Annotated in this window: 30 protein-coding genes, 2 tRNA genes and 1 rRNA gene; 11 read left to right on the top strand and 22 right to left on the bottom strand. The window is 71.2% G+C overall.

All coding sequences use genetic code 11. The annotated features are described in order from the left end of the window. The 4 genes from AO398_RS18660 to AO398_RS18645 all read right to left on the bottom strand — a co-directional run. Positions 1-4,576, bottom strand: a 4,576-nt coding sequence (locus AO398_RS18660) for a malto-oligosyltrehalose synthase (protein ID WP_058193619.1), incomplete at its 3' end; no start/stop codon positions are given. Beyond that, positions 4,573-6,378: a malto-oligosyltrehalose trehalohydrolase gene (gene treZ, locus AO398_RS18655; RefSeq protein WP_058193617.1), complete on the bottom strand. Its 1,806-nt coding sequence runs from the start codon at positions 6,376-6,378 to the stop codon at positions 4,573-4,575. The genes AO398_RS18660 and treZ, both read right to left, overlap by 4 nt. Positions 6,379-6,747: 369 nt before the next feature. Beyond that, entirely contained in the window at positions 6,748-8,868 is a 2,121-nt protein-coding gene (gene glgX / locus AO398_RS18650) for a glycogen debranching protein GlgX (RefSeq protein WP_058193615.1), read from the bottom strand. A 186-nt stretch (positions 8,869-9,054) separates the two neighbouring features. Then, on the bottom strand, positions 9,055-10,476 hold the full coding sequence (locus AO398_RS18645) for a trehalose-6-phosphate synthase (protein ID WP_058193613.1): 1,422 nt from the start codon (positions 10,474-10,476) through the stop codon (positions 9,055-9,057). Positions 10,477-10,978: 502 nt separating this feature from the next. Here AO398_RS18645 and AO398_RS18640 point away from each other — a divergent pair. The 4 genes from AO398_RS18640 (at position 10,979) to AO398_RS18625 (ending at position 13,149) form a co-directional block, all read left to right on the top strand. After that, a complete protein-coding gene (locus AO398_RS18640) occupies positions 10,979-11,488 on the top strand; it encodes a hypothetical protein (protein ID WP_058193611.1) in 510 nt (169 codons plus the stop codon). Between the two features lie 2 nt (positions 11,489-11,490). Beyond that, complete coding sequence (locus AO398_RS18635; RefSeq protein ID WP_058193609.1) at positions 11,491-11,904, top strand: phage holin family protein; 414 nt, start codon at positions 11,491-11,493, stop codon at positions 11,902-11,904. A gap of 5 nt (positions 11,905-11,909) precedes the next feature. After that, the gene (locus AO398_RS18630) at positions 11,910-12,281 is read left to right on the top strand and encodes a DUF3618 domain-containing protein (RefSeq protein WP_201025798.1); all 372 of its coding nucleotides are present in this window, start codon (positions 11,910-11,912) and stop codon (positions 12,279-12,281) included. A 91-nt stretch (positions 12,282-12,372) separates the two neighbouring features. Beyond that, positions 12,373-13,149 (top strand): hypothetical protein, encoded by a 777-nt coding sequence (locus AO398_RS18625; RefSeq protein ID WP_058193604.1) that lies wholly within the window; start codon positions 12,373-12,375, stop codon positions 13,147-13,149. Positions 13,150-13,197: 48 nt separating this feature from the next. Here AO398_RS18625 and AO398_RS18620 read toward each other — a convergent pair whose 3' ends face one another. The 3 genes from AO398_RS18620 to AO398_RS18610 form a co-directional block, all read right to left on the bottom strand. After that, a complete protein-coding gene (locus AO398_RS18620) occupies positions 13,198-14,706 on the bottom strand; it encodes a malonyl-CoA synthase (RefSeq protein WP_058193603.1) in 1,509 nt (502 codons plus the stop codon). 152 nt (positions 14,707-14,858) lie between these two features. After that, entirely contained in the window at positions 14,859-16,268 is a 1,410-nt protein-coding gene (locus AO398_RS18615) for a malonyl-CoA decarboxylase (RefSeq protein WP_058193602.1), read from the bottom strand. Between the two features lie 231 nt (positions 16,269-16,499). Further along, on the bottom strand, positions 16,500-16,691 hold the full coding sequence (locus tag AO398_RS18610) for a hypothetical protein (RefSeq protein WP_058193601.1): 192 nt from the start codon (positions 16,689-16,691) through the stop codon (positions 16,500-16,502). Between the two features lie 318 nt (positions 16,692-17,009). Here AO398_RS18610 and AO398_RS18600 point away from each other — a divergent pair, with 318 nt between their 5' ends. After that, positions 17,010-18,185 (top strand): MFS transporter, encoded by a 1,176-nt coding sequence (locus tag AO398_RS18600; RefSeq protein WP_058193599.1) that lies wholly within the window; start codon positions 17,010-17,012, stop codon positions 18,183-18,185. Here the strand turns inward: AO398_RS18600 and cobD are convergent. Next, the gene (cobD, locus tag AO398_RS18595) at positions 18,178-19,206 is read right to left on the bottom strand and encodes a threonine-phosphate decarboxylase CobD (protein ID WP_058193598.1); all 1,029 of its coding nucleotides are present in this window, start codon (positions 19,204-19,206) and stop codon (positions 18,178-18,180) included. The two genes, AO398_RS18600 and cobD, sit on opposite strands and share 8 nt — an antisense overlap. On the opposite strand from cobD, the gene cbiB reads away from it, so the two are divergent. Together cbiB and AO398_RS18585 are read left to right on the top strand one after the other, a co-directional pair. Next, the gene (cbiB, locus tag AO398_RS18590) at positions 19,198-20,181 is read left to right on the top strand and encodes an adenosylcobinamide-phosphate synthase CbiB (RefSeq protein WP_058193597.1); all 984 of its coding nucleotides are present in this window, start codon (positions 19,198-19,200) and stop codon (positions 20,179-20,181) included. The genes cobD and cbiB overlap by 9 nt on opposite strands. A gap of 112 nt (positions 20,182-20,293) precedes the next feature. Then, positions 20,294-21,208 carry an NAD(P)-dependent oxidoreductase gene (locus AO398_RS18585; protein WP_058193596.1) on the top strand — a complete coding sequence of 305 codons (915 nt, stop codon included), beginning with the start codon at positions 20,294-20,296 and terminating at the stop codon, positions 21,206-21,208. A gap of 3 nt (positions 21,209-21,211) precedes the next feature. Here AO398_RS18585 and AO398_RS29095 read toward each other — a convergent pair whose 3' ends face one another. The 5 genes from AO398_RS29095 to cobU all read right to left on the bottom strand — a co-directional run bounded on the left by AO398_RS29095 (position 21,212) and on the right by cobU (position 25,538). Beyond that, entirely contained in the window at positions 21,212-21,388 is a 177-nt protein-coding gene (locus tag AO398_RS29095) for a hypothetical protein (RefSeq protein ID WP_201025797.1), read from the bottom strand. Between the two features lie 101 nt (positions 21,389-21,489). Continuing rightward, complete coding sequence (locus AO398_RS18580) at positions 21,490-22,839, bottom strand: MFS transporter (RefSeq protein WP_058193595.1); 1,350 nt, start codon at positions 22,837-22,839, stop codon at positions 21,490-21,492. A gap of 79 nt (positions 22,840-22,918) precedes the next feature. Continuing rightward, positions 22,919-24,361, bottom strand: coding sequence for a cobyric acid synthase (locus AO398_RS18575; protein ID WP_058193594.1), 1,443 nt, complete (start codon positions 24,359-24,361; stop codon positions 22,919-22,921). 23 nt (positions 24,362-24,384) lie between these two features. After that, entirely contained in the window at positions 24,385-24,987 is a 603-nt protein-coding gene (gene cobO, locus AO398_RS18570; RefSeq protein WP_058193593.1) for a cob(I)yrinic acid a,c-diamide adenosyltransferase, read from the bottom strand. Beyond that, complete coding sequence (cobU, locus tag AO398_RS18565) at positions 24,984-25,538, bottom strand: bifunctional adenosylcobinamide kinase/adenosylcobinamide-phosphate guanylyltransferase (protein WP_201025796.1); 555 nt, start codon at positions 25,536-25,538, stop codon at positions 24,984-24,986. The genes cobO and cobU overlap by 4 nt, the downstream gene beginning before the upstream one ends. Before the next feature lie 106 nt (positions 25,539-25,644). On the opposite strand from cobU, the gene AO398_RS18560 reads away from it, so the two are divergent. Continuing rightward, a tRNA-Glu gene (locus AO398_RS18560) sits at positions 25,645-25,720 on the top strand. 43 nt (positions 25,721-25,763) lie between these two features. Here the strand turns inward: AO398_RS18560 and AO398_RS18555 are convergent. The 7 genes from AO398_RS18555 to AO398_RS18525 form a co-directional block, all read right to left on the bottom strand. After that, complete coding sequence (locus AO398_RS18555) at positions 25,764-27,152, bottom strand: TAXI family TRAP transporter solute-binding subunit (RefSeq protein ID WP_058193592.1); 1,389 nt, start codon at positions 27,150-27,152, stop codon at positions 25,764-25,766. Positions 27,153-27,203: 51 nt separating this feature from the next. Continuing rightward, complete coding sequence (locus AO398_RS18550) at positions 27,204-28,583, bottom strand: CHASE3 domain-containing protein (RefSeq protein WP_244498820.1); 1,380 nt, start codon at positions 28,581-28,583, stop codon at positions 27,204-27,206. Between the two features lie 303 nt (positions 28,584-28,886). Beyond that, positions 28,887-30,185 (bottom strand): family 16 glycosylhydrolase, encoded by a 1,299-nt coding sequence (locus AO398_RS18545; RefSeq protein WP_058193591.1) that lies wholly within the window; start codon positions 30,183-30,185, stop codon positions 28,887-28,889. An 84-nt stretch (positions 30,186-30,269) separates the two neighbouring features. Next, entirely contained in the window at positions 30,270-31,586 is a 1,317-nt protein-coding gene (locus AO398_RS18540; RefSeq protein WP_058193590.1) for an HlyD family type I secretion periplasmic adaptor subunit, read from the bottom strand. Next, on the bottom strand, positions 31,583-33,307 hold the full coding sequence (locus AO398_RS18535; RefSeq protein ID WP_058193589.1) for a type I secretion system permease/ATPase: 1,725 nt from the start codon (positions 33,305-33,307) through the stop codon (positions 31,583-31,585). The genes AO398_RS18540 and AO398_RS18535 overlap by 4 nt, the downstream gene beginning before the upstream one ends. A 71-nt stretch (positions 33,308-33,378) precedes the next feature. Beyond that, positions 33,379-35,943, bottom strand: coding sequence for a hypothetical protein (locus tag AO398_RS18530; RefSeq protein ID WP_058193588.1), 2,565 nt, complete (start codon positions 35,941-35,943; stop codon positions 33,379-33,381). Positions 35,944-36,365: 422 nt separating this feature from the next. After that, positions 36,366-37,094: a lysophospholipid acyltransferase family protein gene (locus tag AO398_RS18525; RefSeq protein ID WP_058193587.1), complete on the bottom strand. Its 729-nt coding sequence runs from the start codon at positions 37,092-37,094 to the stop codon at positions 36,366-36,368. Between the two features lie 413 nt (positions 37,095-37,507). On the opposite strand from AO398_RS18525, the gene AO398_RS18520 reads away from it, so the two are divergent. The 3 genes from AO398_RS18520 (at position 37,508) to AO398_RS18510 (ending at position 43,624) form a co-directional block, all read left to right on the top strand. Then, entirely contained in the window at positions 37,508-39,931 is a 2,424-nt protein-coding gene (locus AO398_RS18520) for a PAS domain S-box protein (RefSeq protein WP_082643341.1), read from the top strand. A 121-nt stretch (positions 39,932-40,052) separates the two neighbouring features. Next, positions 40,053-41,573, top strand: coding sequence for an ATPase domain-containing protein (locus AO398_RS18515; protein WP_058193585.1), 1,521 nt, complete (start codon positions 40,053-40,055; stop codon positions 41,571-41,573). Then, a complete protein-coding gene (locus AO398_RS18510) occupies positions 41,573-43,624 on the top strand; it encodes a PAS domain-containing hybrid sensor histidine kinase/response regulator (protein ID WP_201025795.1) in 2,052 nt (683 codons plus the stop codon). Before AO398_RS18515 ends, AO398_RS18510 begins: the two co-directional genes overlap by 1 nt. A gap of 61 nt (positions 43,625-43,685) precedes the next feature. Here the strand turns inward: AO398_RS18510 and AO398_RS18505 are convergent. Together AO398_RS18505 and rrf are read right to left on the bottom strand one after the other, a co-directional pair. After that, positions 43,686-43,762: transfer RNA gene (locus AO398_RS18505), tRNA-Met, on the bottom strand. 109 nt (positions 43,763-43,871) lie between these two features. Further along, positions 43,872-43,976, bottom strand: a 5S ribosomal RNA gene (gene rrf, locus AO398_RS18500); the annotation flags it as partial.

The raw sequence follows: 43,976 nt of genomic DNA, 5'->3' as shown, positions 1-43,976 counted from the left end.
GCTCGGCCAAGAGCCGTGCGAGGGTCGCCTGCTTGACCCGCCCGTCCGGCCAGTGCGGCAGCAGCGCGGCCCCATCGCCGCCCGCCTCGAGCATCCGCTCCAGCGCCGGGTAATCCACCGGGCGGCGGTTGTCGGGATCGACGAAGGAGAAGTCCCAGATCTCCGTGCCCTGGTAGGTGTCGGGCAGGCCCGGCAGGGTGCATTTCAGCACCGTCCGGCCCAGCCCCGCGAGCATGCCGAGATGGGCGAGCCGCCGGGCGAAGGGGCGCAATTCCCGCAGGAAGTCCGAGCCCGGGGCGATCAGCGCGGAGAACAGCTTCTTGACCGCGCCCTCGTAGACCTCGTCGACATTGACCCAGCTCGAGCGGCGCTTGCCCTCGCGCATGGCCTTCTCGCCGTAGGCGATCAGCCGGTCGCGGAAATTCTCGATCGCGGCCGTCTCATCCTGCTCCAAGAGTTCCAGCGGCCAGGCGCCCAGGATCGCCTGGAAGAACATCCACTGGTCGTTGGCGTCGGGGGCCGGCTCGCCGTCGATCCGGGCGAGATGCGGGCTCGCCGTGCGCTGCCACAGGTCCCAGGCGCCGGCCCAGCCCTCCGGGATCTCGGAGAGCGCGAGCATCCGGGTCCGGGCATCCTCGCCGCGCTTGGTGTCATGGGTCGCCGTGGTGATCATGGCGTTCGGCCAGTCGCGGGCGCGGGCGATCTGGAGGTCGTGGAAATGCTCCGCGTCGATGCCGTATTCACCCGGATCGCCGCCGACCTCGTTGAGGCCGAGCAGGCAGGCGTACCGGTAGAACAGCGTGTCCTCCAGGCTCTTGGCCATGACCGGTCCGGTGAGCTGCTGGAACCGGCGGCGGAAGCGCAGCACCACCCGCGGGTCCGGGCGGCCCGGTCCCGTGGTCTCGATCCGCCCGAGCAGCACGTCGGCGGCGAAATCGTGCACCGAGCGGTCGGGCAGGCCCGACCAGCGCTTGGCCTTGGCGACCGCGCCCTCGATCAGCCGCACGTCCTCGGGCTCGACCTCGCCCTCCTCCAGCTCCGGCGGCAGGTAGCTGCGATAGGTCGGGAAGCGGGCGATGATCTCGATCAGGGCCCGGCGCAGGGCATTGACGGTGAAGTCGCGGGTGCGCCGGTCGGCATCGGCCACCTCCTTCAGGTCGGAGGTCAGTACCTCCAGCTCGCTGGCGAAGCTGATCTCCAGGATCTCGGCCTTGGCGGCGCGGAGCTGGAACCCGTAGGGCTCGTCGAAGCCCGAGGCCCATTCGTACAGGCGCCGGACCTTCCCCTGGCGCTCCTTGTCCACCAGGATGCCGTCGAGCTGGTTGAGCACGTCGTAGCCCGTGGTCCCGGCCACCGGCCAGGGCCGCAGCCGCTCGCCGGGCTCCAGGATCTTTTCGACCACCACGTAGAAGCCGGGGCCGACCGCCGCCTGGAGCGCACGCGCATAGCCCAGCGGGTCGGCGAGCCCGTCGATGTGGTCGATGCGCAACCCGTCGATCCGGCCCTCGCGGATGTGCCGGAACACGGTCTCGTGCGAGCGGTGGAAGATGTCGGACAATTCCACCCGCAGGCCGGCCAGCGAGTTCACGTCGAAGAACCGGCGGTAGTTGATGTCGCTCGACGCCACCCGCCAATGGGCCAGCCGGGAGGCCTGGGCCTCCAGCAGCCGGTGCAGCGGCCCGAAGCTGTCCGGACGGCCCTTGAAGCCGTTGAGCAGCGCCAGGGTGCTGTCGGTGGCCTCCTGGATCAGGGTCGAGACGCCGTAGATCTCGGCGAGCCGGCGCTTGAGCCCCTCGGCCTCCTCGGGGAAGCTTTTCCGGCGGGTCTCGTCGGTGTCGATCGCCATGGCGCGCAGGCGCTCGGAGATGGCGAGCAGCTCCGCGGTGGTGTCGTCGTCCACCGCGCCGATCGCGGCGATCACCCGGTTCAGGATGGTCGGGTAGCTCAAGGGGCGGATCGGCAGCTGGTGCTCGTAATGCCAGACGCTGAAGGCGCCGGCCTCGGGATCGAACTTCAGCGCCAGCGTGCCCTGCTCCAGCGCCTCGCCGTAGCGCTCGCCCAGGAACGGGATCACCAGGTTGCGGCCGGCGCCGAGGCGCTGCCAGTCGATGTCGAAGGCGTCCGCGAAGGGCGAGAGGGAGCCCCATTCGAGCACCGAGAGCCACCACGGGTTGTCGGAGCCGCCGACGCCCATGTGGTTGGGCACGATGTCCAGCAGCAGCTTCAGCCCGTGCCCGTGCAGGGTCTCGGAGAGCCTGACGAAATCCGCCTCGCCGCCGAGTTCCGGATTGATCGCGCCGTGGTCGACGATGTCGTAGCCGTGGGTCGAGCCCGGCCGCGCCTTCTGGAGCGGCGAGGCGTAGACGTGGCTGATCCCGAGTTTTTTGAGGTACGGGACGATCCGTTCGGCGTCCGCGAAGGTGAAGTCCTTGTGGAACTGCAGCCGGTAGGTCGATTGCGGCGGCGGCAAGTCGACCCTGGCGGAGCCCGAGCGCGGGCCCCGCGACTCGGCCGAGAGCGAGGCCGCCAGCTTGGCGAGCGGTCCCCCGGGGGCGGCGATGGCGACGAGGTCCCGGTCGAGCTTGCGCCGCCAGTTCGGATAGCCCTCGGTGGAGCCCGGAACGTTGGCCTGGGCGAGCTCGGAGACGACGTCCTCGTACTGCACGGCGGTCAGCATCGAGGGCGCGCGGGCGAGGTAGCGGGCGGCGGCCTCGAACGGCGCGGCATCGGGCGGCTCGGCCGACGGCAGCAGCTGCTCCCCGGCCAGCGCCTCGGTGAGGCGGCGGCGCTCGACCACACGCTCATTGCGCTCGCCGTCGGCGCGATCCTGGTCGTAGAGGCCCAGCGACTGGCGGGTGTCGGTGTCGACCCCGCGCCACCAGCCGACGAAGGTCGGCAGGTCGTGGGTGGTGATGGCGGTGAGCGCGTCGCGCGGATAGGCGGAGGGGGCCTTGAACCGGCCGTCGCCTTCGCGCTCGAAGGCGAGGATCCGGTAGCTCAGCACGCCGGCCCGCATCAGGGCGTCGGAGAAGCCCTCGGGGGCGGTGCCGAGATCCTCGGCGATGACCAGGCACTTGTTGCGGTGGCTCTCCAGCCGCAGCACCGCCAGCATCGGCTCGAACGGCATGGCGACGTAGGCGCCAGCATGGGCGCCGGCCCCCAGCGGGATCAGGAACAGCCTTGCGAGCTGGAAGGCGTGGTCGATGCGGATCGCGCCGGCATGGCGCATGTTGGCCTGGACCAGGGCGCGGAACGCCGCGAGGCCGTCCCGCTCCATCTCCAGCGGGTCGAAGGCCGGCAAGCCCCAGTTCTGGCCCTTGGGGGCCAAGAGGTCCGGGGGCGCGCCGATCGAGACCCGGTCGGCGAACCGCTCGGGATGGGACCAGATCTCGGAGCCGCCCCGGTCGGCGCCCACCGCGAGGTCGCGGTAGAGCCCGACCCGCATGCCGGCACCCAGGGCCGCCGCCGAGGCCGCGGCGAGCTGGCGGTCGGCGAGGTATTGCAGCCAGGCGTGGTAGGCCACCGCCTCGGCCTTCTCGGCAGCGAAGGCCACGACGGCCTCGGTGCCGGCGCGGCGGTAATCCTCCGGCCAGTCGCCGAGCCAATGGGCGCCTTCGCGGTGGAAATGCTCGGACAGGGTCTCGAACACCGCATGGGCGGCGAGGTCCGGGCCGCCCTCCTGGCGGAAGCGCTCGAACTCCGCGTCGGTGCCGGCCCGGGCCGGGGAGTCCAGCCAGAGGGCGCGCAGCACCGGGTCGAGCACGTCGGCCACGCCCTGGTGGTCGACGAGCGCCGCCTCGCGCAACGCGGTGATCGCGTCGGCGCGCTCGGCGAGCAGCGCCTCGGCCCGGGAGCCGGCGAGCCCCGGCAGGCTGCGCGGCGCGATGAACAGGGTCTCGAGGAACAGCCGCGAGGATGGCGAGTAGGGCGAGATCTTGGTCCGGTCGGAGCCGAACAGGGCGTGGACCGGGCTGAGCCCCAAGAACGCCGCCCCGCGCAGGGCCGCCTCGCGGGCGGCCTCGCCGGCATCCGCATAGGTGCCGATGCCGATATTGCTGGCCGAGCGCAGGCCGTAGAGCTGCGCGGCCATGCCCCAGTCGGAGGCGCCCTCCTCCGTGTAGGGCCGCGGGCGCCAGCAGCGCTGGGGCGCGGCGATCACCCAGGATTCGGCCCGGATCCGCCCGGCCTGGACGGTGAGGCGATGGTAGCCCGGGGTCAGCGGCGGCAGTTCGAAACCCGGCTCCGCCCCCTGCAGGTTGGCCCGGCCCTCGCGGGCGGCGCCGCGCTCGTCCACGAGCCGCCAGACCAGGGTGTGCGGGGCGCCGTCCTGGACGCGGACCGGCACCCGGGCGGCGCGGCGCGCCTCCACGGGCAGGAGCGGCGGGACTAGCCCGCAGCGCAGGGCCTCGACCTGGGCGAGGCTCTCGGCCACGCCGGCCTCGTCCGCGACCGCGAAGCCGAGCGCTGCCAGCAGGCCGCGCCGCACCTCCAGGGAGGTCTCGACCGGCTGGCCGAAGGCGTCGGTATAGCCGGCGGCGACGCCGACGAGGTCGGCAAGTTTTTCGAGGGGGCTCACGAGCGGGGCTCCGTCAGGAACAGGCCAGTCCAGGAGGGCAGATCCCGTCCGGTCTGATCGGGGGCGTTGGTCCAGACCACCCGGGCATCGCCCGGATCCACCGCGAAGGCCGCGTCGCCGACATTGGCGACGAACCGCAGGGTGCCGGCGCCGAAGCGCCAGGTGCAATCGACCACGTCGGGTCGCGGCAGGGTCGCGGCGGCGCCCTGGTAGCCGGATTTCGCGAGCGGCACGACCACGTCCCGGCGCAGGCCGAGGAGCCGTGTCGTCTCGGCCAGCACCTCCCGGTGCGGCGACCGCTCCCGCTCCGACCAGTCGAGCTTGGACTGCTCGAACGTCTCCCGCTCGGTCGGATCCGGGATCTTCGAGGTGTCGTCGGCAAACGCCGCGAAGCTCTTGAACTCCCGGCGGCGGCCGTCGCGCACCGCCTTGTTCAGCTCCTCGTCCGGGGCGAAGTCGACGAAGAACAGGAACGGCGTCGAGGCCGACCATTCCTCGCCCATCCAGAGCATGGGGATCTGAGGCGCCAGCAGGAACCCGGCCCGGGCGAGATCGAGCTTCTTGGGATCGGCCAGATGGCTCAGCCGCTCGCCGAGCGCCCGGTTGCCGACCTGATCGTGGTTCTGCAGGAAGGTCACGAAGGAAGAGGGCGGCAGGTGCCCGGAGGGCTCGCCGCGCGGATGGTTGTCGAGGGTGGCGAACGGCTCGCCCTGATAGGCGAACCCCTCCGCCAGGCAGCGGGCGAGGCGCGCGACGGGTTTGTCGGCAAAGCTTTGATAATAGCCGGCGTCCTCGCCGGTGAGCAGCACGTGCCAGCAATGGTGCAGGTCGTCGGCCCATTGCGCGTCGTGCATCTTCGGCTTGCCGGCGCCGTCGCGCTCGAGCCAGCGCGCCTGGTTGGCCTCGTTCTCCAGCATCAGGTGGATCTGGCGGTCCGGGAAGGTTTTTCTGACCGTCTCGCCGAGCTCGGCGAGGAAGTGGCGCGGCGAATCGTCGAGGATCGCGTGGACGGCGTCGAAGCGCAGGCCGTCGAAATGGTATTCCTCCAGCCAGTATAGGGTGTTCTGGATGAAGAACTGCCGCACGGTGGCGCCGCTCTCCTTGCCGTCGAAGTTGATGCCGGCGCCCCACGGCGTCTGGTGGCGCTCGGTGAAGAAGGTCTTGGCGTAGGCGTGCAGGTAATTCCCGGCCGGCCCGAAATGGTTGTAGACCGCGTCGAGATAGACCATCAGGCCGAGCCCGTGGGCGGCGTCGATCAGGCGCTTGAGGTCGTCCGGGCGGCCATAGGCGCCGTCGGGGGCGTAGGGCAGGACGCCGTCGTAGCCCCAGTTGCGCGAGCCCTTGAAGTCGGCGAGCGGCAGCAGCTCGATCGCCGTGACGCCGAGCGCCTTGAGCCGGGGCAGGCGCGCCTGCAGGCCGGCATAGGTGCCCTCCGGGGTCGCGGTGCCGACATGGCACTCGTAGATCACCGCCTCCTCGAACGGCCGCCCGGTCCAGGCCTCGTCGGACCACGCGAAGGCGCGGGCATCGATCACCTCGCTCAGGCCCGAGACGTCGTCCGGCTGGAAGCGCGAGGCGGGGTCGGGCACCACGAGGTCGCCGTCGATCCGGAAGCCGTAGCGGGCGCCGGGCTTCACCCCGGGCAGGGCGGTGCGCCGCCAGCCGCCGCCGGATTCGGGCAGCGGATGGTCGATACCGTCGACGACGAGCTCGACGCTCTGGGCGGTCGGGGCCCAGAGGGCGAAGCGCACGCCGCCCTCCACCATCTCGGCCCCGAAATCCATGCTGTGGGCGCGCCGCATCGGGCCACGGTCCTCGTCGTTGGCCGTGCGCCCCGGAGGACAAGCGCGGCAGGGTTCATTGTCGTGGGAGAAGGCCCCGAGCCCGATCCGGTTCCCGCAGCGCAGCCATGGCGGCGAGATGAGTCGGCAACCGTGCGAAAAATGGCGCGGGGGCGGGGCGATCGGCGGGCGGAGCCCGTTGGAACCGCTTATCCCTGCCTCGACCTCAAGACGAGGGGAGCGGTTGGGATATCCGTCGGGGTTGCGCGCCCACCCCGTCATTGCGAGCGCAGCGAAGCAACCCAGGGATCCGCCACGTTCGGGAAGCGCGCGCTGCCCTGGGTTGCTTCGCTGCGCTCGCAATGACGGCGTGTTTCGATCCGAACCGTTTCAGCCCCCCGGCACCCACCCGCTCCGCGCGCCCACGCCCGCCGCGGTGAGCACCAGCACCGAGCGGCCCAGCAGCGGCACCGTGTCGTCCGGCCCGTAGGACGGGGCGCCCGGCGGGAGCGCGCCGGTGGCCGCGCCGGTGTCGAAGACCGGCTGCCAGGGGCCGCCGATCACCGGGGCGAGGCGGAAGTCGCACGCGCCCTCCCCGGCATTGAACAGGAGCAGCAGGCGGTCGCCGGCCCCGTCATTGCCGATCTGCATGCCGAACACCTGGAGGCCGTCATCGGCCCAATGGCGGTTCTCCATCTCGGTCCCTTCGGGGGCGAGCCAGTGCACGTCCCTTAAGGAAGCCTCCGGGCCGACCGGGGCGCCGGTGAAGAAGCGACCCGGCCTGAGGGCCGGCTGCGCCCGGCGCAGGGCCAGGAGATTGGCCACGAACGTGGCGAGGCTCGGGTCCGGGTCGCTGGACCAGTCCATCCAGCTCGTCGGGTTGTCCTGGGCGTAGGCGTTGTTGTTCCCGCCCTGGCTGCGCGAGCGCTCGTCGCCCATCAGCAGCATGGGCACGCCCTGGGCCAGCATCACGGTGGCCAGCATGTTGCGCTTCTGGCGGGCGCGCACGGCCAGGATGCCCACATCGTCGGTGTCGCCCTCGACGCCGTAATTGCAGCTGACGTTGTGGCCGTGGCCGTCGCGGTTGTCCTCGCCGTTGGCCGCGTTGTGCTTCTGCTCGTAGGCCACGGTGTCGGCCAGGGTGTAGCCGTCGTGGCTGGCGATGAAGTTGATGCTGGCGAGCGGCGAGCGCCGGGACGGGGCGAAGACCTCGCGCGAGCCTGTCAGCCCCTGGGTCAGCTTCGCCAGGGTGCCGGAATCGCCCTTCCAGAAGCCGCGGGCGGCGTCGCGGAACTTGTCGTTCCACTCGCTCCAGCCGCGCGGATAGCCGCCGAGCTGGTAGCCGCCCTCCCCGATGTCCCAGGGCTCGGCCACCATCTTCACCCGGGCGAGCACCGGATCCTGCGCCACCGCCTGGAAGAACGCCGCCTGCGGGGTGAAGGCGAGCGGCGCGCGCCCGAGGCTCGAGGCGAGGTCGAACCGGAAGCCGGCGATCCCGTAGGCGGTGACCCAGTGGCGCAGGGAATCCAGCACCAGCTGCATCACCCGCGGGTGGCTCACGTCGAAGGTGTTGCCGCAGCCGGTGCAATCGACGGTGCGGCGCGGGTCCGCCGGGTCGAGCTTGTAGTAGCTCGCATTGTCGATGCCGCGGAACGACAGGGTCGGCCCGCTGTGGTCGCCCTCGGCGGTGTGGTTGTAGACCACGTCGAGCCAGGTCTCGATCCCGGCGGCGTTCAGCTCGCGGATCGCCGCCTTGAGGCCGCCAAGCCCGCCCTCCCCGAGGTAGCGCGGGTCCGGGGCGAAGTAGCCCAGGGGCTGATAGCCCCAGAAATTGACGAGCCCCTTCTCGACCAGAAAGCGGTCGTCGGCAAAAGCTTGGATCGGCAGCAGCTCCAGGGCGGTGACCCCGAGCTTGACCAGGTGCGCGATGATCGCCGGGTGGCCGAGCGCCGCGTAGGTGCCGCGCTCGGCCTCCGGGATGTCGGGATGGGTGCGGGTCAGCGCCTTGACGTGGGCCTCGTAGATCACGGTCTCGGTGAGCGGCCGGCGCACGGGGGCCAGCGCGAGATCGGGCACCTCGGGGGCGGTGACCACGCTTTTGGGCATGTAGACCGCGCTGTCGCGCCGGTCGATCCTGTCTTCCCGGCGGTTGTCACCGGCCCGGCGGTGGCCGTAGAGCGCGTCGTGCCAGCGGATCCGGCCGCGGATCTCGCGGGCATAGGGGTCGAGCACCAGCTTCGAGGCGTTGAAGCGGTGGCCGTTGGCCGGGTCCCACGGCCCGTGCACCCGGTAGCCGTAGAGCTGGCCCGGCAGCACCCCGCGCAGGTAGCCGTGCCAGACGTCGTCGGTGCGGCAGGGCAGCCGGACCGTGCGGGTCTCGTGCCGCTCCCCCGGCTCGAACAGGCAGATGTCCACCGCGCTGGCGTGCTCGGAGAACAGGGCGAAGTTCACTCCGCGCCCATCGAAATGCGCGCCCAGCGGCGCCGGCACCCCGTCATCGACGGCGATCATGGGCGGCGTCCGGTTTTTCGGGAGATGGGGCGTTGCGCGTGCCGGTGGCGGTGGGCGACGTCATGCATAGCGTTCTGGATGGCGCTCGGCTCGCGGGGACGTTCGGTCCAGATATGACACGCGCCTCTCCCTCCCCCCTCTGCGGGGGAGGGAGAGGCGCGGGCGTCAACTGCTACGCTGATTCGGCTACTCGGCGGCCGCGGCGGCGCCCGGGCGCTCGCGCTCCATCGTGCGGAAATTCTCCAGCTCCGACAGGAAGTTGCGCGCCCACCAATCCACGTCCTCGCGGGTCATGCGCTCGACCATCGGCTTCCAGCGGGCGAGCCGCTCGGCCTTCGGCATGTACAGGGCGGAGCGGATCGCCTCGGCGACCTCGAACCGGTCGTAGGGGTTGATCAGCAGCGCCTCCGGCATCTGCCGGGCCGCGCCGGCGAATTTCGACAGGACCAGAACGCCCGGATCGTCCTCGCTCTGCGCGACCACGTATTCCTTGGCGACGAGGTTCATGCCGTCGCGCATCGGCGTGACCAGGCCGACCCGGGCCGCCCGGTAGAGGCCGGCCAGCACCGGGCGCGGATAGGCCTTGGTGATGTACTGGATCGGCGTCCAGGCCGGGTCGCCGAGCGCGCCGTTGATCTCGCCGACCTTCTCGTTCACGTCCCGGGCGAGCTGCTCGTATTCCGGCACCTCGCTGCGGGATTTCGGGGTGATCTGGATATAGGTGACGTTGCCGCGCTGGTCGGGATTCGAGGCGAAGAAGCTCTCCACCGCCTCCATCCGCTCGGACACGCCCTTGGAATAATCGAGCCGGTCGACGCCGATCAGCAGCTTGCGGGTGCGCAGGCCCGCGATGGTCTCGCGCACCACCTTGTTGGCATTGGCCTTGTCGGCGGCCTCCTTGAAGCCGGCGACGTCGATGCCGATCGGGAAGGCGCGGATCCGGGTGCGGCGCCCGTCGACCATCAGCGAGCCGCCGCCGAGCGGGATCGCCCGCTGGGTGTCGACCAGGTTGCGCTGGAGGTTCTGGACGTCGGCCTCGGTCTGCAGGCCGATCAGGTCGTAATCGACGATGGCGCGCAGCAACTCGGTGCTCGCCGGCAGGGAGTTGAACACGTCGGCGGCGGGCCAGGGGATGTGGTGGAAATAGCCGATCGGGTTGTCGAGCCCGAGGCCGCGCAGCTCCGCGGCCAGCGGCAGCAGGTGGTAATCGTGCACCCAGATGATGTCGTCGGGCTCGACCAGCTTGGCGAGCGCCCGGGCGAAGGTGCGGTTGACGCGGCTGTAGCCGGCGTAATCCGAGCGCGAGAAGGCGCCCAGCCCCAGCCGGTAATGCATGATCGGCCACAGGGCCCGATTCGCGAAGCCGGCGTAATATTCCAGGTGGTCCTGCGGCGAGAGGTCGACCACCGCGTACTGGACCCGGCCGCGGTCGATCAGGGTCGGCTCCTCGGAGGGCTCCTCCGTGATGTTGCCGCTCCAGCCGAACCACAACCCCTCGTAGGCGGTGAACGCCTCCTTCACGGCCACGGCGAGGCCGCCCGCCGCGACCGCCTTGCCGCCATCCTCCGGGATGGCGACGCGGTTCGATACGATCACAAGGCGTGCCACGCGGGTCGGCTCCGGATCATGGGCGCGGCTCAGGTCGAAGACCTCGCCGCGCCTGCATCGGGACTTCGTATGTAGCAGAACGCGCGGAGTCCCTGCGCGATCCTTTGTTGGGGCAACCCAAGCGTGAACCCGGGCGCGGGTCAAGTCGAGCACGCCGTCGCGCCGGACAGGATCGCCGCCCTGTCCGATGCTCGACGCGCAGGCCGGCTCCGCCCGGACTCCCCTCCGGCCAGCCTTCGAAGGCCACGCGCAGCGAAGCGCGGGACGTGCTGAAGAGCGGCCGAAGCGATGCCGTTGTGCAAGCTCGGCGGTTCTGTCAGACCGCGCCTGAACGCCGGCTGAGCGACGGCTGATGCGTCGCACCGGCCGGTTGCGCCGGTGCCGCCCGCCGGACCTTACGCCGCGCTGGAACCGGTGACAGCCCAGCCGGTTACTCAGCCATCGCGCGGGCCGCGGTCGCTGCGAGCGGCGCCGTCCCCGCGCCGCGAGGAGTGCTTTCGAGATGGCCGGCAACGAGTTCCCGCAGGATGCGCCCAAGGACCCGCTGAAGGATCCGTTGCACGATGGCCCCGGCGAGCGCCCCCAGTGGCGCGCCCTGCAGGGTGACGTCGAGGGTCTGGCCGACGAGGCCGCCGAGCGCGGCCGCGGGCTGATCGACGCGGCGCGTCTCCAGGCCCAGGATTACGTCGAGCGGCGCAAGAGCGACGCCGCGCAATCGGTCAACGATCTAGCGCAGACGATCCGCAATTCCGGCCGCGACCTCGGCGACAAGCCGCATGTGCGCGCCTTCTTCGACAGCGCCGCCGACGGCCTGGAGCAGCTCGGCTCCTCGATCGAGCGGCGCAGCCTCGGCGACTTCTACGGCGAGGCCGAGGCCTTCGCTCGGCGCGCGCCGGTGGCGGTGGCGGTCGGCACCTTCGTGGCCGGCCTGATCGCCGCCCGGTTCATCAAGTCGTCCAGCCTGCCGCCGGAAGCGCCCGACGGCGACGCCCGCGACAGCTTCCGGGCCTGACCATGGCCCAGGGATCTGATCCGCGCCAACCCGGCGCCTCGAGCATCCAGAGCCTGATCGGCGACGCCCTGCGGGAGACCAACGAGCTCGCCCGCAAGGAGATCGCGCTGTTCCGCGCCGAGATGGCGGGCAATGTCCGCCAGCTCATCGTCGGCCTGGCCTGCATGGTCGGCTCCGCGGTGTTCGCCGTGGTCGCCCTGCTGGTCCTGATCGGCGCCCTCGTGAAGTGGCTCGCCACGATCGTCGGCTCCGAGTGGCTCTCGGCCCTGATCGTCGGCGGCGTGCTGCTGGTCATCGCCGTGGGCATGGCCCTGTGGGCGCGCAGCGTCCTCTCCCTCTCCACCCTGGCGCCCACGCGCACGACGCGCCAAGTGCGCCAGGATGCCCAGGCCCTGTCGGAGCGCGTATCCGGATGAGTTCGATGACCGACCTCGAGAAGGAAATCGAGGCGAGCCGGGCCCGGCTCGACGACACGATCGACCAGATCCAGGGGAAGCTCTCGGTCCCGAACATCGTGGACGAGATGCTGGGCAATGCCCGGCGCACGCCCGCCCTGAGCGGCGTCTATGACGGTGCCCTCGAGGCGGTGCGCCGCAACCCGGTGCCGGTCCTGTTGATCGCCGCCGGGGTCGGGCTGCTGTTCAACCGGATGGCCCGGGATGCCGAGCGCCGCCGCACCCAGGTCTCGGCCGAGCGCGTGGCCACGCTCAACACCGGCACGGCCCGCGGCTACGATCCCGATCTGCCGACGGCACGACCGCTTCGCGACCCCCTCGAGAAGACCGATATCTGACGCCCGAGACGTAACAATTCGAGCCCGGCCGGACGGCCGGGATGGGCAGCGCTTCTGCGTGCCGCCGAGACGGACATCCGAGGATACCGCCATGACCGACAAGCCGACCCCGTCCAGCCTTCCCGAACAGCTCGCCGCCCAGGCCGGCATGCCGACGGGCTCGGGCGACAGCAGCCTGCGGCCCGATCCGGCTGGCCACGGCGATCCGCGCCCGGCCCCCGGCGAGGCGGCCGGCGACTTCACCCTCCGCCCCGACCCGCGCGGCCTGCACGATCCGCTCGCGCCGGGCGCTGCGACGCGCCCGATCGATGCGGCCGCATCGGTAAAGGACGGTGCCCAGGCGGCGGGTGATCGCGCCGCCGACCTCGCCGGGCAGGCGCGCCAGACCGTGTCGGGCCTAGCCGACGATATCGGCAACCGTCTCGGCAGCGCCGCCGACCAGGCCCGCGCCCGCGCCGCCTCGGTCTACGACGAGGCGAAGGAGCGTGCCGGCGCCCTACACAAGCGCAACCTGCGGGCGCTCGACGACATCACCACCCAGGGGATCGATGGGCTCCAGCGCGGCCGCAGCACGGTCGAGCGCTTCGTGGAAGACAACCCGCTTCTGGTGGGCGTCGTCGGTGTCGCGGCCGGCCTGCTGCTCGGCGCCCTGCTGCCGCGCACCCGCCAGGAGGACCGCAACATCGGCCCCTGGGCCGACGAGGTGCGCGACCAGGGGCTGCGCTACGCCCGCGAGGTGACCAATATGGGCCGGGAGTTCGTCCAGACCGCCCTTGATCCGGACAATCTCAACGCGGCGGTCCGCAAGGCCACGGATCCCGAGGGGCCCACGCCCCCGGCGAACGAGCGGACCGCGCACAACCTCTGACGACAAAGTCCCCCGCCCGCCGGCCTCGCAGCCGGCGGGCGGTTTATTTCACGCCTGATACAGTCCCGCATGGGCCTCGCGGAGCAGGTTCTTTTGTACCTTGCCCATGGTGTTGCGGGGCAACTCGGCCACGAACAGCACGCGCTTGGGGCATTTGAACCGGGCGAGCCGCCCCTCCAGGGCTACCAGCACGCCAGCCTCGTCCGGGGCGTCAGTTCCGCCGACCACCACGGCGGTGACCGCCTCGCCGAAATCCGGATGGCCTAAGCCGATCACCGCGGATTCGACCACGCCCGGCAGGGCGTCGATCTCGGTTTCGACCTCCTTCGGGTAGACGTTGAACCCCCCGGAGATGATCAGGTCCTTGCCGCGCCCGACGATGTGGACGTAGCCCCGGGCATCGACCTTGCCGAGGTCGCCGGTGATGAAGAAGCCGTCCGCCCGGAACTCAGCTTCGGTCTTCTCGGGCATCCGCCAATAGCCCTTGAACACGTTCGAGCCCTTCACCTCGATCATCCCGACCGCGTCCGGGCCCAGGGCCGCGCCGGTCTCGGGATCGACCACCCGCAGGGAGACGCCCGGCAGGGGGAAGCCGACCGTGCCGGCAACCCGGTCCCCCGTATAGGGGTTCGAGGTGCTCATGTTGGTTTCGGTCATGCCGTAGCGCTCGAGGATGGCATGGCCGGTGCGGGCCTGCCATTCCCGGTGCGTCTCCGCGAGCAGCGGCGCCGAGCCCGACGCGAACAACCGCATGCCCCTGGCCACCTCCGGGGTGAGGCCGGGTTCCTTGAGGAGGCGCGTGTAGAAGGTCGGCACGCCCATCAGGGCGGTCGCCCGGGGCATCAGGCTCAGGATCAGCTTCGGGTCGAGGCGCGGCAGGAACAGCATGGTGCCGCCGCTCGCCAGCACCGTGTTGGTCGCCACGAACAGCCCGTGGGTGTGGAACACCGGCAGGGCGTGGATCAGCACGTCGTCGGCGGTGAACCGCCAGATCTCCACCAGCGTACGGGCGTTCGAGGCCAAGTTGTCGTGGGTGAGCATGGCGCCCTTGGAGCGCCCGGTCGTGCCCGAGGTGTAGAGGATCGCGGCGAGATCCTCCGGGTCCCGGGGCACGTCCGTGAAATCGCCGGCTTGTCGATCTGCAGCCTCGGCGGCGCTGCCGGTCCCCGCCGCGTCCAGGGTCCAGATGGCGCGGATGCCAGAGGCGGCCTGCGCCAGGGCCTCGCGTCGTCCCGGGTCGCAGACGAAGATCGTGGGCTCGGCGTCGCCGAGGAAATACCCGATCTCGGCCGGGGTATAGGCGGTGTTGAGCGGCAGGAACGCGGCGCCGGCCCGCACCACCCCGAGATACAGGAAGATGACCTCCGGGCTCTTCTCGACCTGGACCGCCACCCGGTCACCGGGCTGCACGCCCGCCGCCTGCAGGGCCGCCGCGTAGGCGCCGGAGCGGGCGATCAGGTCCGCATACGTGTAGCGGCGCCCCTCCGGCGTCTCGATCACGGTCTTGGCGGGATCCGGAACGCCGTCCCGGACCAGGGAGAAGAGATGGTTCGTCATCGTGAGGCTTGAGCTATCACGGGCCGCGGGGTTCAGGCAGCCATAGAACCGTTCCCGATCGTCCCGCAATCGGGGCCGACGCTTCGCCATGACGTTCACGGGCCGCCCATGCCCGAATCGGTATCCCCTTCAGGGTGGGGATAGGCTCGGCTTCAGGCCTCGGCGAGCACCACCGCCCGCGGCGGCGGCAGCTTGGCACGCAACTCCCGGGTCACCGCCGGCGAGGCCGCCACGGTGCCGAGATTGGCGTAGGTCTCGTGGTTCTTCTCGATCGCCGCGAGGTCGTAGAGGTAGTTCACCATCAGGCCGTGCGACTGGGCCAGCCCCTTCTTGGAGGTGTCACCGAGGAAGTTGATCCGGTCCAGCCGGGCGCCGTTGCCGAGATGGAACCGGGCCACCGGGTCGAGCGGGCGCCCGCGCTCGTTCTTGGCGCGCAGGAAATAGGCGGCCGCGGCCGGGATCAGCGCCTTGCGCACCGCCGCCGCCGCGACCTTGTCGGCGTGCCAGTCCGGATCGTCCAGCGCCCGCAAGACCTCGACATCCTCGGGCAGCAGCCCCTGCGGGCTGTCGGCCCGGCGCTCCCGGGCGAGCCAGGCGGCGAAGCCCGGCACCGGCGAGAGGGTCACGAAGGTCTTGAGCGAGGGCACCTCGCGGGTGAGATCCTCGACCACCTGCTTGATCAGGAAGTTGCCGAAGGTGACGCCGGCCAACCCCTTCTGGCAGTTGGAGATCGAGTAGAAGATCGCCGTGGTCGCCGCCCGCGGCTGTAGCGGCTTGCGCTCCCGCGACAGGATCGGGGCGATGGCCGGCGCGACCTGATCGGTGAGTGCCACTTCCACGAAGATCAGCGGCTCGTCGGCAAGCGCTGGGTGGAAGAACGCGAAGCAGCGCCGGTCCGGCGGCTCGATCCGGGCACGCAGGTCGTCCCACCCGGTGATCGCGTGCACCGCCTCATACCGGATGATCTTCTCCAGAATATGGGCGGGCGTGGTCCAGTCGATGTGCCGCAACACCAGGAAGCCCCGGTTGAACCAGGAGGCGAACAGGTGCTCGAAATCGGAATCGAGGCTATCGACCGCGTCCAGCACGGCGGGGTCCGCCTCCGTGCTGGTGCGCAGCGCCTTCCGCAGGTCGAACAGATCCTCACGCATGCGCACCAGGCTCAGCGTGCCGCCGCGGGCGAGGTTGAGGCGGCGGATCAGCTCCTGGCTGCGCGGCTCGGCGGCCTCGTGCAGGGTGCCGAGGCGGGCGCGGGTCGGGTCGGCCCGGTAGGCGGCGATCGCTTCATCGACAGCGGCATGATCAGCATCGAAGTCGAGCGCGATGGCCAGCAGAAAGGCATGGCGCTCGGTCTGGCCGAAACTGGCGTAGCGGTCGAGGATCAACCGGGCCAGCGCGACCCCGGAAGCCTCGCCGCGCCGGGAGATCAGATCCTCGCACAGCTTGACCAACTCGCCAGCGCTGGCCCGGCCAGCGATGTCGCCGCGGCCGATGCCGATCAGGTCGCGGCCGCGCTCGCTGATGGTCTGGAGCAGGTCGCCGAAGAAGGAGATCGCCGCCATGACCCTCGCACTGACCCCTGTCGGACCGGACCTGACGCGTCTCCGGTCTCATAACGCCGGCGCATGGACCCGCGCATCCGTGAGGGCCCGGCCCTCGGGGCATGCTGGTCCCGGCTCTGAGCCGCCATTCTACGGTGGCGGGGCGGTCGCGACCAGAGCTTGAGCGGCCGCGAAAGGCTCACCGTGCGGCCCCGAGACGAAGGTCGTGTGACGGCGCGATCCTGGAAGGCCTCAGTGCCGCTCGGCCAGGGTGGCGAGGTCGGCCCGCGCCCGCCAGTCGCCGATGCCGTGGTGGCGGGCGAAGCGGGGCTCCGCCGCCCGGAGGGCGCGATCCGGGTCGCGGGCCCGCATGATCTCGACGGCCCCGATGGTGAAGGGCACCCCGAGGATCTCCTTGGCAAACTCGATGCGGTAGTTCGGCATCCCGTACTCCCTGCTGCGGTGGTTCCGAACGTGTCGTTTGGAACGAATCCGACCCGAAAACCGTATCCAGCCGACGAATCCAGATGGTGTGTTCGACGCCCAGGACGCGGACGATCGGAACCGCGTCGACGGGATATGGTGCAAGACGCCGGAGCGTGAAGGGGCACGGGGCGTGACCGAGGGCTGCAGCCGCGGCGCTTGCCGCATGGGGCGCCGGGCCCGTATCGGTCTCGGCCCTTCCCTCCCCGACACGGATTCCACGATGGCCCCCATGCCGGCCCTGAAGCGGCGGCGCGCCTGCCCGCCCCCGCCCCTGCCGTGACCACCATCCTCGACGCGAAGGCCCGGCTCGGCCTGACGCTGATCGCCGGTGGGGCGGTCGCCAACATCTACTACAACCAGCCGCTGCTCGGCCTGATCGTGTCGGAGTTCGGCGACGCTGCCGCCCTGTGGGTGCCGACCACGGCGCTCGTCGGCTACGGGCTCGGCATCATCGGGCTCGTGCCCCTTGGCGACGCCCTGCCCCGCCGCCGCCTGATCGTGGGGCAATGCCTCGGCCTCGCCGTGGCGCTGCTCGCCGTGGGCCTCGCTCCGAACCTCGCCTGCCTGGCGCTCGCCCACCTCGTGGTCGGCGTGCTCGCCTGCGCGGCGCAACAGGCCGTGCCGTTCGCGGCCGAACTCGCCCCGGACGCGAGCCGCGGCCGGATCGTCGGGCAGGTGATGACCGGGCTGCTCACCGGCATCCTGCTCGCCCGCACGGCGAGCGGGTTCCTGGGCGCGCATCTCGGCTGGCGGGCGGTGTTCCTGGCCGCGTCCCTCCTGGCGCTCGCCATGGCCGGCATCGCGCGCGCGACCCTGCCGCACACGCCCCAGACCCACCCCTTGCGCTACCGCGCCCTGATGCTGTCGATCCTGCACCTCGCCCGGTCGCAGCCGGTTCTGCGCACCGCGAGCCTGTCGCAGGCGCTGCTGTTTGCCGCGTTCAACGCCTTCTGGGCGACCTTAGCGCTTCTGGTCGAGAACCCGCCCTTCGGGCTGTCCGCAGCCGGGGCGGGGCTGTTCGGGGTTATCGGCGTCTGCGGCGCGTTCGTGGCGCCCCTGTCGGGCCGGTTCGCCGACCGGAGCGGCGCTCGGCCGGTGGTGCTCGGCGGCAGCCTGATGGTCGCCCTGTCGTTCCTGGTGCTCTGGGCCGGAGGCACATGGTCGCTGGTGGCGGTCGGGCTCGGCGTCCTGCTGATCGACATCGGCATGAACGGCGCGCTCATCGCCAACCAGACCCGGGCCTACGCCCTGGTCCCGGGCGCGCGGGGGCGGATCAACACCGTGCTGTTCACGACGCTGTTCGTGTTCGGGGCGCTCGGCGCCTTCGCGGGCTCGCAGGCCTTCCTGGTGGTCGGCTGGCCGGGGGTCTGCGCGGTGGGGCTGGCCTTCTCGGCGCTGGCCGTGCTGGTGGCGGCCCGCGATCCGCACGGGCCCGCGACGCCGACTACTTGAGCACCCGCGACAGGCGGCACCACGCCGCTTTCTCCGCCGGCAGCCCGAACCGAAGCCGTTCGGGTCGCTCGATGAAGCGCCGGACGGCGATCCCGGCTTCCGCCAGGCGCCGGTACAGCCCCGCCCCGTCGGGAAAATCGGCGGTGCGGAACAGGCTGGTGCCGCCGACGATCGTCCCGCCGCCGCGGGCGATCAGCCGGTCGAGGCGCTCGGCATCCGCCGCCCGCGCCCGGGCGGTCTCGGCCCGCCACACCGTGTCCGAGAGGGCGGTCCGGCCGATCGCCAGGGCCGGCCCGGACACCGCCCAGGGGCCGAGGGCCGTGGCGATCCGGTCCGCCGTCCCGGGCTCGGCGACCGCGAAGCCAAGACGGAGGCCGGCGAGCCCGTAGGTCTTGCCGAAGGAGCGCAGCACCACGAGGCCGGGTGTCGCATGCGGGCACAGGCTCGCCACCGGCTCCAGATCCGCAAAAGCCTCGTCTGCGACCAGCAGGCCGCCGCGGGCCCGAAGGGCCTCCGCCAGGGCGAGCCGCTCGGCCAGCGGATGGGTTCGCCCGTCCGGGTTGTTCGGATCGACCAGCACCGCCACGGCCGCGTCGCCGATCGCCGCGATCCCGTCGACCGCCGTCACCGCGTGCCCGGCCCGCACCCAGGCGGCTTCATGTTCGGCATAGGTCGGGCCGACCACCGCGACCCGGGTCGGAGCCACGAGCCGGGGCAAGGTCTCGATCAGGATCTGGGTGCCTGGGGCGGGGGCGACATGCGTCGCATCGGGCGCGCCGTAGGCCGAAGCGGCCGCTGCCCGCAGGGCCTCGACCTCGGCGGCGGCGGGCAGCCGCGTCCAGGCGCTGGCCTCCACCGGCGGCACGGGATACGGGACCGGATTGATCCCCGTCGAAAGATCGAGCCAGGGTTCCGGCGCGTCCGGAAAGGCGTGTCGGAGGCTTCCGAGATCGCCGCCATGGGGGATCGGACCCGGGATCGCCCCCGGCTTCGGAGCGGGATTCCAGAAACGATGGTCCATCCGCCCGACACGCTCGCCATCCTCGCCCTCGCCCTCGGAATCGAGGCGGCGTCCGGCTACCCGGACGCGCTCTACAGGGCCATCGGCCACCCTGTCACCTGGATCGGCCGGCTGATCTCCGGGCTGGAGCGCGGCCTGAACCGCGGCTCCGAAGGGCGGCGTCGGGGCGCCGGCTGCCTCGCCCTGGTGCTCCTGCTCGCCGGCACGGGGCTTCCCGCCTGGGCGCTCACCGGGCTTGCCCTCTGGGCCGGCCCCCTCCCCGCCCTCCTGCTCCTCGGCCTGCTCTGCGCGAGCCTGCCGGCGCAGCGCAGCCTGAACGACCACGTCGCGGCCGTGGAGACCGCCCTGCGCGGGGGCGGCCTCCAGGCCGGCCGCCGCGCCGTGGCGATGATCGTCGGGCGCGATCCGGACCAGCTCGACGCACCGGCGGTCTGCCGCGCCGCCATCGAGAGCCTGGCGGAGAACTTTTCAGACGGGATCGTGGCGCCGTCCTTCTGGATCGGCTGCCTCGGCCTGCCTGGCGGCGCGCTCTACAAGGCGATCAACACCGCCGACAGCATGATCGGCCACCGTACGCCGCGCTACGCCGCCTTCGGATGGGCTGCAGCGCGGCTCGACGACCTGGTGAACCTGCCGGCCTCGCGGCTCGCCGGCCTGCTGATCGTCGGGGCGGCGCTCTTGCGCGGCGCCGATGCGCGCGGCGCGCTCCGGGCGATGGCCCGCGACGCCGGCCGCCACCGCTCACCCAATGCCGGCTGGCCGGAGGCCGCCATGGCCGGGGCGCTCGGTTTGCGGCTCGCGGGCCCGCGGGTCTATGACGGCACCCTCGTCCCCGACGCCCATATGGGCGACGGGCGGGCCGAGGCCACGGCCGACGACATCGCCCGGGCGCTGACCCTCTACCGCACCGCCTGCCTGATCCAGGGCGGCCTCGTCCTGGCGCTGCTCGCTCTCTGTCTCATCATCGCGGGCTGACCCGACAGCTTACCGCCCAATCCATGATGGAACGCGCCCGCTGACGCCGGACCGGTATCCAATGCGGCGGCGCGCGTTCTAAGCTCGGTCGAGCGAGACCGAGGAGAAGCCGATGCGCGCGGTGTTCGTCGATGCCAGCGAGAGCCTGGCGGCGGTGGCGCGGCGCCTGCTGCGGCCGGACGATCCGCCCTTCGCGGTCAATCTCCAGCCCGACATCGCCCCGGCGGCGCTGCCGGGCCTGCTCGCCGGGGCGGAGGTCGCGGTAATCGACCACACCGCCCTCCCCGTCGCCGTGGCCCGCGCCTGCCCGAGCCTGCGGCACGCGGTGTTCCTCGGCACCGGCGCGCGCAGCTACATGGACCCGGAGGCGCTCCAGGCCGAGCTCGGCATCACGGTCCACACGATCAAGGGCTACGGCGATACCGCGGTGGCGGAATGCGCCTTCGCGCTGCTCTGGGCCGCCGCCCGGGGCCTGCCCGAGATGGACCGGGCGATGCGGGCGGGGCGCTGGCTGCGCAGCGAGGCGATCCAGCTCACCGGCAAGACCGTCGGGCTCGTCGGCTTCGGCGGGATCGCGGCCGAGATGGCGCGACTCTGCTGCGGCGCCGGCCTGCGGGTGCTGGCCTGGAACCGGACCGCGAAAACGCATCCGGGCGTCGAATTCATGCCCCTGGATCAGCTGCTGGCCCAGAGCGACGTGGTCTCGCTCCACCTGCTCCTCACCGACGAGACCCGCGGCTTCCTGTCGGCCGCACGCATCGCCGCCCTCAAGCCCAGCGCGATCCTGATCAACACCGCCCGGGGGGCGCTGATCGACGAGCCCGCCCTGGTGGAGGCGCTTCGCGCCGGGCGGATCGCCCGGGCCGGGCTCGACGTGTTCACGGTCGAGCCGCTGCCCGCCGACCACCCGCTGGCAGCCCTGCCGAACGTCGTCCTCTCGGCGCATTCGGCGTTCCGCACGCCGGAAGCGAGCGACAACCTGATCGGCGCCGCCCTCGACCATTGCCGGCGGATCGCCGCCGGCTGAAGGTCAGTGCTCCGTACCCGGCATGTTCGCCCGCGGTGCGCCACCATGGTCGCGGATCACGCTCGACCGCTCCGGAGAGCCCTTGGCGTCGGCGACCTGCTTCCGGGCCGCTGCAGCCAAAAACCAGACCCCGCCCAGGGTCCCCAGGGCGAGAAACAGAAGCGGAATGCCTTCACTCATCGCGGTACCCTCCTCGACGATGTTCCGCGGGGGCGCGGAATTGCATCATCATGCCGGATGAACCAGCATTGTGAAAGATAACGCACGGGTTCGACCGATGTTCAGGCCGTCCGAGCCTCCGTCGGCGCCGCCGCGCGTTTGGCCGCATCCCGTCTCAGGGCGGAGAGAACCACGAACATTAGGCCGGCGCCGATCGCCAGGCAGGCCGACAGGAACAGCATCGGCACGAGGTCGCTCTGGGTCTGGTCGCGGATGAACGGGACCATGTTCTGCGCGACGAATCCGCCGAGATTGCCGACCGAGTTGATCGCCGCGATCCCGGCCGCCGCCGTGGCCCCGCGCAGGAAGGTCGCGGGCACCGACCAGAACACCGGCTGGGCCGAGAAGGTCCCGGCCGCCGCTACGCACAGGCAGGCGAACTTCACCGCGTTGCCCGGCAGGATCACGCTGAGCGCGAGCCCGGCCGCCCCGACCAGGGCCGGCCCGACCACGTGCCAGGTCAGGGCGTTGCCCTGGGCGCCGGTGCGGGCGGCGTGACGGGGCACCCACCACAGGGCGAAGGCCGTGGCGACCCACGGGATGATGTTGAGGAAGCCGTTGGTCAGGTTCGAGACCCCGAATCCCTTGACCACCGTGGGCAGCCAGTAGCCCAGGCCGTAAGCGGCCAGCGGCAGCGAGACGTAGACCCCGGCCAGCATCAGTACGCGCTTGTCGAGAAGCGCCGCGAAGGGATTGCCGTGATCGACGAGGCCACCACCCTCCCGCTCGGCCAGGAGGGTCCGGGCGAGCCAGTCGCGCTGGTCCTGGGATAGCCAGGGGGCCGTCTCGGGGCCGTTCGGCAGGATCAGCAGCACGATTGCGGTCATCACGATCGCCGGCGCGCCCGTGGCCAGGAATACCCATTGCCAGCCGGCCAGACCCCAGACTCCGTCGAGACCGAGCAGGGCCCCGCCGACCGCCGCGCCGACCGCGTTGGCCACCGCGCTGGCGATCATGAACCAGCCGATCATCCGGGCTCGGTGCGCCTGCGGGAACCAGAGCGTGAGGGCGAACAGCACCCCCGGGAAGAAGCCGGCCTCCGCGGCGCCGAGCAGGAAGCGGAGTACGTAGAACATCGCGGCGTTCTGGGTGAAGCCCAGCAGGAGCGTGACGATGCCCCAGGTGAACATGATCCGGGCGAACCAGACCCGGGCGCCGACCCGCTCCAGGAAGACGTTCGCCGGCACCTCGAACAGGAAATAGCCGAGGAAGAACAGCGACGCGCCGAGCCCGTAGGCGGTCTCGCTGAGTCCCAGGCTGCCGACCATGTCCAGCTTGGCGTAGGACACGTTCTGCCGATCGATATAGGCGATCAGGTAGAGCAGGCCGAGCAGCGGCATCAGCCGCAGGGTCACCGTGCGGACAGTGCTCTCGGCGAAGTCGTCCCCGGTCGGGGAGTGCGTGGGCGGCATCTGGCGTTCCTCTGGGCCTATGCGACCCTTCGAGGCGAGGGCCGGCATTACACAGAGTAATTCCTGGCCTGGCTCTCGCCTACCGGGCAAGCGCCAGCAGGCGGTCGCAGTCGACATGGGCCGCGATGTGTCGCGCCAGGCCGTCGACCGGCGCCTCGACCCCGGCCTCGTAGCCCGGCCCCTCCGAGACCGTGCCGAGACGGGAAAGCCAGGCGGCGCGCTGGGCATCGTGCGCGAACAGGCCGTGCACGTAGGTCCCGGCCACCAACCCGTCCGCCGAGACCGCCCCGTCGACGCGTCCATCGGCGAGCCGCAGCAGCGGCCGGGCCGCATCGGGGCCGTGGGTCGCGCCGATATGCATCTCGTAGCCCGAGAACGGTACCGAATCGGGCAGGCTGGTGCCGGTGGCCGCGGCGAGCCGCTTGTCCGGCGTCATCACGGTCTCGACGTCGAGGAGTCCGAGGCCTGGCACCGTGCGGGGCGCCCCCTCGATCCCGTGCGGATCGGCGAGGCTGCGGCCGAGCATCTGGTAGCCGCCGCACAGGCCGAGCACCCGTCCGCCCCGCCGGACATGGGCGCGCAGATCGACGTCCCAGCCCTCGGCGCGGAAAGCATCCAGGTCGTCGATCGTGGTCTTGGAGCCCGGTAGCAGCACCAGGGCGGTCTCCGCGGGGATCGGCGTTCCGGGATACACCAGCACCACCGATACCCCGGGCTCGGCGCGGAGCGGATCGAGGTCGTCGAAATTGGCGATGCGCGGCAGAACCGGCACCGCCACCGTGACGGCCCCGGCCGGGCGCGGCCCGGAGCCCGCGAGCCCGAGCACGTCCTCGGCCGGCAGGCGCGCGGCCTGGGGGAAGTGCGGCACGAGGCCGAGCGGCGCCCAGCCGGTCCGCTCCGCGATCAGCCGCATGCCGTCAGCAAACAGGCTCGGATCACCCCGGAAGCGGTTGACGATGAAGCCCACGATCATCGCGGCGTCGGCGGGCTCGATCACGGCCTTGGTGCCGACCAGGCTGGCGATCACCCCGCCCCGGTCGATATCGCCGACCAGCACCACCGGCGTGTCGGTGGCCCGGGCAAAGCCCATATTGGCGATGTCGCCGGCCCGGAGATTCACCTCCGAGGCCGAGCCCGCGCCCTCGACCAGGACCAGATCGGCCTCGTCCGTCAGACGCGAAAAACTCTCCAGGACGGCGGGCATCAGCCGGGGCTTCCAGGCTTGGTAGTCGCGCGCCTTCACGGTGGCGACCATCCGGCCCTGCACCACCACCTGGGAGCCGATTTCGCTCTGGGGCTTCAGCAGCACCGGGTTCATGTGCACGGAGGGCTGTACCCGGGCAGCCCGGGCCTGGAGCGCCTGCGCCCGGCCGATCTCGCCGCCATCCGGGGTGACCGCAGCGTTGTTCGACATGTTCTGCGGCTTGAACGGGCGCACCGCCAAGCCCCGGTCGGTGAAGGCGCGCGCCAGCCCCGCCACGAGCAGCGACTTGCCGACATCGGAGCCGGTGCCCTGGATCATCAGGGCCTTCTTGTGCGTGGGCTTCAGAACTCGATCCCCTCCTGGGCCTTCACGCCGGCCGAGAAGTGGTGCTTCACGCTGCCCATCTCGGTGACGAGGTCGGCGGCCTCGATCAGGGCCGGCTTGGCGTTGCGGCCGGTGACGACCACGTGCAGGTCCGGCCGGCGGCGCGTGAGGGCGGCGACCACGGCTTCGAGGTCGAGGTAGTCGTAACGCAGGGCGATGTTGAGCTCGTCGAGGACGAGCAGGCGGATCGTGGGATCGGCCATGAGGCCCTCGGCCACATCCCAGGCGTGGCGGCAGGCGGCGATGTCCCGGGCCTTGTCCTGGGTCTCCCAGGTGAACCCCTCCCCCAGCGTGTGCCAGGCGACCCTGTCGCCGAAGGCCGCGACCGCGTGACGCTCGCCCGTGTCCCAGCCGCCCTTGATGAACTGCACCATGCCGACCCGCCAGCCGCGGCCGAGCGCGCGCAGCATCAGCCCGAGCGCCGCCGTGCTCTTGCCCTTGCCGGGGCCGGTATGGACCAGGAGCAGGCCCTTCTCGACGGTCTTGGCCGCCACCTCGGCGTCCTGCACGGCCTTGCGCTTCTCCATCTTCTCCCGATGACGGGTCGCATCGTCGCTCATGCGGAGGCTCCAGGGATGGGGGCTTGAAGGGGGGCTTGCGGCTTCACGACGAGCGGCAGACCCGCCACGGTGAGCACGACCCGGTCGGCCCGGGCGGCGAGCCGCTGGTGCAGGCGCCCGGCCTCGTCGCGGAAGCGGCGGGCGAGCGCGTTGTCGGGCACGATCCCGAGCCCGACCTCGTTGCCGACCAGCACCAGCGGCCCCGGCGCCTGCGCGCAGGCGGCGAGGAGTCCCTCGACGGACTCCGCCACATCGGCCTCCGCCAGGATCAGGTTGGTGAGCCAGAGGGTGAGGCAATCGACCAGGACGGGTCCCTCCGCCGCCGCCACCGCCTCCGGCAGGGCGAGCGGGACGTCGCGGGTCCGCCACGCTCCCGGGCGCCGGGCCCGGTGCTGGGCGATGCGCGCGACCATCTCGTCGTCGAAGGCCTGCGCCGTGGCGAGATAGAGCCACGGGCCGGGACAGGCTTCGATCAGCCCCTCCGCGTAGGCACTCTTGCCGGAACGCGCCCCGCCGAGGACGAGGGTCATGCGGGGCGGGATCTGCACCATGCCCCTCCATCGCTCCAACCCGTCCCGCGGTCAAACCCACGCCGACATGCGGATCGACGGTTGCCGGACGCGACGCCGCCGACTATAGAACCTCGGCCTAGCCAAAGCGCCCTTCGTCTAGCGGTCCAGGACGTCGCCCTTTCACGGCGAAAACACGGGTTCGATTCCCGTAGGGCGCGCCAACGGCGCGGCGAACATCGGACATCGCTATCTCGACCGCCCTGGTCACCCCGCCACTTCGTAAGGCGTGCGTGCGCCGCTCTGCCCCGCGGCCGCGACGTGGCGGAGATCGGCGATCGTCGCCCGGGCGGTGTCGAGGGCGATGGAGACGGCCGACATCGTGGCGGCGTCGGGGGCCCGCTCGCGGGCGTAGCGGACCGCGTCGCCGACCAAGCGCTCGACCTCGCGGGTGAGATCGGCGATCGCCGCCGGGTCCCGGATGGCCCGGGCCTGCTCGGTGATCGCCAGGAGCCGCTCCACGATCTCGTCGATGTGCTCCCGGCGCAGGCCGGCCAGGCGCTGCCGGATCCAGGCCAGCACCGAGACCAGGCCGCCGGCCAGCGCGCCGAGCAGGTAGAGCGTGTCGCCGTAGCGCTCGACGAAGCCGTGCTGCTCGCGCTCGTAATAGTCGAGCGCCCCCGGATGGATCGGGATCCGGGCGCTGGTGGCCGCCACCGTGGTCTCGTAGGCGGGGGCCTGGACGTAGTCGGCGGCCTCGGTGGCGTGGCCGGCTTCCGTGCGCTTCTCGAACAGCTGTTGGGTCATGTCGGCTGCCATCGCGCGGCTCAGGGATGCGCGGGCCATCAGGCGATAGGAGGCGCCCACCGTCTTCACGTCGTCCGCCGGCAATTTCGGACGGCCGCCGAACAGGCCGCCGGGGATGGTTACGGCCTGGAGCTTGGGGAAGCGCTCGATCACCGCGTCGTCGTCCTCGACGGCGACGAACTCGACCTTGCCGCCCCGGGCCACCGAGCGGACCGCCGCCACCAGAGCGAGGGCCTTTGGGGCGGAGGGCGCGATGATGCTGATGAAGGCGTCGATCCGCTTCTCGCGGATCGCCCCCGCCACAGCATCCTCCGCCACCGGCACGAGCACGACGGCGCGGTCGCCGGGGCCGCCCCCCGTCCCCGGCTCCAGGCTCAGGCCGTAATAACCCAGGACGCTCTTGAGCAGCCAGATATCCGCGTCCCGGTGGCCGCCGATGCCGAGCCGCTTGCCCGCCAGGTGCGGGAAATCCTTGATGCCGGCCTGCTCGGGCGAGGCGATGATCATCGCCTGGTCGCGCAGGATCGCCAGGGTGAGGCCGTTGGTCGGCAGCAGGACGTCGGGCCGCACCACCGCCAGGTCGGCGCGCCCGTCCTGCAGGGCGGCGGCGCTCTCGCGCACGTCGTCGAAATCGAGGATCTTGAGGCGCAGGCCGGTGCTGCCGGATTCCAGCGCGTTCGCGTAGGCGCGGATCAGGCCGGGCTCGGTCCCGTCCCGGGGGGCGACCGCGACGATCAGCACCGTCGCCTGCAGGAGATACCAGGCAAGGAGGGCGGCAGCGGCCAGGAGCGCGACGGCGCCGGCCAGCAGGGTCTCACGGCGCAGCAGCCAGGACAGGTCGGTGGGCATCGGCCTCTCGGTGGGTCACGTCCGCGCCCAGGGCGCAGCTGGGAGGAACGGCTACAACGCCATCGCGGGGGCAGGAGCGACGTCGCGGAGACGGGCCGGTGCCGGCCCGGTCTGCGCCGGACGCTCGACCGAAAAATAGGCCATCGGCTCCCGGCGGCGGCGCAGGGGCTCGCGGCTGACCTCCCGCCAGGTCGCGGTCACCGAGCTGGCCGCGTGCCGGACGGCCTCCGAGGCCAGGATCGGAACGCCGTGGACCTTGGTCGCCTGCTCCAGGCGGGCAGCCACGTTCACGGTGTCGCCCAGGACGGTGAACTCGTAGCGCGCCTCCTCGCCGATGATCCCGCTGAACACCTCGCCACAATGGAGCCCGACCCCGATCTGCACCGTGGCGTCGTACTCGCCCTTGAGGTTCCAGCGGGCGATGACCGCGACCAGGTCCGTGGCGAAGGCCACCGCCCGGGCGGCGTCGTCTCCCTGCGCCTCGGGCAGGCCGAACACCACCAGGGCGCCGTCGCCGATGAACTTGTCGACGACGCCGTTATGCAGCCGGGCCACGCGCATCACCCGGCGCCGGAACGCGGATAGGAAGGCGGACAGCTGCTGCGGATCGAGGCGCTCGGCCAGGGCGGTGGAGCCGCGCATGTCGACGAAAGCGATGACCGCCTGCTGCCGCCGGCCGGCCCGCAGGCTGCCATCGTCGTCGGCCAGGCGCGAGACCAGCTCCTGGGGCAGGAAGCGTGACAGCCGGCGGCGGCGCCCGGCCTCCCGCATGGCCGAGACGGCAAACAGGATCAACACCAGGACGAGCCCCGCCAGGGCTGCCCAGATCAGCAGCGCGATCCGGGAGACCGCCGCCTCGCGCTGCTCCATCAGGGCCGCCTCCTGGGCCTCCATGCGGCGCACGACGGTGCGGATCTCGTCCATCAGGCGGCGCCCGCTCCCCTCGCGGACGAGGGTACGGCTCGCCTCGGTATCGCCGCTCCGGTGCAGGTCGATGGTGGCGCCGAGCTCGCCGAGTTTTTCCCGGATCAGCAGGATCAGGCCGTCGAGTTCGGCGCGCTGGCTGTCGTCGTCCTGGAGCAGATCGTTCAGCCGGGTGATCTCGCCGTTGACCTTGGACCGCCCATTTCGGAACGGCGGCAAAAAATTCTCGTCCTCGGTCAGCAGGTAGCCGCGCTGCCCGGTCTCGGCGTCCTGGACCGCCGAGAGCACCCGGCCGAGGCGGCCCTCGACCGCCAGGGCGTGACGGACGGCCTCGCTGCCGCGCTGCTGATAGAGGGAGGCGCCCACCGCGATGCCCAGCATCGCCAGGATCACCGCGAGGCCGGCGATCATGCGGTCGACGGTCTTCGAGCGTGCGGGCAGATGCTCGATCACGTCCAGCGTGACCCGGCCGGTCACGCCGCAGCCGCGCTTGACCAGGACGTACACGTCCCGACGATTCCGGCGGCCGAGGCCGCTGGCCGGGTGAGCTGGCGCATGATCGCACTCTGCGCCGCGGGCACAGCGATCTCCTGTCTCAAAGGGTGGCGTCGGATGATCCGGAACGAGCCGACATGTGGGAGTGCCAGCACAAAAGACGGCTCCGGCGTTTGTTCCAGACCTCGCGGGTAAACATCACGGACGAAAGCGGTTTTCGGTCCGTGCTGCCGCAATCGTGATCCGATGTGCCCGCCCCCGCCGGATCCGTGTCATCGGGGCCATGCGCTCCGGACCGTACTCTCCCCCGGGACACTACAGGCCGAACATGCTCTGGGTCGGGGCGTGCAGCGTGAAGGCGTGACCTTCGTCGATCCAGCCGGTGCCGGCGTGGCCCTGCTCGATATAGGTGATCTCCGCGGCGCTGGACGCGTAGTAGTGGCGGCCGCTCTCGGTGTTGACGAAGCGTTCGATGTTCATCGCGGCCGATCCGGCCGCGGAGGGATCGCTGTAGGCCTCGAAGGCGACGCCGTCGTAGCGGTAGCCCGAACCGGAGCCGATCAGGCCGTCCCGTTCCGCCGCGCTGGCGGTGTAGAAATGGTCGCCGGTCGCCGCGTTCGTGAAGTGGAATACGTCCTCGGTGCCGGCGGATCCGGTGGGGGCGGCCCAGCCGACCCCCTGATACGCGTAGGCCGGCTGGGACGTCTTGATCGCGTCCCGCTCCGCCGTGCTGGCCGTGTAGAGATGCTGGCCGGTGGACGCATCGTAGAAATGGAAGACCGGCTCCAGGCTCGCGCTCGTGCCGGTGTTCGGGTTCGCCTGGTAGGCGCGCAGGTAGTCGATGTTCATCTGGGCCGGGAACGGCGTCGACGCGTCGGCATCGCCCGGCCATGTCCCGCCGATCGCCAAATTGGCGATCATGTACATGGGCTTGTCCAGGCTGGCGGGGGTGGGCGTCCGATAGACCTCCTGGCCGTCGAAGTAGAAGGCCAGGCTGTCCGGCCCCCAATCGACCCCGTAGGTGTGGAAGCCGTCGCTCATGTCGGCGACGTGCGACACGCCCTGGCTCACCGTGTGGTCGCCGGGGGTCTGGCCGGGCGCCAGGCTGTGCACGGTCGTGTAGAGCGTGCCGGGATCGTGCCCGAGCATCTCCATCACGTCGATCTCCGGGGGCCAGGAGCCGTCCTGCGACAGCAGCCAGAAGGCCGGCCACACCCCCTGCCCGGCCGGCAGCTCGGCCCGCATCTCGAAGTAGCCGTAGGTCTGGCTGAAGCTGTGGGAGGTGTTGATCATCCCCGACGTGTAGGGCTGGCCGCCGAGCTCCGAGAGCAGCGACGGGTCCGCCGGCGCCGCCGTGATGGACAGGATGCCGTTATGGACGCTGAACGGGTTCGGCAGCGCCGCGGCACTCCCATCCGTGGGATGATCGGCCCGGACGTACCACTCCTGCTCCTGGTTGAACGGCCGCGTTCCGGTTGCGGTGACGTAGCTCCCCCATTGCGGGCCGCCCGCCGTGTCGAGGCCCGATGTCCCGTTCCAGAGGTCGAGGGTGTTGAACTCGGCGCTGTAGGTGAGGGTCGCGGTCTGGGCGAGGTTGTTCGGGTCGATCGGCATCGGGGCTGGCCTGTCGGTTCCGCCGCATCACGTCATGTATGCAATCAAGAGTTGCAAAATTCCTGCCGGCGGGGCGGGGCGGGCCTATTTCTCGCGAAAGGCCCGGCGCGCCTGATCGACCAGGGGCTTGGTGAGGTACGACAGGACCGTCCGGTCGGCGGTCCGGATGAAGGCCTCCACCGGCATGCCGGGCATCAGCTTGGCGCCGTCGAGCCGGTTCAGCTCATCCTTGGTCACGCCCAGGCGCACGAGGTAGTAGAAGCTGCCGGTCCGCTTATCCTCGCTGACATCCGCCGCGATCCGGGTGACCCGGCCATTGAGCTCCGGCGTCGTCCGCTGGTCGAAGCTCGGAAAGCGCAGGCCCGCGGCCTGGCCGGTCTGCAGCCGGTCGATGTCCTGGGGGGCGACCCGGACCTCGGCCACCAGGGAATCGGCGGTCGGCACGATCAGCATGATTGGCTCGCCCGGGGAGATCACGCCGCCGCGGGTATGGACCGCGAGTTCGTGCACGTAGCCGGTCTGCGGCGCGCGGATCTCGATGCGCTGGAGCTGGTCGAAGGCGGCGATCCGCTGCTCGGTCAGGGTCGCGGCCTTGGCGCGGTTCTCGGCCAGTTCCTTGGCGACGTCGCTGCGCAGGTTCTGCTCGAGCTGGATGATCTGCAGCTCGGTCTCCGAGACCTTGCCCTTGGTCTGGGCGATGTTGGCCACCAGGACCCCACGCTCGCCCTTGAGGCGGGACATGTCGCGCTGGAGGCTGGTGAGCCGGGTCAGCTGGATCAGGTTCTTCTTCCAGAGGTCCTCGACGCCCTCGTATTCCCGCCCGATGATCGTGGTCTCCTGCTCCTTGGCGGAGGCCTGCTCGACCAGGCCCTTGATCTCCTCGCGCAGCTGCCCGATCCGCTCGCGCAGCTGCGCCTTCTGGCCCTGGAGCGCGTCGCGGCGGAAGCGGAACAGCTTGCGCTCGCCGTCGACGATCCGGGTGACGTCGGGTCCCGCCCCGGCGAGATCGGCCGGGAAGACGGGCTCGTCGCGGCCGTCGCGCTCGGCCTCCAGCCGGGCGTTGCGGGCGGCGATCTCCCACAGGCTCTTGGTGACGCTGTCGTAGGTGGCCCGGGTGGTGGTGGCGTCGAGGCGGACCAGAAGGTCGCCGGCCTGGACGCGGGCGCCCTCCTGGATCGGCAGTTCGGCGACCACGCCGCCGGTGGGGTGCTGGACCTTCTTGATGTTGCTCTCGACCACCAGGGAGCCCGTGGCGATGATCGCCCCGGACAGTTCGGTGGCGGCCGTCCAGGCGCCGGTCCCGGTGGCCAGCACGATCACGGCGGCGACGCCGACGACGTGCCGCCGCAGTGAGCGCCGGGTCTCGCGGGTCGGGTCGGTCGGAACCTGCGCGCGCGTCATGCGACCCTCGTGGGTGTCTGCCGGGTCAGGGCGCCCAGTTGCGCCAGGACTTCGTCGCGGGGCCCGTGCAGCCGCACGCGGCCCTCGCCGAGAACCAGGATGCGGTCGACCGAAGCGAGCGCGCTCGGCCGGTGGGCGATCACCACCACGATGCCGCCCCGGGCGCGCACCCCCTGCACGGCGGCCGACAGGGCGCGGTCGCCGTCGACGTCGAGGTTGGAGTTCGGCTCGTCGAGCACCACCAAGAACGGGTCGCCGTAGAGCGCCCGCGCCAGCGCGATCCGCTGGCGCTGGCCCCCCGACAGGCCGAGCCCACCGGCGCCGACCCGGGCGTCGTAGCCGCCCGGAAGCCGCAGCACGACCTCGTGGACGCCCGCCGCCTTGGCGGCTGCTTGCAGGGCCTCCGGGTCCGGCGCCGGGTCGAACCGGGTGATGTTCTCCGCGATGGTGCCGTCGAACATCTCGATGTCCTGCGGCAGGTAGCCGACGGCGCGCCCGAGGGCGTCGGGATCCCACTGGTCGATCGCCGCGCCGTCGAGGCGGATCACCCCGCGGACCGGCCGAGCCAGGCCGACGAGCGCGCGGGCGAAGGTGGACTTGCCCGAGCCGCTGGCGCCGATCACCCCGAGCGCGCTGCCGGGGGCGAGGGCGACGTTGACGTCGTGCAGGATCAGGCTGTCGGTCCCGGGGGCGGCGATCGACAGGGCGGTCACGCGCACGCTCTCCCGGGGCGCCGGCAGCGGCGTCAGGGTCTCCGGCTCCCGCCGGGGCAGGAACGCCACGAGCCGGCTCCAGGCCTGCCGGGCGGCCGAGAACGACTTCCAGTTGGCGATGGCGAGGTCCACCGGCGCGAGCGCCCGGGCCGACAGGATCGTGGCGGCCAGCATGACCCCGGCGGTGGCCTCCTCGCGCACCACCAGGTAGGCGCCGAGCCCCAGGATCCCGGATTGCAGCACCGTGCGCAGCAGGCGCGCCACCGCGCCGAAGCCGATGGCGAGATCGTTGCTGGAGGTCGCGACGTCGAGGTTCCGGCGGGTCCGCACCTGCCAGAGATCGGCCACCCGCGACCGCATCCCCAGCGCGCAGAGCAGCGGCGCCGTCCGGTGCGCCATGTCGGTGAAGGACCGGCGCTCGCCGGCGACCCGCACGGTCTCCCGGGTGGTCTCGGCGGAGGCCCAGTCGGTCAGGACTGTCAGCACGCAGAGGAACAGGGCGCCGGCCGCGATCGCCGCCCCGAGCCAGGGATGGAACAGGAAGCAGACCGCGATGTAGAGCGGAACCCAAGGCAGGTCGAAGAAGGCGGTGAGCGCCAGGCTCGACACGAAGCCCCGGACGGTGTCGAGGTCGCGCAGGGCCTGGGGGCCGTCGTCGCCGCGGGGCGTCTCGGAGCCGCGCTCCAGCAGGGTGCGGAAGATCCGCGGGCCGAGGCGCTCGTCCACGAGGCGACCGAACCGCGACAGGATCCGGGCGCGGAACACCTCGAACACGCTCTGGATCACGAACAGCATCAGGGCGATGCCGGCGAGCCCGACCAGGGTGGCGATGCTGCGGCTCGGCAGCACCCGGTCGTAGACCTGGAGCATGAAGATCGGGGCGGTCAGCATCAGCAGGTTGATCAGGCCGCTGACGATCATCACGGTGATCAGGGATGCGCGCCCTGCCCGGACGGCGGCCCAGAATTCCCGGCGCTTCGCAACACGCAACACGCGTTCGTCGGTCACAGGACCATCCCCCTGGAGACTCGGTGCGGCAAAAAAAACCCCCGCCGCGTGGGCGGCGGGGGGCTTGGCCGTCAGAGGCCGAGCAGGTGCAGGCCGCTCGTGGCCGTGTGCGGGGTCGGGTCGGTATGATGGACATCGGCATGGCCGCCGAGGTCGATCGTGGTGATCCCCAGATCGAGGCTCGCGTCATGGGAGGCCCCGGCCCCGCCCCCGCCCGCCCCGGCCGATGTCGCCGAGGCCGGGCTCAGGAGGTGCCCGACGAGGGAATCCGCGCCTCCGCCGGTGCTCTGCGGCAGCAGGATGCTGTCACCGGAGAGCAGGTTCGCGGTGGCGAGACTCGGCTGGTCGGCGCCCACCGCGATCGCGCTCGCCTGGACGAGGTGGGACGGATCCGCCGCCGGGGTGAGCACGGCGGCGTTGGCCAGGGGCGTCGTGGTGGTCGGGCCCGCGGCCACGTCGATCAGCGGATGGGTGCCGGTGCCGCCGTGATCCGAGGCCCCGCCGGTCAGGCCGCCCAGCAGGCCGCCGACCGGGCTGCCCGCACCAGACCCGGAACCGCCCAGGACCGAGGTCACGGTTCCGAGCACGCCGTCCAGCGGACCGCCACTGCCCTGTCCGCCGGTGGCGGCACCCGAGAGGGCACCGGTCACCGACCCCAGCACGCCGCCAGCCGCCTCCGCGACATGCCCGACATCGCTCGCCACTTGCCCGGCCGCGGGGGCCGCACCACCGTTCAGCACTGCGCCCGGCAGGTTGACCGCGTCGGTCACGAGGTTGCTCGACTCGCCGAGCTCGCCGAGGCCGATGGTGGTTCCGAGGTTGATCACGGCGTGGACCGAGTCGTTCAGGACCGGCACGTCGTGGCCGACCTGCTCCAGCGTCGCGTGGACACCGTCGATCACGCCGTTGGCGACGGCCGCGACAGGCTGCAGCGGCGCGTTCGTCCCGAGCAGCGTTCCGGTTCCGACCGATTGCCCGCCGGTGAGGCCCTCGAGCAGGCCATCGAGGGGCGATGCGGAACCGCCGCCAGCATGGCTGCCGAGGAGGCCATCCACCGCGGACGTGACCGGAGCGAGCAGGTTGCCGCCCGGCGCTCCCGCACCGTCGCCGAGGCCGCCGGTGACACCGCCGAGCAAGCCGTCCAAGGGCGTCGCGCCATGGCCGCCGAGCAGGCTGTCCACCGCGGAGGTGACCGGAGACAGCAGTCCGCCGGCCGAAGTACCGCCGCCGCCGCCGGTGAGGCCGCCGAGCAGGCCGTCGAGGGGCGTCCCGGCTCCGCTGCCATGGCCGCCGAGCAGGCCGTCCACCGTGGATGTGACCGAGGTCAACAGTCCGCCGGCCGAAGTACCGCCGCCGGTGAGGCCGCCGAGCAGACCGTCGAGGGGCGTCCCGGCACCACCGTCATGGCCGCCGAGCAGACCGTCCACAGCAGAGGTGACGGGAGCAAGCAGACCGCCGGCCGGGGTGCCGGCTCCGCCGCCGAGACCGCCGAGACCGCCGACGATGCCGGTGACGCCCCCGAGCAGGCCGCCGGTGGCCTGGGTCACCGCGCCGACATCGCCGAGGATCGGCGACAGGGCCCCGAGGCCGTGTCCGCCCAGGAGCTCGCCCGGGAGCGAAGCCACGTCGGTCAGGAGGTTGCCGCCCTCACCCAGGTGGCCGAGGCCGAGGGTCTCGCCGAGATTGGTCAGGCCGTGGAGCGCGTCGTTCAGGAGCGGGATCGCGTGCCCGACATTCTCCAGGGCCGCGTGGATGTCGAGGACCGCCGTGTTCGCGAGGTTGGTGACCGGGGCCAGCAGCCCGTCCGAGGACAGCAGGCCGCCGGCATTGGCGACGCCGGTGAGGGAGCCGACCAGGGTATCGGCGGAGGCGAGGACGTGGCCGAGATCGGTCAGGACGGGGCTCGCCGCGGAGAGCCCGCCGCCGGTCAGGAGCGATCCGGGCAGCGCCAGGGTGTCGGTCAGCAGGTTGCCGGCCTCGCCGATATGACCGAGGCCGACCGTCTCGCCGAGCCCCGTGACCGCGTGGACCGGTCCGTTGAGCACCGGGATCTGGTGGCCGACATCCTCCAACGTGGTGTGCACGTCGAGGACGGCCTGGTTGAGGACGCTGGTCGCCGGGCTGAGGATCCCGCCGGCTCCGACGAGGCCGTTGCCGCTCGCCGGCACGGCCGTGATCGAGTCCAGCAAGGTCTCGGCGGCCGCGCTGACGGCGCCGGCATCGCCGAGCAGGGCCGGGATGGCTGCGGAACCGGCCGGGTTGGCGGCGACGCTCGTCAGGTCGGTGATCAGGTTGCCGGTCTCGCCGATATGGCCGAGGCCCACGGTCTCGCCGAGATTGGTCAGGCCGTGCAGCGGTCCGTTCAGCGGCGCGACCTCATGGCCGAGTCCTTCCAGCTGCGCGTGGGTGTCGAGCACGATCTGGTTCGCCGTGGTGCCGACCGCGTCGGGAAGCACCGATCCGTTCGCGTCGGCGGACCCGACATCGACGGCACCCTCGATGAGCGAGGCGATCGGGCCGAGGCTCGCGAGCTGGCCGGTGGAGAGGGCGGTCGAGGACAGGAGCGCGTCGGGGCCGACGAGCCATGCGAGCGAGCGCGAGGCGGGGCTGAGGATTGCGGCGGGAGATAGTGACATGAACACCTCCGGGTTCACCAAGCAACCCGCGATACAACTGTGAGTTGCAATGCGCGACGTCGGTAGGGAATACTGAGGCGGGCGATATTCAGTGGATCGCTGACGTTTCAAAGCACCGATCTTAGTCAAGATCAGCGTTGCGAGGGGCGGCGATCCTGTGATCGATAATATTGCTATTAATCAAGTACAGATTTGGCGGGAACAGGGGTCTGAACTTTGTCCGGCGGCAGATCCGCGTTCCCGCTTGCTCTTGAGGCGGTTCGCGCATCCGAATGCGTCGTGTGCCTGGGGGGTGAAGTCGACCTCGCGCAGCCGCTTGGCTCCGCGCGGGCGGATCCCGCGCCTGTTCACGCGCAGTCGATGGCCTGCGTGCTGCGGGCCCCGCGGCGAGCAACTCCGGGATTGCGGTTCCGGATGATGCTTTAACGCCGTCCCTGCGCGTCGGCCGGGCGCCAGCGGTCGAGCTCGCGGTCGATCGCGCCCTCGGTGCCGCGGAGGAATTCTGCCGCCGGAAGGCCGGGGGCGAGGGCGGCGAGGTAGCTGACCACGATGGTGCCGGCCCGCGTGGCCGCACCGCGGGGCCAGAACAGTCCCGAATTCACCGCCACCGGCACCACCGGCAGGCGCAGCCGGCCGTAGAGCAGCTCCACGCCGCGCTTGAACTGCAGCGGATCGCCGGCCCGGCCCCGGGTCCCCTCCGGAAAGATCAGCACCGAGCGGCCCGCCGAGCCGGCCGCCTGGCTGCCCTCGATGATCGCCCGCAGGGCCTGAGTACCGTTGGTGCGATCGATCACGATCATCGGCGAGCGCCGCAGGAACCAGCCCACCACCGGGATCGCCAGCAATTCGCGCTTGGCCACGATGGCCACGTCGGGAACCAGCACCAGGAAGGCCAGGGTCTCCCAGGTCGATTGGTGGTTGGCCACGAGCAGGCAGGGCTCGGCCGGAAGGTGCTCGCGCCCCTCCTCGACGTAGCGCAGCCCGACGATCCGGTGCAGGCCCGCCAGGACCCCCCGCGCCCAGAGCCGCGCCGCTGTCCGGACCGGCCGCGCCGGCGCCCCAGCCAGGGCCAGGACCGCCAGCGGTGCGACGAACAGGGCCGTCCAGATGGTCCAGTATGCGACGAACAGTAGGGAACGGGTGTGCGCCAAGGTCGGGCCTCACGTCGAGCCCGGGGCGGGGCAGACCACCGCCATAGCGCCTCACGGATCGGGGTGCACGGCAATTCAGGCGGCTGCGAAAGCCTTAGGAGCCATCTTTTTCCGACCGTCAACGCGCACGGAGATCGACCGATCCGCTCCCGATGCATCAGCCCGGGATTTGGCGTACCCCTCCGCTGGCGCGATAGAGACCGTGCTCGGCAACCGATCGCACCGACGATCGCGCCGAATCCGAGAACGGCCGCCGCTGCATTGCGTTATCGAAGGGTTCGGTGAGCGGGTGGGACGCGAAGGAGACCGGATTGGCCAGGGTGACGGAGCGTGCGGGTAACGGGGGCGCTCTGTCGGACGAGCGGACGAACGGGTTGGATTCCATCGCGGGCGGTGGGGCGACGGGCGCCGTCATGCGCGCTGTCGACTGGTCGTCCTCGACCCTCGGCTCGCCCCAAGGCTGGCCCCACTGGCTGAGCGCCGCCGTCAGTCTGATGCAGGGCTCCGGCTTCCCGATGTTCGTAGCCGCAGGGCCCGAGCTGAGCTTCCTCTACAACGACGCCTATACCGGGCTCCTGGGTGGCAAGCACCCGGCCGCGATGGGCGCGCCCTTGCGGCAGGTCTGGACGGAGATCTGGTCCGACATCGCGCCGTTCGTCGAGGCGAAGCTGGCCGGCGAAGCGACCTGGGTCGAGAACCTGCCCCTGGTCATGAACCGCCATGGATATGCGGAAGAGACCTGGTTCACCTTCTCCTACGCGCCGCTCCGGGACGAGGCCGGCGCGGTGGCCGGCCTGTTCTGCACGTGCACGGAGACGACCGCCCGGATGCGGGTCGAGACAGCTTTGCGCGAGAGCGAGGCGCGGTTCCGCAACATGGCCGACCATGCCCCGGTCATGATGTGGGTGACCGGGGCCGACGGGGCCTGCGTCTACCTCAACCGGCGCTGGTACGAGTATACCGGCCAGGCCGAGGCGGAGAGCCTGGGCCTGGGCTGGCTCGACGCGGTCCACCCGGACGACCGGGCCGCCTCGGGCCAAGCGTTCCTGGCCGCCAACGCCCGGCACGGCGAGTTCCGGGTTGAGTACCGCCTGCGCGGTGCGGATGGGCGTTATCGCTGGTTCATCGACGCGGCCCAGCCCCGTATCGGCGAGGATGGCGTCTTTCGCGGCTATATCGGCTCGGTCACCGACATCCACGACCGCAAGGCCGCCGAGGAGCGCCTGGTCGAGACCACGCGCCGGCTCGATGCCATCCTCAACAACACCTCGCAGGCGATCTTCCTGATGGATGAGCGCCAGCACTGCAGCTACATGAACCGCGCCGCCGAGATGCTCACCGGCTTCGCCCTGGAGGAGACCGAGGGCCGCGCCCTGCACGACGTGGTCCACCACACGCGGCCGGACGGGTCGCCCTACCCGCTCTGCGAATGCCCGATCGACCAGGCCTTCCCGGAGAACGAGCGCGAGCAGGGCGAGGAGGTCTTCGTCCACAAGGACGGCTCATTCTATCCGGTCGGCTTCACCGCGAGCCCGATCCGGAACGAGCGCGGCGAGGCGATCGGGACGGTCATCGAGGCCCGCAACATCGAGGCGGAACTCCGCGCCAAGGCCGCGCTGGAGGCGTTCAACGCCACCCTGGAGCAGCGCGTCGAGGAGGAGGCCGCCCAGCGTGCGAAGGTCGAGGAGGCCCTGCGGCAATCGCAGAAGATGGAGGCGGTCGGACAACTGACCGGCGGCATCGCCCACGACTTCAACAACCTGCTCACCGGCATCTCGGGCAGCCTGGAACTGCTGCAGACGCGCATGAGCCAGGGCCGGATGACCGACCTCGACCGCTACATGACCGCCGCCCAGGGCGCGGCCAAGCGGGCGGCGGCGCTGACCCACCGCCTGCTCGCCTTCTCGCGCCGCCAGACCCTCGACCCCAAGCCCACCGACGTGAACGCCCTGGTCCACGGCATGGAGGAGCTGGTCCGCCGGACTGTCGGCCCCTCGATCCATATCGAGGTGGTGGGCTCGGCAGGCCTGTGGCCTGCCCTGGTCGATCCGGGCCAGCTCGAGAACGGGCTCCTGAACCTCTGCATCAACGCCCGCGACGCCATGCCGGAGGGCGGGCGGATCACCATCGAGACCGCCAACCGCTGGCTCGACGACCGCGCCGCCCGGGAGCGCGACCTGCCGCACGGCCAGTACCTGTCACTGTGCGTGACCGATACCGGGACCGGCATGCCCCCGGAGGTGATCGCCAAGGCCTTCGACCCGTTCTTCACCACCAAGCCCATCGGCCAGGGCACCGGCCTCGGCCTGTCGATGATCTACGGCTTTGCCCGGCAATCCGGCGGGCAGGTGCGGATCTATTCCGAGGTCGGACAGGGAACCACCGTCTGCCTCTACCTGCCGCGCTTCCACGGTGACATCTCCGCGGTTTCGGAGATGCCGGACCTCGCCGCGCCGCCGCGGGCCGAGCAGGGCGAGACGGTCCTCGTCATCGACGACGAGCCCTCGGTGCGCATGCTGGTGACCGAGATCCTGGAGGATCTCGGCTATCGGGCGATCGAGGCCGCGGACGGGCCGTCCGGGCTGAAGGTCCTGCAATCGGATGCGCGCATCGACCTGCTGATCACGGATGTCGGCCTGCCGGGCGGGATGAACGGCCGACAGGTGGCGGATGCCGCCCGCGAAACCCGTCCGGGGCTGAAGGTGTTGTTCATCACCGGCTATGCCGAGAATGCCGCCGTGGGCAACGGCTACCTGGATGACGGCATGCAGGTCCTCACGAAGCCCTTCGTGATCGAGACGCTGGCCACGCGCATCCGGGACATGATCGAGGCGTGAGGGCCGCGGCGGCGGGCGCGACGGCTGCGTCGCTGCCGGCGCTGACAAGGTCTGGTGCGGCCGCTACCGTGCGCGCCGCACCGATGGAGCGTGTGATAGCGGGGGAGCATTGAGCCAGCCGATGACCGATACCGACACGGCGTTCCCGACCAGCTCGGCGCCGCGGATCTCGACCGGCGTTCCCGGCTTGGACGACATCCTCTGCGGCGGCCTGACGCCGAGCCGCCTCTACCTGCTGGAGGGGACCCCCGGTACCGGCAAGACCACTCTGGCGCTCCAGTTCCTGCGCGAGGGCGCGGCGCGCGGCGAGGCGACGCTGTACGTCACGCTGTCCGAGACCGGCCAGGAACTGCGCGCCTCGGCGGCGACCCATGGGTGGTCGCTGGACGGCATCGAGGTCTATGAACTCGTCAACGAGATGGGGCTCGATCCCGATAGCGAGCAATCGATCCTCCACCCGTCCGAGATCGAACTCGGTGAGACCGTCCGGGAGGTCATCACCCGGGTCGAGGCGCTGAAGCCCGAGCGGGTCGTGTTCGATTCGCTCTCGGAGCTGCGCCTGCTGGCCCAGAACCCGCTGCGTTACCGGCGCCAGATTCTGGCGCTCAAGCAGTTCTTCGCCCGGCGGGCCTGCACCGTGCTGATGCTCGACGACCGCACGTCGGAGACCGGCGACCTGCAGCTTCACAGCATCGCCCACGGGGTGGTCTCGCTGGAGCAGACGCTGCGCGAATTCGGATCCGAGCGGCGCCGGCTGCGCATCATCAAGATGCGCGGCATCAAGTACCGGGGCGGCGACCACGATTTTTCCCTCGAGACCGGGGGCATCCGGGTTTTCCCGCGCCTGATCGCCGCTGAGCATCATACGCCCTTCGACGCCAAGGCGCGCTCCACCGGGACGGGCGCGCTCGACCTGCTGCTCGGCGGCGGATTGGTGCCCGGCACCAACACCTTGCTGCTGGGCCCGTCCGGGGTCGGCAAGACGACCACCGCCATCCGCTGCATGCTGGCGGCCCTGGAGCGCGGCGAGACCGCGACCTATTACCTGTTCGACGAGGGCCTCGCGACCCTGCTCGCGCGCGCGATCACCCTGGGCATGGACCTGACCCCGCATCTTGCGACCAAGCGCCTGACGATCACGCAGATCGATCCGGCAGAACTCTCTCCGGGTGAGTTCTCCAGCATGGTCCGGCAGGCCGTGGAGGAGCGTGGGTCCAGCTTCGTGGTGATCGACAGCCTGAACGCCTACCTGCACGCGATGCCGGGCGAGGAGTTCCTCATCCTGCAAATGCACGAGATGCTGAGCTACCTGAACCAGCAGGGCGTCACGACGCTGCTGGTCCTGGGGCAGCACGGGGTGATCGGCGAGGTCCGCACCGATATCGATCTCAGCTATCTCAGCGACGCGATCCTGCTGTTCCGGTTTTTCGAAGCCAGGGGTGAGGTCCGCACGGCCTTGTCGGTGGTGAAGAGCCGGGTCAACGCGCACGAGCGCACCATCCGCGAGATGAAGCTGTCCGCGCAAGGGATCCAGGTCGGCGAGGCCCTGACGGATTTCGAGGGCGTGCTCACCGGCCTGCCCTCCTATCGCGGCTCGGTGGCGATGCTCACCGGCGACGCGCCGGCTGGCGGCGTCCGGTGATGGCCGCGGCGCCGGACGAGGAGTCCATCCTGATCCTGGCGCCGCGGGGGCGCGACGCCGCGGTGGCCGAGCAGGTGCTCGTGCGCGCCGGCGCGCAGGCCGCCATCTGTTCCGACCTCGCCGGTTGGCTGGGTGCTCTCCGGGCCGGGGCCGCCGCCGCCCTGGTGACCGAGGAGGCGCTCGGGGATGGCGATCTGGCCGACCTGTTCGCCTGGCTCGACGCCCAGCCCGCGTGGTCGGACTTCCCGTTCATCGTGCTGGCAACCCGCCAGCTCGGCCACCGCTCCGCGCCGGCGTCCCAGCGCCTCGCCCGGCTCGGCAACGTCGTCCTGCTGGAACGCCCGATCAACGCCGAGACACTGGTCAGCGCCACGGCCGCCGCCCTGCGGGCGCGCCGTCGCCAGTATCAGGCGCGCGAGCGTCTCCTGGAACGCGAGCGTGACCGGGAGCAGCTCCGGCTCGCCAACGAGGGGCTGGAGCGGCGCGTGACCGAGCGGACCCGGGAGGTCGAGACCGCCCACGAGACCCTGGCCTTCGCGCTCGACGCCGCCGGGATGGGCTCCTGGGACCTTGATTATGGCACCGGCGCGTCCCGGCGCTCGCCCCGTTTCGACGCTGTCTTCGGCTACGACGCCCCCCAGTCGTTCTGGAGCCGGGAGACCTTTCTGGCCCATGTTGTCGACGAGGATCGTGGGGGCGTCGACCGGGCCTTCTCGACGGTCGGTGAGACCGGCCGGCTCGACCTCGAATGCCGCATCCGCCGGGTCGACGGAGCGGTGCGCTGGGTCGCCCTGCGGGGGCAGGTCAAGCACGACGCGACGGGCGCGGCGACCCGGATCGCCGGTATCCTGATGGACCGCACCGACCAGCACGTCACCGAGGAGGCGTTGCGCCAGGCTCAGAAGATGGAGGCGATCGGCCAGCTCACCGGCGGCGTCGCCCACGACTTCAACAACCTGCTCACCGTCATCGTCGGCGGCCTCGACATGGTGCTCCGGCGGCCGGAGCAGGTCGACCGGGTGAAGCGGCTCGCGGAAGCCGCCATGGGCGCAGCCCGGCGCGGCGAGCAGCTGACCCAGCAGCTCCTCGCCTTCTCACGCCGCCAGATGCTGCGGCCGCAGACGCTCAACCCCAATCGCCTGCTCCTCGATTTCCGGCCGCTCGCGGAGCGCGCTGCAGGCGGCGCGGTCGAGCTGGCCTTCGATCTCGATCCCGCTCTCGATCCGATCCGCATCGATCCGGCGCAGTTCGAGGCCGCGGTGCTGAACCTGATCGTGAATGCCCGCGACGCCATGGAAGGCCGCACCGGTCACACCCGGATCGCCGTGACGAGCCGCAACGCCCATCTCGGGACAGGTGCGGTGGCTGAGAAGGGCGTGGCGCCCGGGCCCTACGTGCTGGTCTCGGTGGCCGACACCGGCAACGGCATCGCGCCCGACAAGCTCCAGCGGGTGTTCGAGCCGTTCTTCACCACCAAGGAAGTCGGCAAGGGCACGGGGCTCGGCCTCAGCCAAGTCTACGGCTTCACCCGCAGCGCCAACGGCTTCGTCGAGATCGCCTCCGAGGTCGGGACCGGCACCACCGTGAACCTCTACTTTCCGCGCTCCACCGACCCGGCCGACGAGGAGACCGGGACCGGCGTGCTGCGTGCCATCCCCCTGCGTCGCGCCGGCGAGGGCGAGACCGTGCTGCTGGTCGAGGACGACGAGCAGGTGCTCGGGATGGCGGTGGAGAGCCTGGAGGAGTTGCGCTACCGGGTCATCATTGCCCGCAACGCTGCGGAGGCGCTGGCGCATCTCCGGGACGTGGAGCGCATCGACATCCTGTTCTCGGACGTGGTCATGCCGGGCGGGATGAATGGCTCGCAGCTCGCCGTCGAGGCCCAGCGGGTACGTCCCGGGATCAAGGTGCTGCTGACTTCAGGCTATGTCGCCAATCTCGACGAGGGGCAGGTCATCGGCCACGGTGAATTGCCGGTCCTGAACAAGCCCTATCGCCGCGACGAACTCGCCCGGTCCCTGCGCCTCGTGCTCGGGGGCGAGGGCCGCTGAGCCCCAAACGCAAAAACCCGGTCCGCGTGAGCGGGCCGGGTTCTGAATCGGTGAGTTTGGTTGGTTGCGGGGACAGGATTTGAACCTGTGACCTTCAGGTTATGAGCCTGACGAGCTACCGGGCTGCTCCACCCCGCGCCAAGGTTGTGCGGCTGATCCGGGGTGGCTGTCCGCCTGTGTCGGGCGGGCTCCGGGGCCGTAGCGGTGATCGTGTTGAGGGGATGTTGGGTGTGATTGCGTTGTGCGGGTCTGGCGGCGACCGACTCTCCCGTGCCTTGAGACACAGTACCATGGGCGCTGGCGTGTTTAACGGCCGAGTTCGAGATGGGATCGGGTTCTGGGCACGCCGCTC

This window comes from Methylobacterium sp. GXS13, assembly GCF_001455965.1.
In the GTDB taxonomy this organism is placed as follows: domain Bacteria; phylum Pseudomonadota; class Alphaproteobacteria; order Rhizobiales; family Beijerinckiaceae; genus Methylobacterium.
Note: the sequence above shows the minus strand (reverse complement) of the source record. Positions and strands in the feature narration are given on the sequence as shown.

Excerpts from the sequence above, each read along its gene's own strand:
- AO398_RS18575 (WP_058193594.1), bottom strand. The coding sequence starts at position 24,361 with ATGATCCAGGGCACCGGCTCCGATGTCGGCAAGTCGCTGCTCGTGGCG.
- AO398_RS18620 (WP_058193603.1), bottom strand. The coding sequence starts at position 14,706 with ATGACGAACCATCTCTTCTCCCTGGTCCGGGACGGCGTTCCGGATCCC.
- AO398_RS18625 (WP_058193604.1), top strand. The coding sequence starts at position 12,373 with ATGACCGACAAGCCGACCCCGTCCAGCCTTCCCGAACAGCTCGCCGCC.
- AO398_RS18515 (WP_058193585.1), top strand. The coding sequence starts at position 40,053 with ATGACCGATACCGACACGGCGTTCCCGACCAGCTCGGCGCCGCGGATC.
- AO398_RS18585 (WP_058193596.1), top strand. The coding sequence starts at position 20,294 with ATGCGCGCGGTGTTCGTCGATGCCAGCGAGAGCCTGGCGGCGGTGGCG.
- cobU (WP_201025796.1), bottom strand. The coding sequence starts at position 25,538 with ATGGTGCAGATCCCGCCCCGCATGACCCTCGTCCTCGGCGGGGCGCGT.
- AO398_RS18630 (WP_201025798.1), top strand. The coding sequence starts at position 11,910 with ATGACCGACCTCGAGAAGGAAATCGAGGCGAGCCGGGCCCGGCTCGAC.
- cobO (WP_058193593.1), bottom strand. The coding sequence starts at position 24,987 with ATGAGCGACGATGCGACCCGTCATCGGGAGAAGATGGAGAAGCGCAAG.
- AO398_RS18510 (WP_201025795.1), top strand. The coding sequence starts at position 41,573 with ATGGCCGCGGCGCCGGACGAGGAGTCCATCCTGATCCTGGCGCCGCGG.
- glgX (WP_058193615.1), bottom strand. The coding sequence starts at position 8,868 with ATGATCGCCGTCGATGACGGGGTGCCGGCGCCGCTGGGCGCGCATTTC.
- AO398_RS18615 (WP_058193602.1), bottom strand. The coding sequence starts at position 16,268 with ATGGCGGCGATCTCCTTCTTCGGCGACCTGCTCCAGACCATCAGCGAG.
- AO398_RS18545 (WP_058193591.1), bottom strand. The coding sequence starts at position 30,185 with ATGCCGATCGACCCGAACAACCTCGCCCAGACCGCGACCCTCACCTAC.
- cobD (WP_058193598.1), bottom strand. The coding sequence starts at position 19,206 with ATGGACCATCGTTTCTGGAATCCCGCTCCGAAGCCGGGGGCGATCCCG.
- AO398_RS18610 (WP_058193601.1), bottom strand. The coding sequence starts at position 16,691 with ATGCCGAACTACCGCATCGAGTTTGCCAAGGAGATCCTCGGGGTGCCC.
- AO398_RS18540 (WP_058193590.1), bottom strand. The coding sequence starts at position 31,586 with ATGACGCGCGCGCAGGTTCCGACCGACCCGACCCGCGAGACCCGGCGC.
- AO398_RS18640 (WP_058193611.1), top strand. The coding sequence starts at position 10,979 with ATGGCCGGCAACGAGTTCCCGCAGGATGCGCCCAAGGACCCGCTGAAG.
- AO398_RS29095 (WP_201025797.1), bottom strand. The coding sequence starts at position 21,388 with ATGAGTGAAGGCATTCCGCTTCTGTTTCTCGCCCTGGGGACCCTGGGC.
- treZ (WP_058193617.1), bottom strand. The coding sequence starts at position 6,378 with ATGCGGCGCGCCCACAGCATGGATTTCGGGGCCGAGATGGTGGAGGGC.
- AO398_RS18635 (WP_058193609.1), top strand. The coding sequence starts at position 11,491 with ATGGCCCAGGGATCTGATCCGCGCCAACCCGGCGCCTCGAGCATCCAG.
- cbiB (WP_058193597.1), top strand. The coding sequence starts at position 19,198 with ATGGTCCATCCGCCCGACACGCTCGCCATCCTCGCCCTCGCCCTCGGA.
- AO398_RS18555 (WP_058193592.1), bottom strand. The coding sequence starts at position 27,152 with ATGCCCACCGACCTGTCCTGGCTGCTGCGCCGTGAGACCCTGCTGGCC.
- AO398_RS18520 (WP_082643341.1), top strand. The coding sequence starts at position 37,508 with ATGCGCGCTGTCGACTGGTCGTCCTCGACCCTCGGCTCGCCCCAAGGC.
- AO398_RS18580 (WP_058193595.1), bottom strand. The coding sequence starts at position 22,839 with ATGCCGCCCACGCACTCCCCGACCGGGGACGACTTCGCCGAGAGCACT.
- AO398_RS18530 (WP_058193588.1), bottom strand. The coding sequence starts at position 35,943 with ATGTCACTATCTCCCGCCGCAATCCTCAGCCCCGCCTCGCGCTCGCTC.